Annotated in this window: 56 protein-coding genes (2 of these 56 cut by a window edge); 23 read left to right on the top strand and 33 right to left on the bottom strand. The window is 51.0% G+C overall.

What is annotated here, in order from left to right; genetic code table 11:
* A protein-coding gene (locus FAES_RS28600) for a heavy metal translocating P-type ATPase (protein ID WP_015056782.1) crosses the window boundary here: on the bottom strand, positions 1-1,806 show its 5' portion. It extends 483 nt beyond the left edge of the window; only the first 1,806 of its 2,289 coding nucleotides appear in the window; its start codon is at positions 1,804-1,806; its stop codon lies beyond the left edge, outside the window.
* Between the two features lie 99 nt (positions 1,807-1,905).
* Positions 1,906-2,490 carry an AraC family transcriptional regulator gene (locus tag FAES_RS28595; RefSeq protein WP_015056781.1) on the bottom strand — a complete coding sequence of 195 codons (585 nt, stop codon included), beginning with the start codon at positions 2,488-2,490 and terminating at the stop codon, positions 1,906-1,908.
* Positions 2,491-2,670: 180 nt separating this feature from the next.
* On the opposite strand from FAES_RS28595, the gene FAES_RS28590 reads away from it, so the two are divergent.
* The gene (locus FAES_RS28590) at positions 2,671-4,830 is read left to right on the top strand and encodes a heavy metal translocating P-type ATPase (protein ID WP_015056780.1); all 2,160 of its coding nucleotides are present in this window, start codon (positions 2,671-2,673) and stop codon (positions 4,828-4,830) included.
* Here FAES_RS28590 and FAES_RS28585 read toward each other — a convergent pair.
* From FAES_RS28585 to FAES_RS28510, 16 genes are all read right to left on the bottom strand, one after another.
* Positions 4,822-6,414 carry a hypothetical protein gene (locus FAES_RS28585; RefSeq protein ID WP_148289626.1) on the bottom strand — a complete coding sequence of 531 codons (1,593 nt, stop codon included), beginning with the start codon at positions 6,412-6,414 and terminating at the stop codon, positions 4,822-4,824. The two genes, FAES_RS28590 and FAES_RS28585, sit on opposite strands and share 9 nt — an antisense overlap.
* Positions 6,415-6,621: 207 nt before the next feature.
* On the bottom strand, positions 6,622-8,415 hold the full coding sequence (locus FAES_RS28580; protein ID WP_015056778.1) for an efflux RND transporter periplasmic adaptor subunit: 1,794 nt from the start codon (positions 8,413-8,415) through the stop codon (positions 6,622-6,624).
* Positions 8,416-8,417: 2 nt separating this feature from the next.
* Positions 8,418-9,836, bottom strand: coding sequence for a heavy metal-binding domain-containing protein (locus FAES_RS28575; protein WP_015056777.1), 1,419 nt, complete (start codon positions 9,834-9,836; stop codon positions 8,418-8,420).
* Positions 9,814-11,139: a TolC family protein gene (locus FAES_RS28570; protein WP_015056776.1), complete on the bottom strand. Its 1,326-nt coding sequence runs from the start codon at positions 11,137-11,139 to the stop codon at positions 9,814-9,816. The genes FAES_RS28575 and FAES_RS28570 overlap by 23 nt, the downstream gene beginning before the upstream one ends.
* A complete protein-coding gene (locus FAES_RS28565) occupies positions 11,090-13,033 on the bottom strand; it encodes an efflux RND transporter permease subunit (protein WP_015056775.1) in 1,944 nt (647 codons plus the stop codon). Before FAES_RS28565 ends, FAES_RS28570 begins: the two co-directional genes overlap by 50 nt.
* Positions 13,034-13,036: 3 nt before the next feature.
* Positions 13,037-14,407, bottom strand: a complete 1,371-nt coding sequence (locus FAES_RS28560) for an efflux RND transporter permease subunit (protein ID WP_015056774.1) — start codon at positions 14,405-14,407, stop codon at positions 13,037-13,039.
* Between the two features lie 91 nt (positions 14,408-14,498).
* Positions 14,499-14,711: a heavy-metal-associated domain-containing protein gene (locus FAES_RS28555; RefSeq protein ID WP_015056773.1), complete on the bottom strand. Its 213-nt coding sequence runs from the start codon at positions 14,709-14,711 to the stop codon at positions 14,499-14,501.
* 93 nt (positions 14,712-14,804) lie between these two features.
* Positions 14,805-15,371, bottom strand: a complete 567-nt coding sequence (locus FAES_RS28550) for a helix-turn-helix domain-containing protein (RefSeq protein WP_015056772.1) — start codon at positions 15,369-15,371, stop codon at positions 14,805-14,807.
* Positions 15,372-15,431: 60 nt separating this feature from the next.
* Positions 15,432-15,911, bottom strand: coding sequence for a DUF3347 domain-containing protein (locus tag FAES_RS28545; protein WP_015056771.1), 480 nt, complete (start codon positions 15,909-15,911; stop codon positions 15,432-15,434).
* Between the two features lie 48 nt (positions 15,912-15,959).
* Positions 15,960-17,441 (bottom strand): multicopper oxidase family protein, encoded by a 1,482-nt coding sequence (locus FAES_RS28540; RefSeq protein ID WP_015056770.1) that lies wholly within the window; start codon positions 17,439-17,441, stop codon positions 15,960-15,962.
* Entirely contained in the window at positions 17,438-18,217 is a 780-nt protein-coding gene (locus FAES_RS28535; RefSeq protein WP_015056769.1) for a hypothetical protein, read from the bottom strand. The genes FAES_RS28540 and FAES_RS28535 overlap by 4 nt, the downstream gene beginning before the upstream one ends.
* Complete coding sequence (locus FAES_RS28530; protein ID WP_015056768.1) at positions 18,214-18,732, bottom strand: DUF2231 domain-containing protein; 519 nt, start codon at positions 18,730-18,732, stop codon at positions 18,214-18,216. Before FAES_RS28530 ends, FAES_RS28535 begins: the two co-directional genes overlap by 4 nt.
* A gap of 277 nt (positions 18,733-19,009) precedes the next feature.
* Positions 19,010-19,453, bottom strand: coding sequence for a 5-fold beta-flower protein (locus FAES_RS28525; protein WP_015056767.1), 444 nt, complete (start codon positions 19,451-19,453; stop codon positions 19,010-19,012).
* Positions 19,454-19,472: 19 nt separating this feature from the next.
* Positions 19,473-20,132, bottom strand: a complete 660-nt coding sequence (locus tag FAES_RS28520; RefSeq protein ID WP_015056766.1) for a class I SAM-dependent methyltransferase — start codon at positions 20,130-20,132, stop codon at positions 19,473-19,475.
* A 3-nt stretch (positions 20,133-20,135) separates the two neighbouring features.
* Positions 20,136-20,999: a DUF2911 domain-containing protein gene (locus FAES_RS28515; RefSeq protein ID WP_015056765.1), complete on the bottom strand. Its 864-nt coding sequence runs from the start codon at positions 20,997-20,999 to the stop codon at positions 20,136-20,138.
* Positions 21,000-21,168: 169 nt separating this feature from the next.
* Positions 21,169-21,615, bottom strand: coding sequence for a hypothetical protein (locus FAES_RS28510; protein ID WP_015056764.1), 447 nt, complete (start codon positions 21,613-21,615; stop codon positions 21,169-21,171).
* A gap of 178 nt (positions 21,616-21,793) precedes the next feature.
* On the opposite strand from FAES_RS28510, the gene FAES_RS29870 reads away from it, so the two are divergent.
* Positions 21,794-22,138: a four-helix bundle copper-binding protein gene (locus FAES_RS29870; protein ID WP_083891535.1), complete on the top strand. Its 345-nt coding sequence runs from the start codon at positions 21,794-21,796 to the stop codon at positions 22,136-22,138.
* An 84-nt stretch (positions 22,139-22,222) separates the two neighbouring features.
* Here the strand turns inward: FAES_RS29870 and FAES_RS28500 are convergent, their stop codons facing one another.
* The 6 genes from FAES_RS28500 to FAES_RS28480 all read right to left on the bottom strand — a co-directional run bounded on the left by FAES_RS28500 (position 22,223) and on the right by FAES_RS28480 (position 29,301).
* The gene (locus FAES_RS28500) at positions 22,223-22,462 is read right to left on the bottom strand and encodes a hypothetical protein (protein ID WP_148289623.1); all 240 of its coding nucleotides are present in this window, start codon (positions 22,460-22,462) and stop codon (positions 22,223-22,225) included.
* A 55-nt stretch (positions 22,463-22,517) separates the two neighbouring features.
* A complete protein-coding gene (locus tag FAES_RS28495) occupies positions 22,518-25,616 on the bottom strand; it encodes a lantibiotic dehydratase (RefSeq protein ID WP_015056762.1) in 3,099 nt (1,032 codons plus the stop codon).
* Positions 25,617-25,836: 220 nt separating this feature from the next.
* Positions 25,837-26,574 carry a LytR/AlgR family response regulator transcription factor gene (locus tag FAES_RS28490; protein ID WP_041259703.1) on the bottom strand — a complete coding sequence of 246 codons (738 nt, stop codon included), beginning with the start codon at positions 26,572-26,574 and terminating at the stop codon, positions 25,837-25,839.
* Positions 26,543-27,742, bottom strand: coding sequence for a sensor histidine kinase (locus tag FAES_RS28485; protein WP_229364583.1), 1,200 nt, complete (start codon positions 27,740-27,742; stop codon positions 26,543-26,545). The genes FAES_RS28490 and FAES_RS28485 overlap by 32 nt, the downstream gene beginning before the upstream one ends.
* An 83-nt stretch (positions 27,743-27,825) precedes the next feature.
* Positions 27,826-28,281 carry a hypothetical protein gene (locus FAES_RS30695; protein WP_229364582.1) on the bottom strand — a complete coding sequence of 152 codons (456 nt, stop codon included), beginning with the start codon at positions 28,279-28,281 and terminating at the stop codon, positions 27,826-27,828.
* A 144-nt stretch (positions 28,282-28,425) separates the two neighbouring features.
* Positions 28,426-29,301 (bottom strand): hypothetical protein, encoded by an 876-nt coding sequence (locus FAES_RS28480; protein WP_015056758.1) that lies wholly within the window; start codon positions 29,299-29,301, stop codon positions 28,426-28,428.
* Between the two features lie 642 nt (positions 29,302-29,943).
* On the opposite strand from FAES_RS28480, the gene FAES_RS28475 reads away from it, so the two are divergent.
* From FAES_RS28475 to FAES_RS28460, 4 genes are all read left to right on the top strand, one after another.
* On the top strand, positions 29,944-30,963 hold the full coding sequence (locus FAES_RS28475) for a replication initiation protein (protein WP_015056757.1): 1,020 nt from the start codon (positions 29,944-29,946) through the stop codon (positions 30,961-30,963).
* Between the two features lie 51 nt (positions 30,964-31,014).
* Positions 31,015-31,371, top strand: a complete 357-nt coding sequence (locus FAES_RS28470; protein ID WP_015056756.1) for a hypothetical protein — start codon at positions 31,015-31,017, stop codon at positions 31,369-31,371.
* A gap of 145 nt (positions 31,372-31,516) precedes the next feature.
* The gene (locus FAES_RS28465; RefSeq protein ID WP_041259701.1) at positions 31,517-31,858 is read left to right on the top strand and encodes a hypothetical protein; all 342 of its coding nucleotides are present in this window, start codon (positions 31,517-31,519) and stop codon (positions 31,856-31,858) included.
* A gap of 11 nt (positions 31,859-31,869) precedes the next feature.
* The gene (locus FAES_RS28460; protein WP_015056754.1) at positions 31,870-32,841 is read left to right on the top strand and encodes a site-specific integrase; all 972 of its coding nucleotides are present in this window, start codon (positions 31,870-31,872) and stop codon (positions 32,839-32,841) included.
* Here FAES_RS28460 and FAES_RS28455 read toward each other — a convergent pair.
* The 6 genes from FAES_RS28455 to FAES_RS29865 form a co-directional block, all read right to left on the bottom strand.
* On the bottom strand, positions 32,822-33,571 hold the full coding sequence (locus FAES_RS28455; protein ID WP_015056753.1) for an RloB family protein: 750 nt from the start codon (positions 33,569-33,571) through the stop codon (positions 32,822-32,824). The genes FAES_RS28460 and FAES_RS28455 overlap by 20 nt on opposite strands.
* A gap of 10 nt (positions 33,572-33,581) precedes the next feature.
* Complete coding sequence (locus tag FAES_RS28450) at positions 33,582-34,922, bottom strand: AAA family ATPase (RefSeq protein WP_015056752.1); 1,341 nt, start codon at positions 34,920-34,922, stop codon at positions 33,582-33,584.
* Between the two features lie 109 nt (positions 34,923-35,031).
* Entirely contained in the window at positions 35,032-35,433 is a 402-nt protein-coding gene (locus tag FAES_RS30890) for a type II CBASS E2 protein (protein WP_510186044.1), read from the bottom strand.
* A complete protein-coding gene (locus FAES_RS28445) occupies positions 35,420-36,610 on the bottom strand; it encodes a nucleotidyltransferase domain-containing protein (RefSeq protein WP_015056751.1) in 1,191 nt (396 codons plus the stop codon). Before FAES_RS28445 ends, FAES_RS30890 begins: the two co-directional genes overlap by 14 nt.
* Before the next feature lie 13 nt (positions 36,611-36,623).
* Entirely contained in the window at positions 36,624-37,763 is a 1,140-nt protein-coding gene (locus FAES_RS28440) for an SAVED domain-containing protein (protein ID WP_041259700.1), read from the bottom strand.
* Positions 37,764-37,839: 76 nt separating this feature from the next.
* Positions 37,840-38,064 (bottom strand): DUF2188 domain-containing protein, encoded by a 225-nt coding sequence (locus tag FAES_RS29865; protein ID WP_083891534.1) that lies wholly within the window; start codon positions 38,062-38,064, stop codon positions 37,840-37,842.
* 135 nt (positions 38,065-38,199) lie between these two features.
* Between FAES_RS29865 and FAES_RS28435 the strand changes: the two genes are divergently transcribed.
* The 6 genes from FAES_RS28435 to FAES_RS28410 all read left to right on the top strand — a co-directional run bounded on the left by FAES_RS28435 (position 38,200) and on the right by FAES_RS28410 (position 46,680).
* The gene (locus tag FAES_RS28435) at positions 38,200-38,568 is read left to right on the top strand and encodes a helix-turn-helix transcriptional regulator (RefSeq protein WP_158408822.1); all 369 of its coding nucleotides are present in this window, start codon (positions 38,200-38,202) and stop codon (positions 38,566-38,568) included.
* Positions 38,540-39,112 carry an ImmA/IrrE family metallo-endopeptidase gene (locus tag FAES_RS28430; RefSeq protein ID WP_051054474.1) on the top strand — a complete coding sequence of 191 codons (573 nt, stop codon included), beginning with the start codon at positions 38,540-38,542 and terminating at the stop codon, positions 39,110-39,112. The genes FAES_RS28435 and FAES_RS28430 overlap by 29 nt, the downstream gene beginning before the upstream one ends.
* Before the next feature lie 82 nt (positions 39,113-39,194).
* The gene (locus tag FAES_RS28425) at positions 39,195-40,856 is read left to right on the top strand and encodes a site-specific DNA-methyltransferase (RefSeq protein ID WP_015056747.1); all 1,662 of its coding nucleotides are present in this window, start codon (positions 39,195-39,197) and stop codon (positions 40,854-40,856) included.
* A gap of 12 nt (positions 40,857-40,868) precedes the next feature.
* Entirely contained in the window at positions 40,869-43,622 is a 2,754-nt protein-coding gene (locus tag FAES_RS28420; RefSeq protein WP_015056746.1) for a DEAD/DEAH box helicase, read from the top strand.
* A gap of 71 nt (positions 43,623-43,693) precedes the next feature.
* Positions 43,694-45,229, top strand: coding sequence for an SMEK domain-containing protein (locus FAES_RS28415; RefSeq protein ID WP_015056745.1), 1,536 nt, complete (start codon positions 43,694-43,696; stop codon positions 45,227-45,229).
* Positions 45,226-46,680 (top strand): argonaute/piwi family protein, encoded by a 1,455-nt coding sequence (locus tag FAES_RS28410; RefSeq protein WP_015056743.1) that lies wholly within the window; start codon positions 45,226-45,228, stop codon positions 46,678-46,680. Before FAES_RS28415 ends, FAES_RS28410 begins: the two co-directional genes overlap by 4 nt.
* A 74-nt stretch (positions 46,681-46,754) precedes the next feature.
* Here FAES_RS28410 and FAES_RS28405 read toward each other — a convergent pair whose 3' ends face one another.
* The 3 genes from FAES_RS28405 to FAES_RS28395 all read right to left on the bottom strand — a co-directional run bounded on the left by FAES_RS28405 (position 46,755) and on the right by FAES_RS28395 (position 48,426).
* Positions 46,755-47,033, bottom strand: a complete 279-nt coding sequence (locus FAES_RS28405) for a hypothetical protein (protein ID WP_015056742.1) — start codon at positions 47,031-47,033, stop codon at positions 46,755-46,757.
* A 24-nt stretch (positions 47,034-47,057) separates the two neighbouring features.
* Complete coding sequence (locus tag FAES_RS28400) at positions 47,058-47,654, bottom strand: nucleotide-binding protein (protein WP_041259736.1); 597 nt, start codon at positions 47,652-47,654, stop codon at positions 47,058-47,060.
* A 175-nt stretch (positions 47,655-47,829) separates the two neighbouring features.
* Positions 47,830-48,426: a hypothetical protein gene (locus FAES_RS28395; RefSeq protein WP_015056740.1), complete on the bottom strand. Its 597-nt coding sequence runs from the start codon at positions 48,424-48,426 to the stop codon at positions 47,830-47,832.
* A gap of 252 nt (positions 48,427-48,678) precedes the next feature.
* Between FAES_RS28395 and FAES_RS29460 the strand changes: the two genes are divergently transcribed.
* The 11 genes in view from FAES_RS29460 to traM are tightly spaced (at most 50 nt apart) and all read left to right on the top strand, a layout consistent with a single transcriptional unit that may run on beyond the window.
* The gene (locus tag FAES_RS29460) at positions 48,679-49,017 is read left to right on the top strand and encodes a DUF4134 domain-containing protein (protein WP_041259697.1); all 339 of its coding nucleotides are present in this window, start codon (positions 48,679-48,681) and stop codon (positions 49,015-49,017) included.
* A gap of 13 nt (positions 49,018-49,030) precedes the next feature.
* The gene (locus tag FAES_RS28385; protein WP_041259695.1) at positions 49,031-49,567 is read left to right on the top strand and encodes a DUF4134 family protein; all 537 of its coding nucleotides are present in this window, start codon (positions 49,031-49,033) and stop codon (positions 49,565-49,567) included.
* Positions 49,564-50,016, top strand: a complete 453-nt coding sequence (locus FAES_RS28380) for a DUF4134 family protein (protein ID WP_015056738.1) — start codon at positions 49,564-49,566, stop codon at positions 50,014-50,016. The genes FAES_RS28385 and FAES_RS28380 overlap by 4 nt, the downstream gene beginning before the upstream one ends.
* Positions 50,013-50,351, top strand: a complete 339-nt coding sequence (locus tag FAES_RS28375) for a DUF4133 domain-containing protein (RefSeq protein WP_015056737.1) — start codon at positions 50,013-50,015, stop codon at positions 50,349-50,351. The genes FAES_RS28380 and FAES_RS28375 overlap by 4 nt, the downstream gene beginning before the upstream one ends.
* Positions 50,348-52,942 (top strand): TraG family conjugative transposon ATPase, encoded by a 2,595-nt coding sequence (locus FAES_RS28370; protein ID WP_015056736.1) that lies wholly within the window; start codon positions 50,348-50,350, stop codon positions 52,940-52,942. The genes FAES_RS28375 and FAES_RS28370 overlap by 4 nt, the downstream gene beginning before the upstream one ends.
* Before the next feature lie 36 nt (positions 52,943-52,978).
* Positions 52,979-53,983, top strand: coding sequence for a hypothetical protein (locus FAES_RS28365; protein ID WP_015056735.1), 1,005 nt, complete (start codon positions 52,979-52,981; stop codon positions 53,981-53,983).
* Positions 53,984-54,028: 45 nt separating this feature from the next.
* Positions 54,029-55,324 (top strand): TraJ family protein, encoded by a 1,296-nt coding sequence (locus tag FAES_RS28360; RefSeq protein ID WP_015056734.1) that lies wholly within the window; start codon positions 54,029-54,031, stop codon positions 55,322-55,324.
* 50 nt (positions 55,325-55,374) lie between these two features.
* Entirely contained in the window at positions 55,375-55,623 is a 249-nt protein-coding gene (locus tag FAES_RS29860) for a hypothetical protein (protein WP_015056733.1), read from the top strand.
* Positions 55,620-56,234 carry a conjugative transposon protein TraK gene (traK, locus tag FAES_RS28355; protein WP_015056732.1) on the top strand — a complete coding sequence of 205 codons (615 nt, stop codon included), beginning with the start codon at positions 55,620-55,622 and terminating at the stop codon, positions 56,232-56,234. Before FAES_RS29860 ends, traK begins: the two co-directional genes overlap by 4 nt.
* 1 nt (position 56,235) lies before the next feature.
* Positions 56,236-56,469 (top strand): hypothetical protein, encoded by a 234-nt coding sequence (locus FAES_RS28350; RefSeq protein ID WP_015056731.1) that lies wholly within the window; start codon positions 56,236-56,238, stop codon positions 56,467-56,469.
* Positions 56,466-57,671: the 5' portion of a conjugative transposon protein TraM gene (traM, locus tag FAES_RS28345; protein ID WP_015056730.1), read on the top strand. It continues 315 nt past the right edge of the window; only the first 1,206 of its 1,521 coding nucleotides appear in the window; the start codon lies at positions 56,466-56,468; its stop codon lies off the right edge, out of view. The genes FAES_RS28350 and traM overlap by 4 nt, the downstream gene beginning before the upstream one ends.

Genomic DNA, 57,671 nt, shown 5'->3' with positions numbered 1-57,671 from the left:
CATCATGTACACGGCAATGCCGCGTTTTTTGAGTGTGTGAACAGCCTCACGGGAGGTTTGTTTCACCGGGTCGGCAATGGCGATAACGGCCAGAAGCTGCCGCTCATTGGCGAAATAAACAACAGTTTTCGCTTCGTTCTGCCAGCGATTCACTAGGGCGGCTACCTTCGTCAGCTCGTCGGCCAGGCCCCGCTCTGCCATCAGTCGGTGGTTACCGATCAGGTACGTCCGTTCATCGTAGCGACCTGACACGCCCCGGCCTGTGAGGCTGTCAAAATCGGTAAGCAACACGCCGGTTACACCGTCGTCTTTCAGCCGGGCCACGACCGCATCGGCCAGTGGATGTTCGGATTGACTTTCTAATGCGTAGAGTATCCGCTTCTTGTCGGCTATGTCGTCCCCGTTTGCCAGCCAGTTCAGGTCAGTCACCGTTGGCTTGCCCTCAGTGATTGTGCCGGTCTTGTCCAGCACCACTGCGTTTACTTTGTAGCCCAGTTCAAGACTTTCAGCATCTTTGATCAGAATGTTGTTGTCAGCTCCCTTGCCCACCCCAACCATAATAGCTGTAGGTGTAGCTAACCCCAACGCGCACGGGCAGGCAATGACCAGCACCGTAACCGACGTAAGCAGCGCGTGGGTAAAGGCATTCGCTCCTCCAAAAAGCATCCAGGCCGCAAACGTCAACAAGGCAATGCCGATGACGACCGGCACGAAAATACCGGCAATTTTATCGACCAGCTTTTGCACCGGGGCTTTGCTACCCTGGGCTTCCTGCACCATGCGAATAATCTGCGCCAGAATGGTATCGCCCCCCACTTTCTGAGCCGCAAAGCGGAACGAACCCTTCTGGTTGATTGTCCCGGCAAAGACCGACTCACCAGCTCGCTTCTCGACGGGTACCGGCTCGCCTGAAATCATACTTTCATCGACGAACGACGTACCTGACTCCACCAGGCCATCGACCGGGATGCGTTCGCCCGGACGTACCACAATCACCTGCCCGACACGTACCTGAGCAATCAATATCTCCTGCTCTTCGCTACCCTCAACCACCCGGACGGTTTTGGGTTGTAGCCCCATGAGCTTTTTCAGGGCTGACGACGTGTTCGACTTGGCCCGTTCCTCCAGCAGCTTGCCCAGTGAGATAAAGGCGATCACGACGGCAGCGGCCTCGAAATAGACGTGCGGGCCGCGTTCGGTAGGGTGCAGGCCCCGGTTGTGCCAGAAATCGGGGTTCAGCGTGTTGAAGGCACTAAATAGAAAGGCGATGCCCGTGCTGAGGGCCACCAGCGTATCCATATTGGCCTTGCCGTGCCTCGCCTGCTTCCAGGCATTTACGAAATACGACCGCCCCAGCCAGAACACCACCGGAGCCGACAGGGCCATCATACTATAGTTAGCATAGGGGGCCGACATGAAAAACATCCCCAGCACCACAACAGGCACAGACAGGATGCCCGCCCACAGGGTACGTTTCTTCAGCGACTCGTAGTGGCGTTGCTGCGCTTCCTGTTGCACCGCCTGCGGATCTTCCGCGTCAATCACCAGATCATACCCAACAGAACGAATCGCGTTTTGTAGCCCCTCCTGATTGACTGCTTTTGGGTCATATTCGACGGTGGCCGACTGGTTGGCGTAGTTAACCGTCGCGTCAACTACGCCAGCCGTGTTTTTGAGCATCGACTCTACGCTAACGGCGCAGGCCGCGCAGGTCATTTCCAGCACGGGAAAAGTCTGACGACTCAGGTTGGATGCGGTATCCCGACGTGCTTTTGGAGTCACGTCGGGTGAAGCTGTCGAGTTCATAATCGGTAAGGTTACTTTGGGTAAATCCAATGGTAACACAAAGGTCGGCTATGACTTAACCGACCTCCTTACAGAATTCACGCTCGATGTTGTGATATTTCAATCCGTCGCCACATGTTGCTGTTGCAGTTCCAGTTTTTCCTGACGGACCTTTCTAAAATAGGAGGGTGTCAGGCCAATCTGCTGCTTAAACTGGTTCGACAGGTGCGCCACACTGCTGTATCCGGTCTGGTAGGCGATATCGGCCAGGGTCAGATCGGTATAGACCAGCTTCTCTTTCACCTTATCGAGCCGTTTGCTGATAATATATTTCTCCAGCGTAATGCCCTCGGCTTGCGAAAACAGGCTGCTGATAGTGTCGTAATCCAGTGAGAATGCCTGTTGAATAAGATCGGAGAATCGCCATTTGGTTTCACCCAAATCTTCCCGGTTCAAGGTCTGCTCAATCAGTGTCTTGACTTGATTCACCAACATCGCCCGCCGATCCGTCAACAGCGAAAAACCCTGCTCTTCCAACACTCTACGAATCGTGTCCAGTTGCGTTTCCGTTAGCTCTCCGGCAATGGTGGCACTGCCTAAACCCACCTCCGTGACGGCATAGCCTAACCGGGTCAATTCGGTACGTACCGTATCGACGCAGCGGCCACAGACCATATCTCGAATGCGTAAGGTGGTATTGTTCATCACTTGATAACCACAAAAGTATCAGGGTGCTTAGTCAGTCCAGTTGCAGAATTCGGCGAGTATTCTTGTAAGATTTATGGTTTCAACCGTCTCTGAGTAATATTACAAGTTTTTGCCCGAACTCTGTAAGGCCAAAAGATGGGGTACATTGTTGTTTTGAGAAGACAACCGGTGAAAACGATGCCTTCTCAACCCACAAACCACGACGGCCACACTTCTTCTGAACATGCCCATCACGCACACGGTTCGCCCGATCATTCGCATCATGCCGGTCACGTAACGGGCAGGACAGAGCCTGCTGCCGAGGCCCGGGCGCAACAGCACATCTCTCATGATGCCCATAGCGGCCCGGAACACCCAACCAGACACGAAAATCATGGTCACGATCACGGCGGTCCGCCGATGCGGGCTATGATTGTAGACTTTTTGCGCCGGTTCTGGATTTGTCTGATCCTGTCTGTCCCGGTGGTTGGGCTGTCGATGATGTTTCAGGAGTTGATGGGCTACCAACTGGATTTCCCCTTCCGCGAACCGTTGGTGATAGGTCTGGCAACAGTCATCTATCTCTATGGCGGTTGGCCGTTTTTATCGGGGATAGTCGGCGAGCTACGTACCCGACAACCCGGCATGATGACCCTGGTGGCAGTGGCGATCACGGCGGCTTACGTATACAGCGTGGCTGTGTCGTTGGGCGTGCTACCAGGCATGGACTTTTTTTGGGAACTGGCGACGCTAATCGACATTATGCTGCTGGGGCATTACCTCGAAATGAAGTCGGTCGCAGGAGCCTCGCGTTCGCTGGAGTTGATCGTACAGATGCTTCCCGCCGAAGCGCACAAAGTAGCCGGGGAACAAATCACGGACGTAAAAGTCGATACACTGACCCAGGGGGATACGGTGCTGGTGCGGCCCGGTGAGCGCATCCCGACCGATGGAGAAGTCGTAGAGGGCCATAGTGCCGTGAACGAGAGTATGCTGACCGGCGAGAGCGTACCCGTAGAGAAACGGCAGCATGATAGTGTCATCGCCGGAGCCATCAACGGGGAGGGAGCGTTGACCATTCGAGTCACGCACAAGGGGGAGGACAGCTACCTCAACAAAGTGGTGCGGATGGTTGAGGAGGCACAGAATGCTAAATCGAAAACCCAAACCCTGGCCGACCGGGCGGCTGGCTGGCTCACGCTCATCTCGCTGTCGGTGGGTCTGCTGACCCTGCTGGTTTGGCTACTCGGCGGAAAAGACATAGCGTTTGCCGTTGAGCGCATGGTAACAGTAATGGTCACCGCCTGCCCTCACGCCTTAGGCGTTGCTATTCCGCTGGTCGTCGCCATTTCAACCGCTATGTCGGCCCAACGCGGGCTGTTGATTCGTAACCGAACTGCCTTCGAGGAAGCCCGCAAGATTACTGCGATGGTGTTTGATAAAACAGGTACATTGACAGAGGGGGCTTTTGGCGTAACTCGCGTACACGTACTGCGCGAAGGAACCGACGAAGCTACGTTGCTCAGTACGGCAGCCGCTCTGGAGCAATCATCGCAGCACCCTATCGCTCAGGGCATTACGCAGGAGGCCCGGCAACGTAGGTTGTCGCTGCCCGCCATCACCGATTTTCAGTCCATTACAGGCCGTGGTGTATCAGCAACCGTCGAGAGCAAGTCCGTGCAGGTGGTAAGTCCTGGCTATCTCAAGGAGCGGAACGTACCTATTCCCGCCGAGACGACAAGTAGCGAAGCCGAAACCATCGTGTACGTACTCATCGACGATCAACTGACCGGGTACGTTGCGTTGGCGGACAAAATCCGCGCTGACTCTAAAGAAGCCGTACAACGGCTTCAGCAGGCAGGCATCAAGGTCTATATGGCGACCGGCGACAACCAGAAAGTAGCCGATGCCGTCGCCAATGAGCTGGGCTTAGACGGTGTGTACGCCGAGGTGCTGCCCGATCAGAAGGTGGCCGTTGTTAAAGACCTGCAAAGCAAGGGCCAATTCGTTGCCATGACCGGCGACGGGGTCAATGATGCGCCCGCACTGGCGCAGGCGAACGTGGGCATTGCGGTTGGTTCTGGCACTGACGTAGCCGCCGAAACCGCCGACATCATTCTGGTCAACAGCAAACCCACCGACATTACCAACCTGGTTGAGTTTGGCCGGGCGACGTACCGCAAGATGATTCAGAATTTGTTTTGGGCAACAGGCTATAACGTTATTACTATCCCGCTTGCCGCTGGTGTGCTCTACCCTCGCTTCGTACTTAGCCCTGCTATCGGTGCCGTACTCATGACTGCCAGTACCGTCATTGTGGCCCTGAACGCCCAATTGCTGAAGCGGAATTTACGCTGATTGATTGAGACCCAAAGCTGACATTAGTCGATTTCTCAGGGCCTCTTCGTCAGCAAAAGGGCGTATTGTGTTATGCATCATAGAGCGAAAATCAATGTATTTATTCAACACTTCTTGGTTTGAACGTGGTCTTTTCTTGGCTATTGCTTTCTTCTTCACAAAATATGTTTCCATAATTCCCTTAAATGAAACTATCCCTTTTTGTACCATAAACTGAATATCAATAATATCTTTAAGATGAATTAACGTTACATCGTTGACTCGGTGTCGCTTTACAGGATTCACTGCCAATAGGTTCTTGAACTCTTCACTCAGGATCATTTGAATACCATCCAGACTAAAAAAATCATCTGTATACACAACAACAGGATATATCTGTAGTCGGCCTACGCGCTTGCCTGAAAGATCATCAAAACTAAATCCTCCCTGCTCTATCTTATGTATTACGTTAATTAACTGCCCGATGCCTTTATCCTTTTTGTTGTCTGGATTATACACCAATTTTTTTATGATCTCAGCCTTAATAGTGGCGAAATTTTTAGAATGCTTAATGGGCGCACTAACCATACTGTTTTTAAACTCAAATAAATACAACACATTCCCTTCTCTGACATAAAAATCAGAATATTCAATTCCGATGATCTGAGTACCTGGAACAGATAATACATACTTTTTCGGGAAAAAACACAGTGGCAGATACTCATTGAACAGGTATTGCTCGGCAAACTCTTGACCTAAATAGCCGAGAAATTGTCCAAAGTTTTTATGTAAACTCTGAATGCTCGTATTCGTGTAAAAATCGAATACCAATCCTTGATAAAGCTTATCAACGAAGAAGTTGTAGTGTAGGGGGTAATATTGGCCGTTCTCTTCTTTGATTAGCGGCTTGGACCGTATGATCTTGTAGTCAGGGTCCGTCTGAGAATTTGATAATTGGCTAAAGGGCGACTCAGTAAGGTCGTAGGCAATTGAGTCGAAAAAGTGTATAGCCTTCGCACTATCCTCATCTTCTCCAATCTGAAATCCAAACGAGTTGCCTCGTTTTTCAAACGGGCCAGCGTAAACCCCAAGAATATGACGTAAATACTCGCCATAAGTTGCCACCTGCTTCCTCGACAAGAATTCTTGGAGAAAAGGGCTATGTTTTAGATCGTCAGATAAAAACTTGAAAAAGGCGTGCGCGAGAAGAGTTTGATAAATAAAATCCTTCCGCCCAATAGATTCATACTGAGTTGCCTGATTGACGACAAGTACGCCCAAAAGATTATCTATTTCATGCTTTGTATTCTCTGCTACCTCTAAGTCAAACGTTGCATTATTTATTAGCCAAGCTTCAAACCAAATCATCTCATCAGCAGCACTCTTCTTTGGTGGCTCCGGTATGTCATTATAATTCAGTATTATTTGTTCAATCAACCTTAAAATAGCACTCGAAGCATACAATACAACTGCATCACCTTCAGCAATAATCTGTCGTTTAAATGATTGATAGTTTTTCCATATTGATATTCGCGTTTCTTCGTCAAAAATTCCAATCCACCCTCTAAATGAAGTTTCTTGTGCTTCAATATCTTCTTGCATCATGTGGACAGTACTGTTCATGTATGCAAACACCCTTAACATCGTTTTAGACGACGATCTTGCTAATACATCCTTCAATAAGGGTATGGATTTACCTGGAAATATATCTTGGTATCGGGGAAAAATGCCGAATTTCATGGTTCGTAGCTCTTATAAGATTTTGCTTTTCTAACTCACGAGTAAAATCACCGGGTTAGAAAGGCAATATAGCTATCGAATCGTCTCCTTCGTTTCTCCACAGGTCAGCATTTGATCGCCGTAGTATGGGTTGCGGATGGGTTGTTTGTCACTGAGCCAGTACGCGCCTTTGTTGTTTTCAGCCATTGGGCAGAACTGCCGGTAAATAGGCTTATCGGTTACGCCGAAAGTTTTTACACTCTGATACAAAGCATCCTCGAAGCGGGCGTAGGCCGTGCGTTGTTTCGCCAGATCGGCGGGGTTTTGCATGGTTTTTAAGGCCGCATTCATCGCGTCGAGTTGCTTCATCCAGGTCATGTGTGCCGGGCCGGTGAGCAATTTCATATCGACGTTGCTTAGAGCTTGCCGCGTTTGGTTTGCTGCCGCAGCCGCCCGCTTGGCATCAGAAGCGACGAAGGCTTCGGTCAGGGGCAGCGACTGTTCATAGAGGACCGTCAGTTGCTTTTTAAAGGCATCCGGGGCCTTCTGTGGTGTTGCTGCCGTCGAGCCGGTTGGCGTGAGGTTGGCCTCTGTGTTTGGCGTTGATTTTACGCCTGCCTCATCAAGCTTTTGCGTAAACGGGTTGATGCCCTTCTTTAGAATTAACTCACTATACAGTAGATACGCCCCCGACATGGCTACCTGCTCATCCCCGTTCAGCCCTTTTGTGATGGCTACCTGTTGATCGGTTTCCGTAGCGGTTTCAACACGCCGGGGCTGGAACGTACCCGCCTGAGTCTGCACAAACACGACCGCACCACCGCCTGCCCGTACAACGGCATCGGTGGGCAGGGCCAGGCCACGTTGGGTGCCGTGTCGCAGCAAGACCCGCGCCTGCTGGCCGGGCTGAAACCGACCACCCGCGTTCGGCAGCACCGCCCGCATGACCAGCACCTGACTACCTGCCCGGTATTCGGGGTTGACAAACGCTACGCGGGCCGTAGCCGATTGCCCGACTTCATAGCCAATGACCTCCACAGGCAGACGGTCGCCGACCTTTACGTACCGCGCTTCGCCGGGGTACAGTTCCGCTTCCACCCAAAGCTGCGCGAGGTTCACCAGTCGGTACAGCACCGCACCCTCACCTACGTACTGCCCTTCGCTGACAGCCACTTCCGTCACCGTGCCGCCTGCCGGGGCCACAAACGGGATTCTTGGTTGAACTTTGCCCGACTTCGCCAGTTGCCCGATCTGCTCGTCGGTCATGCCGTAGAGCCGCAATTTTTGCTCGGCGGCTTGCCGAAACTGTTTGTAGCGTGGTTCTGTCCCCAACTCCTGCTCTTGCCGCAGTGCCATGAGGTATTCCTGTTGCTGGGTCAGCAGGGGTTCGCTGTAAATCTCGTAGAGTACTTGCCCTTTACGAACGGCCTGCCCGGTCTCCTTCACGGCCAGCCGTTCGATGCGACCGGCTACCCGGCTGCTGATTATATCGGTTTGCTGCTCGTCGGGGGCGAGCCGAGCGTTCAGGACGGTCGTGTTACCGAGTGTACCGTTTGATACGGCCCGTACCTGCACGTTGGCTAATTGCATCTGCGCGGTACTCAGCATCACTTCGGTAGCCTTCGCCCCGGTCTTCTGTACTGGGACCAGGTCCATCGCGCAAATCGGACACGTACCCGGATCAGGCTGCACGATTTGCGGGTGCATTGGGCAAGTATAAGTAGGACCGCCCGCGTTGTCGGGCGCGGGGTTATGGCCGCTATGATCATGGTCAGCCTGAACGGTTGTTGAATCGTCGCCTTTCGACGTTGACCTACCCCCCGACCGACAGGCCGCGTTGAGCAGCGTAAACAGGGCGGCAGCTATATAAATCCAGCGTTTAAGCATGATTAATTTTCAGAGCTAACGTTGACGAAACTTTCACTGTCGATCAGGAACTGCGCGTTACGAGCTACCTCCTGATCAGCTTGCAGGCCCCTTCGCACGGCTACCTGATCGCGGGAGCGGCCTGCGACACTAACAGTGACGGGCCTGAATGCTCCTCCCTCTTTCACGAACGCCACCTGCTGATTGCCCAGATCCAGAATTGCTGTAGCCGGTACCCACAACCCATCCACCGCCGGGCGACGGACGGTTGCGCGGGTAAGCTGCCCGACCCGAATACCCTGCTGACGGGGCAGGTAAGCGCGAATGGTGACGAACTGGCTGCCATTCTCGATAAACGGCACTACAAAACTCACCCGCGCCGATTGTTTCGCCAACCCGGTTCCGTCGAAGGAGATGGTCAGGGGGGTGCCTGGCCGAACGCCTGCTGCATCGACGCTATACAGCCGAAATTCAGCCCAAAGCCGGTTAGGGTTCACGACCCGAAACAGCGTTTCGCCGGTTTGTACGTACTGCCCCTCGCGCAGCAACGTACCTGACGCAGCCGCGCCACCAGACCCACCCGGCGTGGGCGATGCTGCCGAACCCGTCCCGAACGTAACCTCGTCGGTGCCGCCCGCCATGCCTCCGCTCATTCCGGCTGCACTTCCACCCGCCGAGACCATCCCCGTTGGGGGTGCTGGAACTGGGACAGTCGTGTTCTGACTGACCACATAGCCATCATAAGGACTGTACACGGCCAGCGAATAATTGGGCTTGCGGGTACGTACCAGATCCGTAAGCTGGCTATCGGTGAGGCCCAGCAACCGGAGCTTTTGTTTGGCGGCGGCGATCAGGGGCGCGTTTTGGGTATCGGCTTCAAGCAGGTACACCAGTTCACTTTGGGCCGTGACCAGGTCGGGGCTGTAGAGTTCAAGCAATTTCTGCCCTTTACGAATCGGCTGAAAATTGTAGCGCACGTACAACCGCTCCACCCGCCCGCCAAACCGGGCTGGGATGGTATAGAGTCGGCGGGTATCGTAAGTAACGATGCCATTGGCCTGCGTCTCGACTGCTTCCCGACGTGCTTCGGGTTGAACTGTCGCCATATTTGCTACGACGACTGAGTTGGTTGGCTTGAGCAGCGCGCTCAACTGCGCGTCGGCTTGCAGACTGTCGGCCATGCCGCCCAGAGCGGCTTTTTTGACCAAATCCATGCCACAGATGGGACACGTACCTGGCTCTTTCTGCACAATTTGCGGGTGCATCGGGCAGGTGTACGTCTCCGCTTCCGAGGTATGGTTGTGACCTTCGTGCGCTCCTGTATTGGGATTGGCAGGTCCCTGTTTTTGCTGCTTGCCATCGTTGGTACAAGCCATTACGAATAGCCACAGCAAGGCGGTTATCACTAAACCCAAGCCCTTATTTTTCCAGTTCTTTTTCATACTGCACAATCATGCGGTAATAGTCACCCAGCCGGGTGAGGTAGTCCATCTGGGTCATGTTCAGCGTTTCCCAGGCATCAATCACCACGGGCAGTTCGGCTTTGTTCTGCTCGTAAGCAATCAATTGGGTGTCGTACATTTTGCGGAGCGTCGGCATCACGCGCCGTTCATAGTTATCGAGCTGCGTTCGCATGTTACCCAGGTCAGTCAGCATCTGGGCCACCATGCCCTGCGTCATGTTGAGCATCCCTTCGCGCTCGTCGCGCATGGCCTGAATGTCGAGTTGCATTCCTTTGATTTCGGCCTTGTACATCCGCGAAGCCCAGGGTACAACAGGAATCGAGATCATGCCCATGAGCGTGAACTGCGTGGGCATCATGCTCTTCGTTCCCGCGAACGGCTGCATGTGGTCGAAACGTACCCGAAAGCCGGGCCGACGTTCGGCTTTCTGCGCTTCGATACCCGCCTGCATACTCAGGATTTGCCGGTCCATTTTCAAGATATCAGAACGGCGGGTACCAATGTCTTCCAGCGAGGGTAAAGCAGCCGAGGGCGGGGCCGGGCGATAACTGGTGTCGATGCGGAAGGCATTGATCTTAGGTACGTTCATCAGTGTATTGAGGCCAATGCGCTTGCGCTCGATGTCCGCGTCAGTCATCGTGACCATGTTGTCCAACTCGTACAGCCGCCCCTCAGCTTTATAGACGTTACCCAGGCTCCCCTGATTGTAGGGATACCGGATATCGGCCAGCTTCTTCATCGTTTGCAGGATGCGCCTGTTTTCAGACAGCACCGCCCGCCGTTTTTCCAGCACGAGCCACTCGTAGTAGAGCGTTTTGGCATCGGCCCGGAGTTGGTTCGCCATCACGCCCCGCCCAGCTTCTTCAACGCCCGCTTTCGATTGTTGAAACACTTGATTGGCTCGTTGTTTAAACGGATTGGGGATATCCTGCTCCACTGACACCATGCCGTAGCCCCGGTCGCGGTCGTCCATCACCATCTGCATGGGATAGGGTGCCATGAACGTACCTACGCCTACCATCGGAGCCATCCACGAGCGGGCACCTTCGCTGTAAGCACGAGCCGCAGCCGCCCGGCTGGCGTAAGGCCGCAGCAACGAATTACGAGCTTCGATCTGCGTCAGCACACTATCGAGCGGCAACACCGGGTCGGGCTGTGGGGACGTACCGGCAACCTGTCCGAAGACTGATCCACCCAGGTACGTACCCAGCGCGAGAGTCAGCCACAGCGCGTTAATGCGACGCTTCCAGGACATCCAGTTTGCCAAATTTTTTGAGTTCATATTCTTTCGTCATCAAAAAAATCAGGGGCGTAACCAGCAGAATGTGCGTCGATGAAGTCAGCACACCCCCGATCATGGGTAAGACAATCGGCAGCATCACATCGCTGCCCACCCCGTTGGCCCACAGCACCGGCACCAGACCGAACAGGGCCACCGACACGGTCATGATCTTGGGACGCAATCGTCTCGCGGCCCCATGAATCACGTATTCTCGCAACTCGTCGCGGCTGATGGCCTCGCGGGAGTTTCCCCGCTTCTCGACCAACTGCTTCATGGCATCGTTGAGGTAGATAACCATCACCACACCTGTTTCAACCGCGATGCCGAAGAGCGCGATGAAGCCCACCGCAACGGCCACCGACAGGTTCACGCCGTAGAAATAAACCATGTACGCCCCGCCGATGAGCGCGAACGGGATGGTAATGAGGCTCAGAAACGCTTCCCGCGCCGACCCGAACGCCAGGTACAGCGACAGGAAAATGACAACCAACACAATCGGCGCGATCAAAAGCAGGGTACGTTGCCCCCGGATGAGGTTTTCGTACTGCCCGCTCCACTCCAGAAAGTAGCCGTTAGGCAGTTTCAGGCTCCCGTTCACCTTCTCGATGGCCGCCTGTACGGTACTGCCCAGATCACGGTCGCGGACGTTGAACATCACCGCCCCGCGCAGTAGAGCATTGTCGGAGGTAATCATGGGTGGACCGTCCTCAAAGCGCACGTCGGCGACGGTCGAGAGGGGGACGGTCCCCAGCGCAGGCGTGGCAATCGGGATGCGCCGGATGCGCTCGACGCTATTACGGTAATCCTGCGCCAGCCTGACATTGATCGAAAACCGCCTACGCCCTTCGATGGTCTGCCCGATGGGTGAACCACCGATGGCCGATTCGACCACGCCGTTTACGTCGTCCACGCTCAGCCCGTAACGACCCAGCGCGTCGCGGTGGATGTCGATGGTCAGGTACTTTCCACCTGTAACGGGTTCCACATACAGGGCCTTTACGCCCGGTACGCCCTCCAGTTGGGCTTTCACCTGCTCCGACACGGTGTAGATGCTATCGAGACTCTGCCCGTACACCTTGATGCCCACGTCGGTGCGGATACCCGTCGCCAGCATGTTGATGCGGTTGATGATGGGCTGCGTCCAGCCGTTGACCACGCCGGGGATTTGCAGCTTGGCATCCAATTCGTTGATGAGGTCTTTCTTGGTCAGGCCCGCCCGCCATTCTGACTTGGGCTTGAGCATGATGATGGTCTCGATCATGCTGATGGGTGAATTGTCGGTAGCGGTGGAAGCCCGCCCCGCCTTGCCCAGCACCTTATCGACTTCCGGCACTGACTTAATTAGTTTGTCCTGCACCTGAAGGATGCGTTTTGCTTCGGCGTTCGAGATGTCGGGCAGGGTGACGGGCATGAACAGGATGCTTTGTTCGTCGAGGGGAGGCATGAATTCCGAACCCAGGCTCATCAGCATGGGTACGCTCACGGCCAGAGCCAGCAGGTTAATCGCAAGGGTGGTTTTGCGCCAGCGCATTACCCAATGGATGATGGGCGTGTAGATTCGTTCCAGCCCTCGATTGATGGGGTTGGCGTGATCGTCTTTAAAACGACCCTTCATAAAAAACGAAATCACTACCGGGGCGAGCGTCACCACCAGCACGGCATCGACCAACAGAATAAACGTTTTGGTCCAGGCCAGGGGGTGAAACAGCTTGCCTTCCTGCCCCGTCAACAGAAACACGGGCAGAAACGAGGTAATGATGATGATGGTCGAATAAAACACACCCCGCGAGACCTGTACGCTCGACCGCTCAATGATGGCAAGCCGCTCGGCCTCAGGTACGTCAACGTAATTTTTTGGCCCGTAACCCAGCCATCTCTTTATTGTCTTCCACATAATTCAGGTACGTTGTTGGGGCCTGACAGGTCGGTTCGTTTGCCCGTTCGCAATGGGTTGATAGCCGTTGATGGTTGGCGGTTGCGGCTGAGTACGCTGCTGTCCCGTGAGTTCGGCTTGCCGGATCGCCAGATTCTTGTAAGCGTTTTCGGCCATGATGATGCCGTTATCCACGATTACGCCAATGGCGAGCGCGATCCCCGTCAGCGACATGATGTTGGAGGAAATGTCAAAAGCATTGAGTAGGATAAAGCTCGTCGCAATGGTGATGGGAATCTGAATGATGATACTGACCGCACTACGCCAGTGTAACAGAAACAGAATGACCACCAGCGACACGACAATCATTTCCTCGACCAGCGTATGGGTAATCGAATCGACTGACTCCTTAATCAGCCCGCTCCGGTCGTACACGACGTTGAATTTGACTCCTTCGGGCAAGCCTTTAGCAACCTCGGCCATCTTCTTCTTGACGTTACCAATCACCTCGTCGGCATTTTCGCCGTAGCGCATCACCACAATGCCCCCCACGGCCTCACCCTCGCCGTTGAGGTCGAAGATGCCCAGCCGGGTTTCGCCCGTCATCTGCACCGTCGCTACGTCGGCCACCCGCACGGGCACGCTGTTTTCGGTCTTGAGCGGAATCTGTTGAATCTGCTCGACGGATTGCAGATAACCCGTCGTTTTAATGATATAGCCAATGCCACTTAACTCAAACTTGCGACCGCCCGCTTCGTTGTTGTTGGCCCGAATGGCCCCGATTACCTGCGGTACGCTCAGGCTGTAATAGGTCAGTTTGTTGGGATCGAGCGTAACCTGATACTGCTTCTGAAAGCCGCCAAACGAGGCAATCTCGGCCACGCCGGGTACGTTCTGAAGCCCGAACTTGACGTACCAGTCCTGCACGGCCCGCTGCTCGCCGAGGTCCATGCCCGGTGCATCGAGCGTGTACCAAAGAATGTGGCCCACGCCCGTACCGTCGGGGCCGAGGGTGGGCGACACGCCACCGGGTAGCAGCCGGGCCGCGTAGTTGAGCCGTTCGAGTACCCGTTCCCGTGCCCAGTACACGTCCGTATCGTCGTTGAAGATGACATAGACGAAGCTCATGCCAAACATCGACGTGGCCCGCACGTATTTCACCTGCGGCAGTCCCTGAAGGTTGGTCACGAGGGGGTACGTGATCTGGTCCTCGATGATCTGCGGGCTACGGCCCATCCACTCGGTGAACACAATGACCTGATTCTCCGATAGGTCGGGAATTGCGTCGATCTTGCTGGTTTGCACTGAGTACACCCCCCAAGCGAATAGCCCGGCAGCGACCAGCAACACCAATAGCCGGTTTCGAAGCGAAAATTTTATAAGGCTCTCTATCATCTCATCGGTTGTTTCGGTTCATCTGGCCGTCAGCGTACTAACAAAAAAGCCGCCTGTGAGGGCGGCTTGGAGCAAAACGCAACGTACCCGGTTAGGGCAGTGGCTCTGCTTTGTAGCCTGCCTGCTGCACAGCTTTAGTGACGGCTTCGGCAGTCACATCGTTGGCTTGTACCGTCAGCACTTTATGGGGGTTTTGCGTATCGACCTGCCAGTTGCCTTCGCCCACCGTTTGGTTCAGGATGGGCGTAACAGCGGCCACGCAGCCCCCGCACTTGATGTTGGTTTTCAGTTGTATCGTTTCCATGCGACCTGTTTGTTTCTACGTCAATTAATAACACAAAGGTCGCTTGAGGCCGGCCCGATACGTTACAGAATTCCGGCTCGGACTATCAACATTTTAAATCCAGTCGAGCGGATTGCGATCCGACGCGGCTTGCTTGCGATAGGCTGCCGGGGTCAGCCCCGTAATCTGCCGAAACTGATTGGTCAGGTACGCCACACTGCTATAGCCCAGCCTCCGGGCAATCTCGCTGATAGACAATTCGTCGTAGCTAAGCCATTCTTTCGCCTTCTCGACCCGTTGCAGTATCCAGAATTTTTCGATGGTGAGGTGCTCGATAGTGGAGAACAAATGGCTCAGGTACGCATATTCCATACCCACCTGCTCGGCCAGATAATTAGACAGGGTCACATTCATCGTTGCCACGTCGCCCTTGCCAATCAGATCAATAATTAGCGTTTTGACCTGGTTAACCAGTCGCAGATTGCGGTCAGTCAGGAGTCCAAAGCCCTGCTCTTCCAACAGAGCTTCAATGCCGGGTAAATCAATCTGCTCCCGTTCGACAGTGGCTTTGCCCAGCTCAATATGCCGCACTGCGTAGCCCTGCTGTTCCAACTCTCGTTGTACAGCCCGAATGCAGCGGTCGCAGACCATGTTTTTGATATGAATCGTTTGTTCGGCCATGCCCTGTATCCATAGAAAGTAAGGCGGGAACCGTCTGGGAAACGGCTCCCGCGTAACGACTTAAATTTCTTCTTTCACTGACCCACACTTAAGCATCTTATCGCCGTAGTAGGGGTTCCGAACTTCTTTCTTGTCGCTGAGCCACGAGGCCCCTTTCCCCTCGGCGGCCATCGGGCAGAACTGCACGTAAGCTTTAGCAGCGGGTTTGGTGGCCTTCGCCAGTGCGATCATACTGGTTGACAGCCCATCGAACTGTTCCCGTTGCACGTCCACATCCGTAGTCTTCGTGATAGCAGTGGCTTTGGTCTTAGCCATCGCCAAGGCTTTCTTATCAGTTGTCGACAGCTTAGCAGCGTCAATCTTAGCTAAGGCTGCAACCAGTTTTGTAGCCCCAGCTTTGGCTCTGACTGCATCGGTCGCCACGAGTGCGTCTTTTACGTCATAATACGCCGTTAAAGTAGGGGCGGTGTTCTGAGCAAGCGCACCCAGCGAACAGAATGTGAGAGCCAGTGCGGCCAGAGATAATCGAATGGTTTTCATGGAATTAGTTGATTGAAACGTTTTCTTTTATAATTGACAATGAGCCGTTTACGCGACCTGATAGTTGCCCATCATGCCGTCATCGCCGTGTTCGAGGTTGTGGCAGTGAAAAACGAACGTACCTGGCTTAGTGAAGGGTACGACGATCCTTACTCGCTCGCCGGGCATCACCAACACGGTGTCTTTCCAGCCCTTCTCGGAGGCCGTGAGCGCGTTGCGCCCCCCCGTGCGGCTCAGGACCTGGAAGAACGCCCCGTGCAGATGCATGGGGTGAGGTTCGTCGCCCTGCGTATTGTTGAACTCCCAGATTTCGGTATCGCCAAGTTTGACTGTCTCGTCGATGCGGTTCATGCTGAACACCTTGCCGTTTATGGTGTGCATCCCCGTCATGTTCATTCCCTGCATGGCCTGCATAGCGATGCCAATGTCGAAGGTGCGCGTTTTGGTCGCCACCGATGCGGCCAACGGCGTAACTGTTTCGAGCCGGGCTGGGAGCCGGAAGGTTTCCGTCTCAGCTTTGCTAACCACAAACTTGAGCAGGTTGAACGCCTGCTGACCCTGCGCCCCACCACCACTGAACGTATTGCTTTTCAGATACACTTCCGTCCCCACCGGCACGGAGCTAAAATCGACCAGCAGGTCGGCGCGTTCGCCCGGTGCCAAAAGCAGGGATGTTACGCCTTCAGGAGCCGACAGCAGGCCCCCGTCGGAACCAATAACCCAAAACTGCGCGCCCGTACTGAGAGCCAGGTTATAGAGTCGCCCGTTGGAGCCGTTGACTAAGCGGAGCCGATACATCCGGGTAGCAACGGAATGCATCGGTGAGGCTACGCCATTGACGGTTACGATCTCGCCCATGTAGCCCAGCATTACATCGTTCATGGACGGATTGTATTGGGGCGACCCGCTTGCGTCCAGACGTTTATCCTGCAAAATGAGGGGGAGTTCGTAGGCACCCGATGGTAGGCTCAGGGCCTTCTCGGTCGGCGTTTCGACGATAAACAGCCCCGCCAACCCCATGTATGCCTGCTTGGCCGTTTTGCCGTGAGGGTGGGGGTGATACCAAGCCATTGTAGCCGCCTGATCGAGACGAAACGTGTAGTTGAATGACTGTCCAGCCCCCACAAGTTGCGCGGGATGCCCGTCCATGTTGGCCGGTACCAACAGGCCATGCCAATGGATGTTTGTTTCTTCCGTGAGTGCGTTCAAAAACCGCAGGTCTACCGTCGCACCACTGGTTACGCGAAACGTGGGGCCTAACATTCCATCGCGGTAGCCAAGTACCCGTGCATTTTTTCCGGCGACGATAGCTTCAGTCGTAGACTTAGCACTGAGTGGGCCGGAAGGTGAGGCTGTATCGAGCAAACGAAGGGGTGTCGTAAAGGAGCCTTCCGTAACGGCGGTAGCTGTCTCCCCTCCCATATTCATGGCCGACATGTCGTGGCTGTTGCAGCCCGCCAGCAGACTTGGAACAGTGACCGAAGCCAACGTACCCAAGCCAAGTGTTTTTAGAAAGTGTTGTCGGTTCATACTGGATTCGTAACTGGTTTAGTTGACAAGGTTTTCCGTTTTCTAAAGCCGGGAGAGGAAATCCCGTATAGTGCGAAACCCGATAAAATGGTGAGTAGGCCCAGCACCGAGAAACCGCGCAATAGCCCGTTGTTGATGTCGTCGCGCCCGGCGTAGTCCATCGTGTGAAGCATCCAGAGCAGGTCGAAAACGCGCCAGGGGTCTGTTCGTACACTCTGCACTGTGCCCAGGCGCGTGGCGACGTAAATCGTTGCATGAGCCGGTTGCCGAAAGGTTATGGCATAGGCGGGCAGGGGCTTCTCCCGATACTCGTGGTGGCCGTTCGTGGTAGTCAGATACTCAACTCCGGCAACTTCCGGCGATCCGGCAAATCGCTGTTGGGCCAGGGTGATTGCTTCTGTCTGCGTCAATTCAGCGCGGAATTGTCCTGTCAGGGCATCGGCCAGCCGGGTCTGCGTAGTTGACGAACCAGCCTTTTGCTGCGTCGGGTAGCTTATCTGGTAACAGGGGGTCCCGGCTACATCAATAAGATTGATCGATGTGATACTGTCTATACCCTGTCCATGCAACGTTTGTAGCGGCACGGCGGGCGAAACTAAGCTGGCAACCGTCGAAAAAGCCGGAACTGGTCGCTTCAGGTGGTCACCATGAATGTCATCAAGGTTCGACCAACTGAAGTATAGGCCGCCCAGTGTCCAAAGCAGAAACTGAATGCCGATAAGCAGGCCCAGATAGCGGTGGGTCCGGCGAATACGAAGATGCCAGGTACGTCTCATCGCGTTGTTTCGGAAGACTGTTGGTTATGTTCATGCCGGTTACCATCAGCAGGCCCTTCTTCGTGCTGTTCGAGGTACGCCCCACGTGGACCAATACCGTACAGGTACGTTAGCGCACCACCCTGATGCCCCGCCAACCCTACCGCTACAGCCGCACCAAGAAGAGTAGCCAAAGTGACGGCTTCCAGCCACTTCCGGGGTTGCCACAGCGTCAACCCTTTCAGCAACGTACCCGCCAAACCCAGCCACATCGTATAATCGGCATAAATCTCGTGCGTCTCCAAAGCGGCTTGTGCCGCGTCGCTTAGGCCATCTGTGTGGGGGTGTACATACGTACTGGCAACATATGCTCCCGCCGTCCCGACAAGGGCCACCCCGAACGTTAGCCAATTAATCGAAACTGACGTGCGAAAGACCGAGACCAGTTGCATCAGAGCTGCCATCAGCAGCAGCACAATTGGTATGTGCACCACCATCGGATGATACGTCGGGTAGTCAGCCACTGGGGCGGGCATAACGGATACGTCCTGCACTTGACCCGTAGTTAAACTCCCTGACAGGGTGTGCTCATGATGGGCGGTTTGTATGGCTTGAACTGCCGAATCACGGCGCACAGAATCTGGTCGCGCTTTCTTTTTTGGATGATCACCGTGCGCCCAGCTCAATTGAGCAACTACTGTCATCAGTATTAGGAGCCAAAGGGTACGTACCTTTTTCATAGTATTCTATTCTTTTAGCTTCACGAAAAGCGTATCATTCCTTATACAGAATGATTTATGACAGACAGCCCCTTTACTTCTTGTGAGTATGGCGGTCTTGAAAACAGTGCAGCGCACAGGCCGAGCCTTTGTAGCTGTCATGGACGTTGCCAATTTTCTGACCCTTCGCGTTGAAGATGTCGCAGGTGTTGTCGGCGTTGTCCTTGACGGTGAACATCAGGTCGCCGTTGGCATCCATATAGGTGTTGCTGTTCTTGCCGACTCGCCCCATTTTCTTGCCCGTTTTGGCATCTACGAGGTTACCCTGACCGTCCACAAAGGCGATCTTTTTCCCGTTCGCGTCCATGATCATTTGCTCTTTGGAAACGCTGCCGACAGTCACGCCCGTACCGTCTTTGATCTGGCCGGTGGCGTTGATCGACATCGGGTGTTTGTAGTTAGCCGACTGAGCCGACAACAACGAAGGTGTCCCCAACAGCAGGGCGAACAGGGCGAAAAACAGTGTTTGGTTTTTCATGATATTGGTTGTTTATAAATCAGACTGGTTTAAGGGCGTGATACAAGCGAAGAGTACCGAACAGAGTATCCACCCGGCCCGTCTCATCTAGTTGCTGGAAGCCGTTGTCGTAGAGCATATTCGGAATCAGCCCCTGAACATTGGCCCTCGTACTGTCAAACCCATCGAAGAGTTGTAGGCCATAAAACAGCACCCGCATAGTACCGTTGGTCGGTTTGCCCCAATCAGCTAAGGCTAGAGAACCGCCAGGAGTCAGTACCCGAAACATCTCTCGGATGGACCGTTTTTTGTCTGCATCCGACAGGTGATGCAGCAGAAGACTACAAGTGACAATATCAATCGTTTGATCCGGGTAAGGCAATGCCGTCGACAACCCTTGCTCCAGCGTAACCGGCCAGCCCGCTACGGCGTGTTTTTGCCGGGCCAATTCTAACACTGCTTCGTCGCCGTCGAGACCGAATATGTTGGCATTAGGAAAAAGCCGGTGCAGCAACAAAGCCTGCGTACCGGTTCCACAGCCCACATCCAGCACATAACGCGGAGTCAATGCTCGAATTGGGTCCAGCATCAGCGTTCGGAAACGGTTTTCCTGCATGGTCAGGGCCATCACCAAGTCGTAAAATTGGGTTAGACCATTCCAGCGCAATGCCGGTTTGAATGTGGATGCAACGGGTCTCATATCCTACAGTTTTTTCTCCCACTCGGCAATGAGTCGGTTGTTAAGCGTCACGTAGTCGTTAAACTTTTCTCGCTGAGCAACCTCGGCAGATCGGCGGGCGGCTGCGATGGCCCCTTTATAGTCACCCGAACGCGCCAGCAGCTTAGCCTGCAAGTGGAAGTAGTTGAAAGCCGGATTTAGGGAGACGGCTTTTGTGGCCCAGATTAAAGCCTGCTTCGTATCCTTCTCCTGATCGTAGTAGTAGAGCGCGGCCTGGTAGTACAAGCCCGGCTTCTCCTCCTTCTTGCCGTTGATGCGCTCCAGAATTTCCCCCGTGATGCGCTTATCAGCATCGCTGATAATAGGAAAGTGTACAGATGTATTGGCCCAGTTCAGGTAGATCATTCCCTGATTCCGAACCAGGTCTTGCACCTCAATCGTAAATGATTCGTAGAATCGGGTGGACGAATCGACCTTAACGTTGAACCGCATCACATCATTTTTCTCCTCGTAGCCATCCAGCCCATGACCCGTTACGTGCTTGTTCAGGATGACAATCCATTCTGTCCGGTTCGGAATAGTAAAGAGCGAATAGCTACCCGCAGCCAGGGGTTTCCCAGCCAATATTACAGAGTCCGTAAGGGTTAGGACGGTGGCATCTGAGGCTCCCGTCCGCCAGAGTTTGCCGTAGGGCACTAAGCCACCGAATATTGTTCGACCCTTTGCTGCCGGGCGTGAATAACCAATAGTGAGGTCTGTAAAGCCGATCCGCTGTCGGATGGTCGTAGGGGGAGAGAGTTCGGGTAGATTCAGTTGGGCGTGTAGGGGCTGCGCGAGCAAACCCAGGCCAAACGCCAACGATGCCAGCCGAGTCAACCGATTAGTCATGGTCGATCAGTTAGTTGAGATTAGTCAATACAGGCAGGGGAACCGTGTAGCTGGTCAAGTCTTGAACTTGCCGCTCATCAGGAGTCTCGGTCGAAGAGACAAAACGCCAAAAGCTCGATCACATAAGCCTCATAGGGCTTGTGAACGAGTGTTCGGAAAGGCTGCTGGCTCAGATCAGCCAGGTACAAAGAGAAGAAAGAAGGAAACGGCCCGTTCGGAAATAGGGCGGGTCTGCCGTAGGCTGCGACGTTTCGTCGGACGTTTCGGGTAGAAGCATCGTCAGCAGAAACCGAAGTTGCGGCTGAGTAAAAAAGGCTGCGGGCGATGGCGCGGGCAGCGATTGATGATCCGCGACAAAACTGCTTACATCAACGTGCTCGTAGGTGATGTTAGTTTTGCAGCAAGCTGACCGTTTGACAACTGAACCCAATGCGGGTGGGGTCGATTGATCGGCAACCTGGCAAGGCTTGGGGCATTCTTTCTGGAACGCCAGCAGTGCCTTGGTGTGGCCGCGCATCTGACACCAATGTTCCACTAGTCCATAGCCCATGCTGCTCAGCAGGACCGAAAAGGCCAGCCAGCAGCAAAGAAGTCGGGACGGTAAGGACGCTCGCATCAGAACACAGGATTACGGGAGCAAAAGTAGTAGCTTTCCCAACGGCTTTTTTTACAGGATTCTGCGTGGTCCTTATAAAATTTATGGAAACATACTATATCCTTATCAAACGGGAAAACCTATTTAACCTATTGATAAAGAACCAGTTTGATTTAATGTACACAAAACTCAATATATTATGGCAACTGTCTTAGCCCCTCAACAGTATCAAGATTGCATTGCGGCCTGTCAGGACTGCGCCGTAAGCTGCGATGCCTGCGCCGAAGCTTGTCTTGGCGAGCAGGACGTATCGATGATGGTAAACTGTATCCGGCTCGACCGTGACTGTGCCCGCATTTGCTACACCGCCATTTCCTTCATGGCGAGTGGCAGTTCCTTTGCCCGTCAGGTGTGCGAACTCTGCGCTCAGATCTGCAATGCCTGCGCCGACGAGTGTGAAAAACACGCCAACCACATGGATCACTGCCGACAATGTGCTGAAGCCTGCCGCCGGTGTGCCCAGGCTTGCCGGAATATGCAATAAATGGCTGACATCTATAGTGCATCCTTCTAGTGAAAATTATTCGTTTCAGCCGAGGGATGCATCATGATTACTTTCGACCAGCACTTAGTTCTTTGGAGTTGGTGGGCCACTGGTGGCCTTAACCGCGTATTGTAGCATCTGATTAAGCTGCTCCGCCGTCAGATTGGCCGACTTCACATCGACCTCTACTCCCTGAATAGGATGCTGTCTGAGAGTAATACTAATCCAGGCATCCGCTTGCAGCATTAGTCCAACTGTGTTCTGTAGATGCTGATCGGGCTGGGCTTCACCTTCGATAAAGAAAACAGGTTTGACGGGGTCCATGCAACAAGGAAGCTTAAACGTATTGGTACAGGCAAGCAAAAGTAAGTCGTAGCGGTTACACCACACTTTCTGATTGGTGCTGTTTAGCTAATGCTGATTTATATTGCCGCAGCAGAAAGTGGTATACAACCGTTTCACAGAGTCGCTGCTCACTGGTAAAAAACCGATTACACTGCATATGTAGCAGTGATGTAATCAGATCAGTTAAAGGCAGTAGTTCGACGCGCTGTTGATGCAACGTACCTACAAGGCTCTCAATAATAGATTGAGTTTGATTAGTAGCGCGAATGCTATCTTCGGCCCATTCGGACCCTTTTTCCGCCAACCGGGCCGACCACAATCGAAATTGCTCATTTAATTGATTTCGTAATTCAGGTGTAGCCTTATTCTCGTGCAGAAACTTTGCCTGAAGGACGGTCATGAACTGGTGTTTTTCTGACAATGATAAAGCAAACGCTTCCATCAACGCGTCTGCCCGACGACATGCCATTAACCACTGCTTGTCTTCGTCGGCATCCTGTTCAGCACAAAGACGCTGCACTACGTCAACGCTATCGAGCCAAAACAAACGCTCGCAGTGAGTAATCGTCGAATGTCCGTACCGCTCTAATTCGCGTTCATAGGTATCGATTTGTACGGTTTGTACCCGCCCGTTGTCTACCCAACCTTTTAATCCATTCGAAAGCTCATTTAACACGTACTCATAGTTATTACTAGGGCAGTGAAACCGAAGACGAAGGTGCGGCTGAGGATCATAATACCGGATAAAGAACCAGTGATCGACCCAACCTTGGCGGATTGCCTGGTTAACCAACGGCGCAACTACCTGCGTTAAAACATCGTTGGCGGTTTGTTCTCCTACGTACACCTTGATGTAGAGCCACTCGCTACCTGGCAGGTACGTTCGCTGTACGGCCAATGAACCGTAATCGACAAATGGAGATGAATAGGGTGGGGGTCCTGGTGCTGGCCAAGAGTTACGGAAGGGTATAAGCAACTCTGCCGTGTAGGGCTGACCACCTCGTTGCACCCAGCACTGATCGGGGTGGGCTAACCACTCAACCAGCCGAACCGATTTCCTTTTGCGGATTTCGTCGAAAAGTAGCTGCCGACAAATCACCACGTCAAGATCAAGCAACAGTTCGTTATCCCTTTCTACCAAAGTAACTAATTGGGGAAGGGCAAGGTGTTGGCGCAACTCGTCTACCATTACCTGAGCCGATGTCCATTGGGCAGACATCGTAAGTTTCCACTGTGCGCGGGCTACTATTAGGTGCTTATACACTACGCGAGGTAGATGGGGCTGGTCGGATAGTAGTCCCCACGACCAATTTTGAGTAAATGACTCTTCCTGATGGCTCAGATCGCTCAGGAAACGATATACTTCATCAGAATGATGGTAGTTATGGGCTGTTGTGTTGCGAGGTATGACACGCCGGTTATGCTTCTTTGACCACAGTTCTACCGTAGAACCAGCCGAGACACGTACCCATAAGTCTTCCAGCAGCAGGGTATGTTCTTCATCTACTGACGCGGGTGTGACATAGGGGATCTCATACGCTCGGAGCGCAGGTCGATGGACTACGTTGCCGATTCGTCCGGCTGGCAGATGAACTATTTCAGCAAGCAGAGCATCCGAGTACTGATTAGCTTCCCAATCTGTAACCTGTTGTATTGCCTTGGCGATTTCCTCGTCTCCACTACCGAAACGGGCCATTAAGGAAGCTCCTGACGATCCTGTGACGTTTTTTACCAAAAATTGGTAGTCACCTTGGTCAGCGGCTTCACCACTGGTACTGTACAGGTCGCCCAGCACGGCCCAACTATGAGCCTTCGGGGTTGACAAGGTGCTTTTTGCGGCTTCGGTCAGTTCTTGCTCCGTGATTTCCTGCACAGATTCTCGAGTTGTCAAGAACTGAGTAAGTTTATTCAATCGTAGATTGTCCAGCCTGTCCGACTGTGCAGCAGTGGTTAAATTCTCATGGTCGGTAAGGGTACGTAGTAGAGCGAGGTGACCCGTTCGACGATCTGCGTTGGCAGCATAGCCAATACCCGACTCATGATCGAGTGCAACCAGCAATGGTTGCGGCTGCATTCCATAGCGGGCATAGAATCGTTCGGCAAACGTGGACAACGCTGGTGCCTGTCGGTTCAATCGTAACGCAGACAGCTCTGCAAGTTCCTGCCCAATTTGTCGGACTACCTTTTGACTCAGTTTCAGTTTTTCTACCGGACGGTACAGGTCAAGTTGGCGTGTATCAACACCTCCGACAACTCGTTGCAGATCACGGTCAAGCTGTTGCTCTTTCTCAACAGATTCAAACGGTTGCTGCAACCATTTCTGTAAAGCCGCCAAAGACCGCCTGATCCCATCCTTATTTGGCGACGAAGGCAATCGTTGGATTAAATGCTCAAAGGCATCTTTCCCAGTAACGCCCGGATCCAGCTCACTCACCAGAATATGGGCCTCGATCAACTCGTCCACTAATTGCCTGGCTTCGGCAGGCTCTTCACCAAGTTGCTCAATCCAGCTACACAAATCCTGGCCGACTACGCCCCCCACCTTCGACCGGACGTATTGCAATACACCCAGAATCGTTTCGTCTGGCTCAATGGCGTTAATGAAGAAAGCACGATGACCCGGCTCAACCGTATAATCCGAATACCGGAGTTGAGAGCCTAAAGAGTAAAGGCTGTTGTTAACTTGATAATGCAGTTGCCACCGAATATCAGGGTGTTTTGTAAGCTGCTCTGCCAGTGCTACTAACCAACCTGAATCAGGCCGAACATTAACCGCGATTTTATCTGCATCGATTTTACCTTCTGTTTGCTCACTGATTGATATTTTACTGACTCCAGCCATCACGCCGAAAGGCGTTGATCGACTACTCATGCGGATGGCGTACCGCCACAGTGCAAGGCGAGCAGCCAAAGTTGGCCTCTGTTTACCATCCTGTTGCCACAGTTGCCAGACCTGATGCAGATTTGGCGATGCCGAATACAAAGCCCACTCGGTCAGTGGATCGGCAAACCACTGCCGCAGTTGCTCGTCCGCGTTGTCTGGTTGGCTATGCAACAACTGCATCAACTGGCTAACTGAACATAAGGGTGACCTGAGTAAGCAAAAAGAAAATAATTGAGGAGTAACTGGCATTGGTCAAAAAGAAAAAGGCCCGCCGGATAGCTATCCGGCGGGCCTTCGCTTAGAGCGTAAAAATGATGGTTAAATCAATGGTCGTCGGATACTTGATTGGCTTGGGGTTTCCGTTGGGCATCCGGGTTCCGATTGGCTTCTTATTGAGCCGCTTCGCGTTATTCAACATGGCATTAGGTTGTTAAAAAGTGAGAAATATAAAAAACGAGTACTCGCATCATTAGAGGCCGTTACGGATCATATTACCGACTACGGCCCGGTACGTAGATCCGACGCGCACTGTCTGTCCACCCAGCATTTCGATCTGGTGGCCGTCGGTTTGCCGAATCTTAGTGGTATTAACAATAAACGACCTGTTCACCCGGACGAACAGAGACGGGGGTAACAACTTTTCCAGTGCCGACACTCGCTGATGACTAACGACTGTCTTTTCGGGGAGTTGAATTTTCACATAGTCGCTCATCGCTTCCACGAGGATGATATCTTGGCAGGCAACATTCACCAGCATTTTTCCATCCCGAATGGAAAGGTGACTGCTCGCCGTTGTCGCTGATCCGGAACCAGTCGGTGATAAAGCCAAATCTGCCTGCTGCTGCATACGTTCCTGTACTTTAGTAATGGCCCGCACAAACCGGCTAAACGTCACGGGTTTGAGCAGAAAATCAACCACGTTATGCTCGAAACCCTCAAAGGCGAATTCCTGGTAACTTGACACAGCGACAACCCAAGGAGCTTTTCCAGGCAGACTTTGTAAGAGTTCATACCCATTCATTCGAGGTAAATTGATGTCCAGAAGTAGCAGGTCAGGTTTCAATTCCTGGTACAGCTCAATTGCCTGTAAAGCGTTACTCGCTACGCCTACCGTTTCCAGAGTTGGTACTTGCCCGATATGATCGAGCAGTAGTTCCTGCGCCAGTGGTTCGTCATCAATGAGTAAGCATCGGATGGGCGTGTTCATATGTACGTTTCGTTGTTTCGATAGTTTCGCCGACATGGCGAAGCGGAATAGACAACCACACCACAAACTGGTCAGGCTGATCTTTTATAATCAACTCGTACTCTTGAGGTGAGAAAAGCAACGCCAATCGGCGACGGGCATTGGCTAATCCAAGGCCCCCTTCTTTGGGAGCTGGGGGCGTTTCCGGTCTGTTATTGACCACGGATAATGTCAGCCTACCTTCAGATGGATTGGTTGACAGACTAATACGCACCCAACCGCCTTCATACACAGCGTTCAAACCGTGTTTGAATGCATTTTCAATGAACGTGACCAGCAATAGGGGAGGTACCTGCCATTGCTTCAGTTCAGTAGAAGCATAGGGCAGTTGACAGCTTACCGCATCGGTACGGCTATGTCGAATCCGTTCCATGTCGATATACCCGTTGATGAATGTTAGTTCGTCCGAAAGAGGTACGAAGTCATTTCCGGTTCGATAAAGCGTGTACCGCATCAGTGTAGACAGATTCACCAGTGTATCGGCTGCCCGGCCATCTTTGCGATGAATCATTGTATAGATGTTATTGAACGCATTCAGTAAAAAATGCGGGTTAATTTGCTGACGCAGAAAGTGTAAGTCTTTGACAATGCCTTCGTTTTCCAGGGCCAGCTTATCGTATTCCAATTGCCGACGTTTCTTTTCTGCCTGCTGTTGTAGTCGGCTTCGTGCGTAGCCATCACGCACCGCCTTTATAAGGAGTGGTATCGTTAGATATGAGATGAAGTGACCATAAATGAAAAAGGCAATGGATGGATCAATGACATAATCGTACCAATGAGCTGCCGAAAACATCGTTACTCGTCGAGCAAGGTAGGGGGGTAGGTTTGAAAAGTGAGCTTCTACATACCTTAATAAGACATATGTGTTAACACTCAACAGGGCGTAATAAATGACACAAGCCCCCATCAGCATAGCCACTCGTTTCTTCATGGTTCGCTCATGATACAAAATGTAGGGTATCACGATGTAGCCCAACAGCCCGAAAGAAAGAAGCGTGGACAGAAAATGGTGTGTGTTAACCAGATATAGTAGGTCAGTTCCCGGATAATCAGCGAGTGCCCGTTTGAACTGACTTAGCGTAACAGCATAACCAATGCTCCAGTAAAGAGCATGGTAAAGCATCCGCATAATGGTAACCGGACGACGAAACGGCATAGATTATCCAGTACACCTCTTGGAGGGGTTAGTAGTCAAGAATACCTTTTGCAGATTTAGTTAGCCGACTGCGCTTTACGGACCATTACGCGCAACGTGGCATGTGCACCGATCTCGTGGTTTTTTCGACCAGGCGATGCGCTGGCCCGGAGCAGAATGTGGTCAGGTACTTTTGGGTCTGTTACCCGTTTAACATATATGCTCCAAGTCCTTTCTGGACCGGCAATCCAGTCCGTACCCTGCTCAACACCTTCTACTGGAAATGCACTATCCAAAATTAGTTCGTGGCTAACGTAACTATACCCCTTTGGTAAAATCACATCTTTCTGGACGATTACCGTAGGCTGGCTGTTCTTATTGAGAGCTTCAATGGGCACTACAAGGGTGGAGTCACTGGGCGACGAAGCACTATTGGTATCGACTGGAATAGACCCAAAACATGTTGAAAAGCCCATACTGGTAGCCACACAAAAGGACAAAACCAGCTTATTGGTAGTTGATGAATAAAACATAATCGCTGCACTGAAAAAGACTATTTATTCTACAAACATACTATACAATATTAGTTCTTCACCTCTTTTTGCATGATTTTTATTTAATTAATTAACTATTTTTATATCTATCTGAATATCAAGACGTACTTTTTTCACAGTCAATTACTCATCAAATAAAGTTGGGTTTTGTGCGTTACCATGAATTTTGCTCTTCGACATGTCTTTTCTTAGAGAAGAAAGTTCATCAGTAACCGGCTCAGTTGGTTTGGGACGAGCGTATAGTTGCTGCTTCCCCGTCTGAGTCACCAGTGAGAAGTTGTTGAGGAAGTTTTCAATCTCTTTGTGCTGATGAGGGTGTTCTCGATTTATCTCCGTTGTATCCACAAAAATGATATTGTATCGTTGTTGAGTAATTACACCCTGCTTATCACGTTGTGGATTTAGTAAATGTTCTTGGGCATTAGCATACTCCTGCTCAGATGACTTGTACTTGTAGTTAAGTGTGACATATTGGTAATCTCGCCGGTAATTAGAGATGGCAAAGTCATACTGATCCAGATTTAGCGATACCTCCTTCCAAGTTTTGATCTCCTGTTCCAGCATACCAATTTGGCCGCGTTCGTCCGAAAGAGCTGCACCAGTCAGTTTATCGACTCTATCCAGTTTGATGGCCCGTTTCACAGTTATTTCATTAATATAGGTAGTGATACGTACCTCCTTCTCCTCACGAGTCAAGTCTGCGTCCTTCAACAAAATGTACTTGTGCTTTTTAAAAAAGGTAAGCCGGGTAGCGGGTCGGCCATAGTTAACCAGTTTGATAGTTCGGCAGTCAAAATGCTGGAAATCCTCAAACAGTGACTGACTTTTGGCATCAACAAAATGTATTACACCAGTGCCGTTCCACTCGCCTTCAATATCCCAGGCGTTACGATCTGGCTGAAGCTTGTCAACCACTCGCATGAACTCAGTCAGTCGTCTTAGTTGTCGGACGTAGTCTGCTGGGTCATATGTTCTCCGTTTTCTTGTAGTCTTTTCCATGTCCGAGTCATTAGAGTAGCAAGATAATTAAGTTTACTTTGAAAGTAAACTTAATTAGAGCGAGACGGCCTCTTTATTTGAAAGCTTCGCACAATTTGTTGAATTTGTGATATTCAATCTCTCGATGCCACTGCTCAAGATCAAAAAGTTGTATTTTAAGAATTGTTCTGAGATTGATAATAGTAGCTGTGGATAAGCTAGTTGTAACTTACTAAATATCAGTCGATAATAGTGTGGATAAGTATGCGACTGGCAATGAATTAGAGTGCTTAGGCAATAGATCAAAGTACTTAGGCAATGAAAAAGAGTCAACATTAACCCATGAAAGCAATGAATTAGAGTAGAAAAGGCAATGATATAGAGTTGGATAGGCAATAGATTAGAGTACAAAGGCAAGAAAATAGAGTCGTTGCTTAGAAGGCGAGTAATGTTGGTAATCACTTTTCAGAGTCGGCAAGAAAAAAACGGTATAAATATTTAAAATATTAAACATTACTATAAAGGATATATAGCTGATTTTCAGCAATTTAACAACGCATCGGCAAGAAAAAAAAGTTAAAGTGCCGTCTATAGGCAGAGTTCATTGGCAAGGATTCCTTCCGAATTATTGCTTTTGTGGTTGACTTCACGGTATTTAACGCGATGAACGATGAAATCATCATTAGGGAACCATTGACTCTACTGCTGGGTCGGTCTGAATTCTCTCTACATGAGCGCCGAATTTATTGGAATATCCTTAAAGCCCTCAAAGGTGAACAAACGTTTGATGTCAAATCCTACCGGGTAGAAGACCGAAAGTTTCGGATTCACTATTCGGATGTGTTCGTCGGCGAAAACTCGCACGCTCAAACGAATGTGATCCTGAGGATTTTGGACAAGGCAACATCCCGGAAAATTAAGATTTTCGATCAGGACAAGGGGAAATACACATTTATCGTTCCGATACCTTACATCCATTATGAGGCAAACAAAGGTTACTTTGATATCCTTATTAATTCGATGGTCTTGCCTTACTTCATTGACCTAAGCAAAGGATACTCACAATACGAACTAAGTGCAGCGGTCTCACTGAGTAGTGAGTATTCCCAATTGCTGTTTCCTCGTCTAACCCGGTTTATCGATACGGGTTTATGGCGAGTAGAGGTGACGGAACTCCGTGAACTGCTAAATGCTCAGAAGTACGTGCGGTACTCCAACTTTAAGCAAATGGTCTTGTCGAACGTACTGGCTGAAATTAATCGCAAGACGTATCTGGACATAACCATGACAGAACAGAAGGAGGGGCGGGCTGTCAAGTGGATTAACTTCATTATCCGCCGTAAAGGGAAAAACAGCCCTAAAGCAGCGTATTACGCATTAGTTAATAAAGACCTGCAAACAGCCAGTGAGTTATCGTTGGCTGACAAGCAGAAGAAAGCAGCCGAATTTTTATATAATTACCAGTTTACTGACAGCCAGAAGAAGACTATTTTGACAAATGAGCAATACCTGAACGAGTTTCTACGGCTTGACAGCATGGTCACGCACGGGGCTGTGACAGTGGCTACCACGCCTACACGGTATATCGCTGGTATTTTATTTAAGGATGCGTCAGGGCCTAAGCAGAAGAAGCGCAAGCCAGCGATGACTATTGAGTTAGACCTTAGATCGGAAAAGAATTAACGTTCAATTAGAGAGATTTTTGATGTTACTTCTGTCAAACTTTGTTTATCAATGAACAAACTGGTTGCGACCTATCGGCTTGAGTTAACCACGATCAATGCACTGAATTTGCTGATTCATAATTACGGTAGCGATGACTTGGATTACCTTCGAAAGAATCGGTCCTTCGATCATGCCTGGACGTATTACTGGAACGGCGATGAGGACGGTCTCGACCACGAAAAGTTTTGGTCAACCTGGGTTGATAAGTTTGACCACGAAACCCAGGCGTTCTTGCTGGACTATGCGATGGAACGATATGGCGAAGAAGCTTACCGTGCTATCGACAGTACAGCCAATTGGCAAAAGCACTTGCAGGATCTTTTACGAGAGCAACACCCAGACGCAGATCCTGATAATGAAGTTTAGAACACATCCAACCATGCTACTCTCAATGCCAGACTCTGAAACCGATTACGTCCGATAAACTTTTCTTATCGGACATAACAAGCGAGTGATATATTGCAGCTAATTATCAAGCTATCATGACGAATCGGAATAATCATTCTAATTGATGAATCATACAGACAACGATGAGATACGCTGGTCAGACCCGGCCTGGCTTACCTATCAGCGGATGCCGCCTGACGTGCAGGTGGGGATTGACCAAACGATAGAGAGCATGTTTGACCGTTACGCGCCGGTTTATCGTCAGCGGCCTGTCGATATAGTCTCTGTTGGTACGGTTTCGCATATGCACGTACCCGATTGGGGTATGTGGCTTCGCTTTGAGACCGAGTATTATGAGGATAAGGATAAAGCGTATTTATGCATTGAGTCCGTCGATGAGTTGACGCTGAAAGAATTTGAGGAGTCAGTGGCCGCAACTCGTGCCAAGTCGGATCGGATTTCATAACCCTATTGAAGATGACAGAATTAACACCCTCCATTATAAGCGGACAAGCTAAAGCGGTTCGCATCCGAAAATCTCATGAGGACCTGGCTCATCAAACAGCAGCCTTCTTCCAAAAAGGTGTAGCAGGCGCGGCCAATACCCAAACCGCTTACGCTTCAGACATTGAGCAGTTGGAACTTTGGCTCCAGACCAACGAGCTGGGTACGTTGCCGATCAGCTCAGGTACGTTGGCAGCCTATCTGTCCGATCAAGCTACCGTTCACAAGTGGGCTACGTTGACTCGCCGGTTAGCAGCCATTCGGAAGTGGCACCGGGGACGCAAGCATCCTGATCCAGGTAACGATGAAGCCGTCAGGCTGGTGCTGGAAGGCATCAAACGATCCATTGGCACGGAACCTGACCAAGCTCCTGCATTCGATATCGAGAAGCTCAAAGAGTGTACTCGCACGATAGCTCCGACTCCGACCGGCCTGCGCGACAAGGCGATGCTGCTGGTATGTTTCGCCGGGGCGTTTCGTCGGTCTGAACTGGTGGCTCTTGACATTGACGGGGTAAAATTTACGCGGGAGGGTGCCATCCTCAGTTATCAGGGCAGTAAAACCAATCAATACGGTCGGCGGGAGGAGAAAGCTTTGTTTTTCAGTCCTGATCCGGCTACCTGCCCGGTGCGCGCTATACAAGATTACATGGCCCTACTGAACCGGACAAGTGGCCCATTGTTTGTCAGGATTCGTAAACAGGATGCCATTACTGAAGACCGACTATCGGACAAACAGGTCGCCCGCGTGACGAAACAGTACCTCGGTGACGATTACTCGGCCCACTCACACCGGGCATCGTTCGTAACCATTGCCAAGCTCAACGGAGCCGACGATTCGCAAATTATGCAGCAGACCAAGCACCGTACCCGCACGATGATTGACCGCTACACGCGAGTACAGGAGGTTGTTAAGCACAATGCAGCTATGAAGCTGGGGTTGTAGTAGTCGGCTGATTGCCTAGGATGACGTTCACCACCCGGAAAACCGCCGTTGAGGACTCTTCAAATGCCGGGCTGCGGTGGTCATATTGGTCGAATACTCGTTCAGCACGGGAGATGGCCTGATCGATGCGCCGTTTCCGGGTCTGGGGATCAACGGCCAGCATCAAATCGAAGAAATCAATACTGATTCGTTTGCTCTTACTCCCATCATAGGTTATGCCATAGGGTTGCAAACACTCGTTCAGCCGGATGTCATACTGCCGCCTGTGCATGGCCCCACCCTGGTGATCCAAGAAGTGCAACAGTAGCCAATACTCGAACGATTGATTGGAATAAGCAACGCACTCCGCACCAAACATACCTTCAGCCAGTCGGACAGCTTCGTTGAAATCTTCGGGCGAGAAGTCGTCTTTGTCGAATACGCACCAGACCTGGTCGTATTCGTTACCCTTATTAGCTTCCTCTTCGCGGATTTGTGCCGCCCGACGTACCAGCGATACTGTGTTGTAGCCAGTTCCGACGGCCCGCACCTGCATGTTGGGCATTCGGAATTGTTGGAAATAGCTCACTTCGGTGTTTACGCCTTCGGTGACGATCAACAGGCGAACAAACTCCGGTACGTTGGGTTCGGGCCTGTCGATGGAACGAGCCGCAGCACGGGTCGCCCGTTTATCCGCTTGCCGTTCATCACGCTCCTGCGCTTCGCGGATGGCCTTCATCCTACTCTTCATCGGCTGCGGGTTAAAGCGTTGGCCGCACCGGCGATTCGGTCAGGGCTTCTTCATAGTCGTTCAAGTACGGAATGGCCCCAAATCGACCCTGAAGGTATTTTTCCCGATAATCGTCTCCTTTACGCACTGTGTCAGTTTTGAAATCTGACAAGGCGTAGAGCGACGAGGCCCCGTAGCGGTCTTTGCTGACAAACCAAATCTGATCGCGCCGGAGCAACGGACGCGCCGGACTACCCGCACTCAGCAGGTTGCTGTCGTGGGTATTGAAAATCAATTGGGCATTGTGGGGGTTGGTTTCCGGGGAATGGAACAAGCCTACGAGCTTACGGACCAGGTTAGGGTGTAATTTCGATTCGAGTTCGTCAACTACGAGCGTATCACCCTGTTGCAAGGTTTCCAGAATGGGGCCGGACAGCGCGAAGTATTTCTGTGTTCCCGACGATTCGTCTTCCATGTCAAATTCGATTGTACCCAATGGATTTCCGTCTGTATCGTAGCGTCGGTGCAGGGTTTTGGTGCCACCCAGAATGACCCCGTCTTTCTCGGTTAGGGCTTGGGCGAGTCGCTCACGGAGGGCAGAAGGCAGACTACCCGGTAACTCACTTTCGTGTTCGATAGGTTGTACACGCACGTCGGCGATGCCCAGATCGGCACCAGCCAGAAAATTCATTACGGCTGATTTACCCTCGTGGTGCATCACCCGGCTCACTGTGAAGCCTTCGTAGCCCTCCTCCTGCAAGCCCGAAATCACATTGAACCTGCCCAACCAGGCAAACACGCGCCGGGCAAGTGGGTCATTGAACTGGGCGGCTACGGACAACATCAGCGCGTTGGATCGGATCATGTCGTCTTTAGCCAGCCGAAGCCCCGTTTTGAACTGCCGGGGATTGATGACATCGAACGTTTGCCCGTCGCGGTAGAACACCTCAATCTCTTTGGTCTTGGGTCGGTGGTAGAGCCACTCCGATACAACCTGTTCGGTCGTGACTTCAAAGCCATAACGGAATAACTCACCCTCGTGCAGAAAGACCAGTTCGAACTCCGAGGGGGCTGCTTCGCTGTCAGGGTTTAGTCGGAACGGGACAGTCGGAATCTTGTCGTTTAGCTGAGTACTACCCGATGAACGCAGAATGAACTGCCGCACAAAGCCAAGAGCTTCAACCAGCTTGCTCTTGCCGGATGCGTTGGCACCATAGATAGCTACGCTCTTGAGCAGCTTTACGTCGAGCGCAGGTACATCTACCCAATGGGTTTCAGTAGCAGGGTCTTTGTCGTACCGGGAGGCCACAAGCGACAGCTTCACTTCATCCCGAAACGACTTATAGTTTCTGACCGAGAATTGAACAAGCATAAAAATATAGCCAACTTTTGCACAAATAACGCAAAAGACACTATCATATTCACAAAATCTACGAATTCTCTAAATTGTCTCTTACCTTATTCTCATTTATGTGCCATTGTCAATGTGTTCCTCCGCCATTCCACTGACCAGTGACAGCCCATATCTCATAATGAAATAACCATTCAGCAATCCAAGGCAACACTGTTCGAGCTATTACTTTCCCACGATGCCATTCCTTGCCATCTGGATAGTACAAACACAATTCATCTCCGTCATAAACGTGTGGCAACTTCGCATCACTCGGGATCAATAGTGTCGGTTTAAGAATGTGCACTATCGGTCGCCCACCAATACGGTACACTAACCTTACCTTGTAGCATTCACTGGTGGGGCTGGGTGTTACCCAACCCCACCAGCGTAGCTCATCCCTTAGAAGCCTGTATCGACTACCCACCAAAGCGCGGCAAAGCAATTCGGCCTGAGCAGGCAGAGAGATAATTGGCGATTCAATGTAAGCCATGAAACGTGTGCTGAGGAACTGTTAAACCGCCGACAGCGCTCGATATAATACCAGTGCTCCGCTCCATAGTAAGTTGTCCACTTTCCCGAAGTTGGCGGGCATCATTACCAATGGAGTTGAGTGCCCGATTTACAATGTTCTCGCCGAACTGTGCTTTTAAGCTCGATGCCGCGTTTGGCAATCCTTTAATCTGACCAATTTTAGCAAAGTCAAGCTGTGCTTGAGCAATCCACTGAAAAAACTTCTCAGCCTTTCTGGGAGTGTCAGCCCAGCGGTCGGCGAAATTTTCCAGTGGATTAACGGGATTTGGAATAACATACTTGCCTTGCTCAACGCGCACTAAACCGGGCATTGCAGTCAGTACCTGCCGCATGGCACGCTCAAGATCAGGTTCTTCCTGATAAGCCCACGCTGCCAGCGTTGTGATAATGATTGATATGGGTTTTTCGGCATCGTCACCGAACATGATGTCACGGTGTCGTTTGAGCAGTTGAACAATGCGCTGCAACACCGTTTTGACGCGGTATTCAGGTACGTCTTCTACTTTCATCTCCATTCGATTAGCCAGCCTTATCCGCTCTTGCGCGAAGATATATTTCATACGACTGTGGAACCAACGCGCATACCCTTCAGGATTACTGCGAGGCCACTCAATCCCTACACCCCAGGTCTCGCGGTCGGTAATGCACAGAGCGTGGGAAGCCAATTCAGGTAAGACACCTGCTTGGATTAACCAACCGAAGTCATCGGGAATGGATGGTAGAATATCCAAATGAAAACGCTCAGCCTCGTTGTAATTCAATCGCCAGCAGCGTCGGCCTTCTTTGTCTAACATCCGTCGATAATCGGTATGCGCTTTCAGCCTGTTCCCAACCATCGCTTTCAACGTTTGCTGATTAACCAACCGCTTGTTGATGAGCAATCGGCAAACAAGATCAACATCAAATTCTTCCTCGTCTGTTAGCGGCTTAATAACAGTGCCATACCGGAATGACCCTTGCGGGTAGATGATGGGCTTGTATAGTGCCAAGGAAGAACCGGGAGCATCAAGCCACTTGCCAACGGCTTTATAATGACTGACCGCTTTTTCATATTGAGCAGGTGTAATATCCAGCAATTCAGTGATGCGAGTCAGAATGCTACTGTAGTCAGTCAATGAAGGTGATAAGGTGGTCATAGTGAGGTAGTATCTAATTTATAGTTAGAGCTGAGGTAAACCCGCTCGTGCGGTGGTTTTGGTCGTAAAGGGCAAATGCCACATCAGCTTTAGGCATACGTACCCGTCCGAGTTCAATAGCCATAGCGGCTGGCATCGCTGGAAAAATGTGGAGTCGCGTATCTTGTCCATGTCGGGCTTTAACAGCATCAAGCAGCCGACGGAGCACATTGCGAAAATCGGCCAGTTGATTCGACGTTCGCAGAAAGTCGTTGTGAGGCTGCTCATGCGTTAAAGTCCAGATAGCACATTCTGGACCGAGTACAGCCTGTATTCGGTCAGCCGTGATGGTAGCACTGAGAGACAAATTCAGTGCTACTGTCGCATAGTCGTGTTCAGGCGGGTTCACATGGAACACGACAGGGTTATTCAACTCTCGCCAAGACCACGTAGCTGGTTCCCGGTGGCGTTGATAAATAACGGATGGTACAATGTCACCCAGTAACGTACCCAAATGAATGAGTAGAGGCTGCGGAGCTAAACCAAACACAGAGAGGTGACGTATTTCGCCAGAGGTTATCCGGTCGTGTACTTTCCGCCGAAACTGTTGTTCAAGATTTTGCTGCTCGACTTGCCAGTACAAGTCTTGATCGTCCTGTATGCTACTGTTTACCATTCCCAAAGAAATGGGAGACGCATTGGCCGGAAAGAAGTGCGGAGTCATTGCCAGACTGCAATCATTGACTGCTAACGGAGAGCCATGCTGACCGATGTTGGCACCGTAAAGAAGTATTTCGCTGGCTTGATCGTCGCAGATTGCACTCAGCCGTTCGATTCGGGCTTCGTGGCACTGTTTCATCTGACGTAGCCGCACTTCAGTGTACTCGTGCCAGGTATGCTCCCCGTCGATGCGGTCGTGGCAATCGTCGCACAGGAGCATCAAATTATCATAATCCTGGCAAAGCAACGGAGAACGGACGGGGTCTCCTCGCTTGAAGTTTGGTTCGGCGGCTACGATATGGGCAATATATCCCCGGTTACTTGAGCGTTTGGTCCGTGCATCGCGCCACAATACTTTGTTGCAGCCTTCAAAAGCACAACGTCCGGCTGAACGTGCCCATAATTCCCGGACCACGTGTAGGGGAATTGGTTTCCTGGTTTTTGATTTTGCCATAAGTGGGTATGGACAGTTGCTTATTACCAAAAACAGATGGAGCCGGGCTATCACCCGGCTCCATCTGCAACCGACCTTATCCCTTCGGAGGATATGGATCATTTCCGTATGAGTCCCGCCAGTTTATTTTACCATCCTGACGATGTACGATTAGCTCTGAATGCTGATTCTGAGCGATTTCACGGGCAATTGAGATTGCTTCGCGTTGGGTGTCAACAAGGCGGGTGGCGCGGCTGTTACCGGCTCCCTGCACGGCCCATCCGTCTCCGCGAGGGACAACGTGCTGATTTGTTTTAGGCATAGTACAACGTTTTAGTTACTACTAAGGTACAAATCGTCGTTTAAAAAAGTTCGCTTAATAGCACATTTTTAAATAGTCAATATTACAAACGTTTGTAATATTGACTATTTGTATTTTTCAAGGTATATTTGCCACGTGAACCAGACGCAACGACAACGCCTATATGATTTATTGGGCGAGAACGTGAAGAAGTACCGCTCGAAGAAAGGGCTGACTCAGGAGCAACTGGCTAATGAAGTAGCCCTAACCCGGACTTCCGTAGTTAACATTGAGCAGGGTCGGCAACACCCTCCGTTGTATATCCTCTTTGATATAGCTAAAGCACTTGAAATCGAGTTGGGTACGTTACTACCACCAGAATCATCGTTTTTAAGTACGTCCCTGATTGACGAGGAATCACTAAAGGGAGTAGCCGAAAAGGACCTACCCAAGCTTACTTCATTCGTAGCAGCGTTTAGAAAATCAACTGGTGACCATGAACAGAAAGCGGCAGAAACAAATTGAGGAGATAGCGATTGCTACCCTTCGCCGGTGTGATGCTTATCCGATGAATGCGTTTGATTTGATCAGGAACGGAGGCATCGATGTGCAGCATGTCGCAACTACGTTAGACATCGAACTTATGCTGTATGATTTCGGTGACGATGTGTCGGGCGTGCTGTTGAGAGACGGTGATAAAGCCAAGATCGGCTACTCTACGCAGACAGGGCTACTGCGGCAACGGTTCACAATAGCCCATGAGTTAGGCCACTACATCCTGAACCATCAACGACAGGGGGTCTTTGTCGATACGCCCGAAAAGTATTTTACGCTATTCCGCGATAGCAGATCGTCAACGGGTGAAGATTTTCAGGAGCGGGAAGCCAATGCCTTTGGAGCCGCCCTCCTGATGCCTCGTGAACTGCTTATTGAAGCAGCTACCAACATCTATCAGACGGGTATAACAAGAAATGAGGATTACGATATAGTGCCCGTGCTGGCCGACAATTTCAAAGTCAGTAAACTGGCTATGAGTATCCGGCTAACCAACCTTGATTTGGTTTGGTAAGCCACTGATTAACAGATAATTTTTTTAGTGAGCCGGTCGTTGACCGGCTTTTCCATATCAATACTTATCTACCTGAGTTGCAATGCCCACGCTTAATTGGATTGGCAAAGACAAAGTCGTTAATCACCACCTCGACGTACCTTACCGCACGCTCGACACGCAATACACTTTTCAGAGCTGCAAGCAAACTGCGGGCGACTCCGCCCCAAACATGGAATCGGACAATCTGATTATTCACGGCGATAATCTGGAAGCCCTGAAAGCCTTATTGCCTCATTACGAGGGTCGCGTGAAGTGCATCTACATTGACCCGCCCTACAACACGGGCAATGAGGGTTGGGTCTATAACGACAATGTAAACGATCCTAAAATCAAACGCTGGCTCAACAACGTAGTTGGCAAAGAAGGCGAGGACCTGAGCCGCCACGACAAGTGGCTGTGTATGATGTACCCCCGGCTAAAGCTACTGCACAAGCTACTGGCGGAGGACGGAGCCATTTTCATCTCAATAGATGACAGTGAACAAGCTAATCTCAAGCTGGTAATGGATGAAATTTTTGGAGCTAACAACTTCGTTTCAACCGTAATCTGGCGAAAAAACTATGCCCCAAAGTCCAGCGCAAAATATCTATCCGAGGATCACGAGTACATAATAATATACACCCGCAAACTAACTGATTGGGCTATAAATCTTATGCCGCGTACCGAAAAGCAGGATAAAGCTTATAAAAATCCTGATAATGATCCGCGCGGATTGTGGCGACCCAATAATTTGGCCGCCCGGAATTTCTATAGCAAAGGCACCTACTCTATTGAGTGTCCCGGGGGAAGAATCATTGCAGGCCCCCCGCCTGGCTCATACTGGCGAGTCTCAGAGGAAAAGTTTTGGGATATGAACAGGGATAATAGAATTTGGTGGGGCAAAGACGGTAACGGCGTACCTGCACCTAAAATTTTTCTTTCAGAAGTAAAGCAGGGGGTGGTTCCTCAGACATTTTGGTCTTATGAAGAAGTTGGACACACCCAAGAAGCGAAAAAAGAGGTAATATCGATTTTGGATTCGCAGGCATCAGATTCTGTCTTCTCAACTCCTAAACCCGTTAGGTTAATTGAGCGTATTCTTCAACTCGGCTCTAAGCCCGGTGATATCATCCTCGACTCTTTCGCTGGCTCCGGTACTACAGCCCACGCCGTGCTGAACCTGAACCGGCAGGACGGGGGAAAGCGCAAGTTTATCCTGGTAGAAATGGAAGACTACGCCGAGACCATTACAGCAGAGCGGGTACGTCGCGTGATGTTAAGTAACTTTACCCCCCCCCATCAGTTACATATAATTGACGATCAGCCCGAAACAGAATCATTTTCGTATTGTACGCTGGGTGAATCACTCTTCGACGAGGAGGGAAATATTAACCCTGCCGTTCCCATCGAAAAGCTTCGGGAGTACATCTGGTTTACCGAGACACGGCTGGGCGGCACTCCGCAACTCTACAAGCCACAATCGCCTGCAACTCACGAAGACGCAGGTACGTCCTACTGGCTGGGTACGTGCGACGATACGGCCTACTATTTCTGTTACGAACCAGAGGCCGCTACTACGCTGAACCTCTCGTTGCTGACCCACATTCGGGAGCGGGCCGGGCAGTATATCATCTACGCCGATGCCTCTACGCTCGCCGATACGTTCCTGCAACAGCACCGGATCATTTTCAAGAAGATTCCCCGCGACATCTCCCGCCTGTAACCTGCCACCGTTATGGAACTCAAACCCTATCAACAGCAGGTTATCAGCGACCTAAGCCTGTTTCTCGACTATCTCCGGCGTGTGTCTCCTACACAGCACGCTTTTCAGGACTATTGGACCGACAAGGGCTATCAGCCCATGACTGGGGGTGTGATAGAGCCATACAAGAACAACATCAAAGACGCGGTTGGCGGGGCTGTGCCCCACGTCTGTATCAAAGTACCGACGGCGGGCGGCAAAACGTTTATCGCCTGCAACGCCCTGCGCCCGATCTTCGCACATAGTGACCCCGACCGGCCTAAAATGGTGGTCTGGCTGGTACCCTCCAATCCCATTCTGCAACAGACGCTCAAGAATCTCCGCAACCCGGCCCACCCGTACCGGCAAAAGCTGAATGTGCATTTCAACCACCGCGTCGAGGTATATGACAAACAGGCGTTGCTTAGTGGCAGCAGTTTCAATGCTACTGCCGTGCGCGAGCAATTGAGTGTCGTCGTGATGAGCTTCGACTCGTTGCGCGTTCGGAACAAGGAAGACCGGAAACTCTATCAGGAAAATGGAAGCATCCTGAGTTTCGCCGGAGGGCCGGACAGTGAAACCGTATTGCCAGGCACCGACGAAACCGCCGTCATCAACGTGATCCGGGCGATGCAGCCGGTGCTGGTGGTTGATGAAAGCCATAATGCCGAAAGCGAACTGAGCGTCGAGATGCTGCGGAACCTCAATCCTGGCTTTATTCTGGATCTGACGGCCACGCCCCGGCGCAACAGCAACATCATCAGCTTTGTGGATGCGTTGGCCCTTAAAACGGAACATATGGTGAAGCTGCCCGTGATTGTTTATAACCAAAAGGACAAAAACGAGGTCATCAGTGCCGCGCTCGAACTGCGGCAGAAGCTGGAGATTCAGGCCATAGCCGAACACAAGAAGGGCGGACGAGCTATCAGGCCCATTGTGCTGTTCCAGGCGCAGTCGCAGACCGCCGAAGACAACCACACCTTTACCCGCATTCGGGATATTCTGGTGCGGGTGGGGATACCGACCGAACAGATAAAAATCAAAACGGCTACGCTCGACGAGTTAAAAGGCATCGACCTGATGGCCGACGACTGCCCTGTGCGGTTTATCATCACCGTGAACGCCCTGAAAGAAGGCTGGGATTGCCCATTCGCCTACATCTTGGCTTCGCTGGCCGACCGTTCGTCGGCAGTCGATGTGGAGCAGATTCTGGGTCGGGTACTGCGGCAACCTTATGTGCGTAAACATGAGTCGGCTTTACTCAACCTGAGCTACGTACTGACTGCATCGGCTCGGTTTAACGAAACGCTGCAATCAATTGTAATGGGTCTGAACAAAGCTGGATTCAGCAGCCGGGATTATAGACTGGCCGGTAATCCGGTGGTTAACGTCCAAACACCTCCCGTCGATGTTGCCCAGCCTATTCAGGTTGCTCCGGTAGATGACCCGTTAGCTTCCCTATTCGGTACATCTGCGGCCAGTCAACCCAGACAGGCCACTCCAATAACGGCATCACTGGGTGAATCGTCGGCCACGTCACCCGATGGGGATGGCCTCGACCCGGACAAGATTCAAGTAGTGGCCGTACCTACACCTCCCTCCGCCGAAGCGGGTAATACGACAACTGCCAACGACGTACCTGCCTCATCGGCTGCGGTGCAGGAGATAGAAGAATTAGCGAAGAAGGAGGAAGCTGACTTTACCGAACGTACCCAACAGATGGGAGCCAACTCAGAACCCACCGAACTGCAAAATCTGGCAAACCGCTACCAGATGCGCGACCACTTCCGCGAACAGGCCACTGGCATCCGGCTACCACAATTTTATATGCGGGTTGAAGAAAGCCTGTTCACCCAAACTGGTGAGGAACTGCTAGAGCGAAGCCATCTACTCGATGGTTTCCGGTTGAGTAAGCAAAACACCGACATCAACTTCGACAGCGTACAGGCCGAACTCTATAAAGTGGACCTGGAGCAGCGCGACCGGGGCGACGTGGCACCTTCCTTCATGCGTGTAGATGGCAAAACCAAAGAGGCTCTTCTGAACACCATCCTGCCCGCCATGACGCGCGAGGGGCAGATCAAGACCATGAGCAACCGGCTCATGAAGAACATCGGCGACCTGCGCCCCATCTCCGACAAGGAGGTGAGCACCTATGTAAGCCGGATTTTGAACGACCTGAGCGACGAGCAATTCCGGGATATGGTGGCGCATGAGTACACCTACGCTGACCGTATCAAAAAAAGGATTAACGAACTGGCTACTGAACACGCCGAAAAAGCATTCCGCAAGTTGCTCGACATGGATCAGGTGTTCGTGAAACCAACGTACCTGCTACCCCCATTTGTATCGCCGAAGGAAACTGCCAAAGACATTACGAAGTCGCTCTATGCCAAGGAAGAGCGCATGAACGGCTTTGAGGAGCGGGTGATTATGGAAGTGGCGAACCTTGAAAACGTGGCCTTCTGGACCCGCAACGGCGACCGGCGCGGTCGAGGTTTCTGGCTCAACGGCTACCTCAACCACTTCCCTGACTTTATAGTGGTTACCAAACGCGGCAAGATTGTTCTGCTGGAAACCAAGGGCGACGACCGCGACAACTCCGACAGCGAAGCCAAACGCAAGCTGGGCGATTTCTGGCGGCAAAAAGCCGGAGAAACGTACCGCTACTTTATGGTTTTCGAGCGCAAAGAGTTTGAAGGTACGTACACGCTGGACGAATTCTTGGGCGTGATGCGGGCGTTGTGATTCAAGTTTATTTAGCGAATTGAGAACGAATACAATAAAGTGTAACTTACGTCGCACATAGGCATCATCACGTGAATCGACAAGAACTCTTAGGGAAAATTAGCACGTACTTAGGTCGCTTTACTGAGGAAGTTAAGCAGTTAAACGCGGCCAGTTTGTATGACATCAATATTCACTCAGAGAATGTGTTGATTCCCCTGTTAAAAGAAGTGTTTGGCTATCAGGGTCTTCAAAATGCTAACGTTCAGTTAAAAAACGCACCAGCTATTGATCTTATTGACTTTGAAAGTGGGGTTTCTATTCAAGTAACGGCAACCGCTGATGCTGAAAAGATTACCCATACTTTAACCAAGTTTACAGAGAACGAATTAAACAAACCTTTTGATAGACTCATCATATATATTATAACTGAGCGGCAAAATAATTACCGAAAAGACTTTAAAGCTTTACTTCCCGAAGACTATAATTTTATAGCAGATCGTGATATCATAGATAATACAACTTTGTTCAAGTATATTCATGAACACGTACTCAATACTCAAAAACTTAACAAGATTGCTCAGTTATTAACTGATGAGTTTTCAGAATTAAAAATTGAAGCCAGAAAAGCGACCAATGATTATATAAACCGTATTGACGGTAAAACAGATAGAATTTATCCAAATTTGCTTGAGATGTTAATCCCTAAAAAACTGTTCGTTGCCGACTTACAGTTTGATTTTAATTATTACAGACAAGAATTAATAGCTGATCTGAAGGCAAGAAAGAAGTTCGGGAAACTGAACCATATGTCGGAGAAAGATGACATAAAAATATTTTTTAAGCAATCCAATATTGGCTACTTTGATGACTATGTAGTGTATGAAAAGAAAATTTTAACTTTTAGGAATCTACACGAGTCATCCGAGCGACTCCGAAACGTAATTGACTTGGGAACAATCACAGTCATAACACCTGAAGAATTTATAGGTGAAAATTTAGATAGGGAAAACGTATTCAAACAAGTCTTGAATACATCACTTACTCAGGATTTACGTGGTCGTCAAATTGAGTGGATTCATGACGAGAAAGTATATCGATTTCGCATGACTGCGAAGCCTCCCAGACCTCTTAAAGTTCAAGGTAAAGGGAAAGCTGGCCGAAGTGTTGTGTCAGGAGTTAAATCCAAAACAAATGAGACAAAAATAACCGATGAAGATGGTAAGGAACGAACGCGAAAAGGTAAACATTACACCAGCTTTCGGCATTTGGCTTTTGGAGTAACATTTAATCGCTTTGGCGACAAGTGGTACATAGCATTGAAGCCGGATTGGAGTTTTACTAGTCCTAAAAACGGCTACAGACCTAGCCCATTTGCAGCTTTGTATTCAACGGGCCTTAAAAAGCTTGAAAAAAACAAAGCTGTATTGGAAAGTTTTCAATTTTTAGCTGGTTATCTAATTCATCTCGCAAAAGGAGATATGTGGTCTTCAGCATTCACACTAAAATTTTCTGAATTTCCTGCCTACTTTGAATCACAACCGTCTATTCCCGATGATGTCTGGGTTAAATCAGAACCGAAGGCAAAAGATGACAAATTACAACTGGACATAGAGTTCGAGGAATGAGACTGATAAATCTACCAGAACCGTTGCTGGAATTCGGCAACAACAACACGTCTATATGCCCTAAAGATGGTATTCGGCGTTTTGGTCCTTACGACATTCATCAACAAGACCGCCCTGAAAAGGTGGTTGTAGGTGTGATTGGAAAAAGTGATAGTGTCGATATAGTTCTAACTTGGCTTGAAGAAGGTAAATCTATCATTGATGCCAAACCCAGTAAGCAGCCAAAGCTTTTCCCCAGTTTTATGGGCTTCCAAAAACAAAATGGATTCTGTTCCCAATTGGTATATGAAGAAGAGTATGTCCGTCGAATCAATAATACTGAGTTTGACGAGGTATATAAGGTCGGCAGTGAAGATGAAGTTATCGAAAGTGCGGTAGAATTATACGTTAGAAAAATCAAATGGCTATCTGAAAATAAAAAACCAAGTGTAATACTTTGTGTAGTTCCAGAATCATTTGTCCAACATTTTAATCCCAACACCGCGCTTGAAGCTGATGAAGAACAATCTGCCGATGAAGCAGGGGAAGGCGACGATGATGAGAGAGCAAGTAATAAGATGGAGTACAACTTTCGCAGGATGCTGAAAGCACGTGCGATGAAACACCATATTCCTATTCAGATTATACGAGATCGCATTAATAATCCATCAGGCGAAATGCAGGACAAAGCCAGCATTGCCTGGAATCTTTTTACGGCCTTATACTATAAAGCAGCGGGTACGCCCTGGAGCTTAATACGTCCTCCTGCTTCGGTTGTTTGTTATGCCGGAATTAGCTTCTATCAGAGCAGAGATAGAGTATCTATGCAAACAAGCATTGCACAGATATTCAATGAGTTAGGTAAAGGGGTGATTTTGCGTGGGGAAGACCCCATTCATGTCAAAAAGAGCGATCCTGTACCGCATTTAACAGCAGAACAAGCATACCGTTTGATGAATCGGGCCTTAGCTGAATACAGAGAGTCTTTACATTTAGCACCTCAGCGTCTGGTAGTACATAAAACATCAAATTTCACGGATGCAGAACAGGCTGGAATTATTGAAGCAGCGCGTGAAAGTCGGATTGATGCACTAGATATGGTTACCATTCAACGTGGTACTACGTTTAGATTATTTAGGGACCAACGGTATCCTCCTGTGCGCGGGACTTTGTTAAGTTTTGATGAAAAGAATCACTTGCTTTACTCACGAGGATCAGTCCCGTATTTTGAGACTTACCCAGGTATGTATATTCCCAATCCACTTCAAATTCGTTTGTTCCGGCACGACGTTTCACCAGAATTGATTTGCAACGAAATCTTAGGATTAACAAAGATGAATTGGAATAATACGCAGTTTGATCGGCGACTACCTATAACCATTGAATGTGCCCGGAAGGTAGGCGATATCTTGAAATATTTGCCAGAAGGTGACGATAGCGATATGGAACTTCGATACAGCTTCTACATGTGACAAGTAATTTGCTCAATCATTGCAATTATACAATACAGAAAACCCAGTGAAATCTGGGTTTTTCTACATAGTCCCTACCTTCGCTTTAGATACTCGTCTATTGCCACTCGCACCACGTCCCGAATATCGACTTCATCATCAAGAGCAACCTGCTTTACAGCCTTCGCCATTTGCTTAGGAATCTTGACATTGAACTGCACGAGGTCATCAGCAGTGGGTGGTGCTACTGTTTTCATAGTGGTCCGCTCGTCGGTTGCGACAACTGGATTGACTTCTTGAATAGGTGCTTTGGGCGGTTCAGATTTGAGTCTGTCGGCCAGGCGGGCCTGCCGTTCTTTTAGGGATTCTGCCATGAGTTGTTCTGTCTGTGCGGTCGCTTAAAGTTGTTCGATGATTTCTTCGGCCAAGTCGGCCATTTCGTCGTGTGCTTTCTCGTCTTCCAGTTGTACGATGCCGCCTGCAATCACAGAGCGAATGTAGCTGACCCGTTCGTGTATCCGCGTTTTCAAGGTGGGTATCGGGTAGGCATCCAAGATGTCCTTTATTTCCCGGTTCATCGAGGTACGTGGCTTCACCATGTTGAGTACGATGCCGGCACGAAGATCTGGGCGTTCCTGTTGGGTCTGCTGAAGCATTGCCATCGTCGCTTTTAGAGCCATTGCGTCCAGGTAGCTCACCTTCGTGGGCACCAGTACAAAGTCAGATACGGCGAAGAGTTCTGTCAGTTTGCTCGTCAGGTACGGGGGCGTGTCGATGATAATCACGTCGAGTTCAGGGTAGTTACCCTCCTGCAAGTTTTCGTAACTGACCAGCGTAATGCCGTCGAGCAACGAGTCAAGCCCCTGAACACTTCCCTGTAAGTCTGTATCGACAATACCGACCCTCTTAATATCTTTCAGGTAAAAGGCCAAATTAAGTGCCAGCGTCGTTTTGCCTACCCCCCCTTTTTGATGAGCAACTGTAATGATTTTCATGCTGTGCATTTGGGCCAGTGATGGGCAAATATGGCAAATGATTACAAATAGTTGTCTATAAAACTAACCAGCTATAAAAAATGATTGCACAGAAATAATTTCAAAAGACTAATAATCAACTTAATATCCCCAAAACAACAAGCTCAATTATTAGACTATCTGACAAATTAAATAGTCAATTAGCGATTGTGATCGTTCGTTCAAGGGTAAAAATGCCAACGACCTTTTGTGTCGCTGTGAAGATGTCAGACGCTTTGACAGGCGTGAACTGACCGGCCTTTGCCGTGCCTGGTAAGAATTGAAATAACGAAATGGGGAACGAATACGTGATCTGTTTACCATCTACACTACGGTCAACTACTGTCACCGCGTTGTAATCCGTCAGGATGTTCTTCTTAATCGTAAAATAGGTAGGCGCACTTCCCCCGCTTGATTTAGCGTCAACAGCATACGTGCCTAAATCAAGTCCGTTGAACGCGCCTGCCGTGCCGTCACCTGTCAGAGCCAATTGAACCGAGTCGCCTTTGGCCCGCACCATCGCTGAGTACCCTACTCCTTTTAGTTGACCGCGCCCTTCTGTGTAACCATTGTCCAATTGCAATCGGACGCAAGCGTAGTTACCACTGAGCCTAACAGCCGCGTTGGCTGATTGTTCCTGCTGTTTGTCCGCTGATAATGGATTCGTATTGTCGGAGGGTTTGCAACCTTGAGCAGTAAACAGACTGATTGATGTAATGACAAGGGCGAGCACGCGATTTAGTTGAGTAAACATAGCGGATAAACAGAGTAAAACTTTTTTGTAAAAGTAGTGGCCTTTCCCGATTTGGAGAAATTAGTACTATACAGGTTGCCTGACAAGATTGACCGTAACGAATTAAGTAAAAGAATATAGCCTTGATAATCAAATGTATAACTTAATTAAAAATAATTTTTTACCTTTTATTATTTAATTTTTTAAACATTTATCTAATCTTTGCAATGTCATCTGGCCGGAGACAGTAACCGTTTAACACGCATTGATTTCATGAAACGATTCACAATTGCAGGGCGTGGGCTACTGCTTACCATGCTCTCAGCAACCTTTACGCTCGCCCAAAACGTCGATCAAACCAAGGGCATTGGAGCAGGAGTACAAGTGCTTACTCAAACAACGCGAGACCTACAGGATTACTTCCGGCCCATGACAACGGTGATGTATGTCATTGCCGCTATTGTCGGCATTTTTGGTGCATTTCGCATCTACTCAAAAATGCAGGCGGGCGATCAGGACGTGCAAAAATCGGCAGTCAACTGGGGTGGCTCAGTGCTTTTCCTACTGGCCTTTGCCGCTATTCTCCAAGCTGTATTTTTCCAAAACGCCTAATCGGATGTGCTCCATGTTCCGCCTGAAAACATTGTGGCTGCTGGGCTGCTGCCTGCTCATCACGTATGTCGGGCTGGCCCAGAACGTCAATCTAAACGGCAATCCAGCCGCATCAGTGGGCATCGATGGACAGTTTACAAACCCTATCCTAAGCCGAATGCCGACGTTTCTCAAATTCGTTTGGGCCGTGTGTGGGCTAACGGCCCTCATCGGGGGGCTTCGGATCTACGCCCGCGTTCAGGCCGGTACGGGTGACTTTGCCGTAGAAGTCTGGCGGTTGGGATCAGCTATAATCGGCGTTAGCATGATTGCGCTGTTTTTGCAGGGCTGGGTTGGCCGCCGGATGCCTTCGGTAACCTCGTCCCGGTTTGGTACGGATAAGCTCCTGTACCGAGGCACGGAAGACAATTCAGCCATTGCCGACCCAACCGCAGGTACGTTGGCTCCTACGGCCTACCGGCCCGGCAGCGATGCCCAGGTGGATTCGATTCGTAACTACTACCGCGTCGCGTCTGACTCGCTCCGCGAATACACACGACTGACCCGGTGATCCTACTCTACGACGAATTTCAGGCTTACGGGCAGGTGAAGTCTATTGGTCTTTGGCTGTGTGCCTTTGCCGCAGTGGTTGCGGGGTTTCGGATCTACCAGCAATGGAACCGGGGCGAAGACGTGGAGGGGCCACTGGTGTTGTGGCTAACGAGCATTGCCTTCTGTGGCGGGGCCGCCTACGCGGTAGATCGCTTCATCCTGAGCGGAGTCTTTTCGTCTTCGTTCGGGGGAAGCGATTACCTCGCCCAACAGTACACGCAGTCGATGGCAATCGAGGGGAGCCGGGCGGCCCTGCTGTTGGGCGTTGTCGTGGCGATCATCGGCCTGATCCGGGTGTTTCAAAAGTTTCGGCGGGGTGACGACGACCTCTACGAGTTCATGTTCAAATGGTTTGGCTCATTGGCGTTTTTGTTCCTGATGAGTTCAATAATCTCAGCAATGCTATGAAATCTTACCCAATTCACCGGGGTGTTGATAACGAAATCGAGTTTCGGGGGCTACGCGGCCTGCATTTTTACTACGCAGCCGGAGGGCTGATCGCTTCAGTCTTTGTCACGCTGTTCAGCTATATTCTGGGCTTGCCCATTCTGGTTGCTCTGTTCGTGCTGGCCGTAGGCAGTGGTGGTACGTTGGCCTGGTGCTACACCCAAAACAACCGGCATGGTCGGTGGGGGGCCGTTAAGCAACAGGTACAACGACTCCGGCCCCAATACGTCTGCCAGCATCAGTCATTCAACCGGCTGATCCCTGTCCGTACTACTGTAGCACGTACCCCACGATGAAGAAGAGCAAATCACTCGCGCAACTTTTCCCAATTCTGTGCATCGACGAGCCGACGGGTTGCCTGGTCTCAAAAAACGCGGACATTACGGCGGCTTTTGAGCTACAGGCTCTGGAAATCTTTGCCGTGTCGGATGGGGAATATGATGCCTTGCACGACGTATTGATCCGAGCGGCTAAGGTATTGCCGGTGGGGTACATGGTTCACAAACAGGACCTGTTTATCGAAGACGTATATACACCTCCGTTTGGAAATGAATTTTTGCGGGAGACAAACTATGTGGCCTGGGAGAACGAGCGGCATTTTTCGGATCGGCCTTACTTGCGGCATCGGTGTTATCTCTACATCACTCGCCCGGCTACCTCGCCCCTGAAACGTACCAGTGGGCAGTCGTCGCTGTTGAAACGACATTTGGTGCCAAAGGAAATGCAGGACAGCCGTACCTGGGCGGAGTTCGTGGATGTGGTCAATCAGTTTGCGGCAATCTACCAGGATTCGGGCAAGATGAAGCTGCACCGGCTAACCCCTACCGAGTTGTTAGATAATGGCGAACATACCGGGCTATTCCAACGGTACTTTTCTCTGTCCCTCGATGACCCGACGCTGCACGACATCGACCTGACCAACGGCTTGACTATCGCAGGGCAACGTACTCATACTTACACACTCTCGGAACTGAGCGACTTTCCGAACGAAGTGTACAATTCGGCGCGGCTGGAGCAGTTCTCTACCGACAGTAGCCATTTTCCTATTTCGACGGGTTCAGCGTTGGGTATGTTGCTGCCCTTCAACCACATCTATAATCAGGTGCTGCTTATCGAAGACGGCCACGCCCTAACCAACGAACTGGTTAAAGAAGTAAAACGGCACACCTCGTTTGCGGCCTGGTCGAAAGAAAACGAGGTCAGCATCCGCTCGAAAGATGCGTTTATGGAGGAAGTTAAAGATCGCAACCGGCGCGTGGTACGGGCGCATTACAACGTGGTCGTGTTTCACCAGGACCCCGACGTGGCCGATACGTACCGTTCACAGACAGCAGCAGCGATTTCTAAACTGGGCTTCAAGCCGAAATTAGCCACCTACGACGCAGAAACGCTGTATTGGTCGTGCATTCCAGGCAACATCGCCGAAATCGGAGCCGACAACTTAGCTACTTGCTTTTTAGAAGAAGCAACGGCCCTGTGGAACACGGAAACCAATTATCAGGATGATTTTTTCTGCAAAAACGGGCTGTTACTGACCGACCGCTTTGGTCGCCCCTGCATGGTTGACCCGTTCTTCGGACCAATGGAACGGGGCATTATTGCCAACCGCAACTTCATGGTTATAGGACCGTCGGGGTCGGGCAAATCATTCTCCATGAACAACTTAGTGTACTACCTGCTCGCGCACGGAACGCACATCAGTCTGGTTGACGTGGGCGGCTCCTACAAACGACTATGTACGCTCATGGGTGGGCGGTACATTACTTACGAGGCCGACAACCCAATTGAATTTAATCCGTTCTACATCAAGGATTTAAACCCGGATGAGGAAACCAAAGACGCGCTGGCAAACCTGCTGATGGCCCTTTGGAAGAAAGACGGAGAACCGGCCACCAAAGCCGAGGAGGTGACCATTGCTAATATCGTCCACGAGTATTACGGGGCCATGCGGCACATGCACGACACAGGCGATGATGACTCGTTTCCCTGTTTCGATACGTTCTATGCCTTCACCCGTGATACGTACCCGGCCATCTTCGCGCGCAACATGGGGTCAGAGCGTGAATTCAACCTGAACAACTTTCTGTACATACTCCGGCCTTTCCACGCGGATAATCAATACGGCTACCTGCTCAACTCCCGGAAGAACATCGACCTGATGGAACTGCCTTTCGTGGTGTACGAACTGGACAACATCAAGGACCACCCGGTGCTATTTCCCGTGACGACCATCATGATTATGAACACCTACGTCCGTAAGCTATTCAGCGTCCGGGGCGTGTTGAAAATGCTCATCATCGAGGAAGCCTGGAAGGCATTGGCCAAGGAAAACTTCGCACAGTTTCTGCGGTGGTGTTCCAAAACGGTGCGGAAACACTTGGGGTCGCTGGGTGTGGTGACGCAGGAAGTGGACGATCTGGTGGGCAACGCCATCGTGAAGGATGCGATCATCAACAACTCGCCCATTAAGTTTTTGCTCGATCAGAGCAACTACGAGAAGCGGTTTTCGGAGGTCATGCAAACGCTGTCCTTATCAGAGAAGCAGGCCAATATCATTCTGAGTATCAATAAGGGCAAAGACCCGAACCGCCCGCCTTACAATGATCTGGCTCTACTGTTGGGCGACTACTGCAAGGTGTATGGTGTGGAGGTGAGTCGGGTTGCCTACGGTACGTTCACCACGGAGCGGTCGAAGGTGGAGGAGATTGACGATCTGGCGAAAACGAAGTACGGCAATGATTTAGAGTCGGCAGTAAAGGGCTGGGCGCGGGGCGAACGTGCAGGGGGATATTTACCCGTAAACGCGCAAGGTGTACCGCTTTTGCACCCCAATGGTCGCCCTCCCCGACCGCTCAACGGCACGGAACAGTACAGCCGAATCCCCTAAAGGCAATGCGTTAGAGCAATTCAACCCTATTCAATCATGCAAACCAACCGACTTTTTCGGGTGGCCGGGCTACTGCTTTGCCTGTGCCTGGCTCCACCCGCTCTGCAAGCGCAGTTTGTGGTCTCTGACCCCATTCACACGGCGGTATCCAACCTGATGTCGCTGATCCAAAAGCCCTCGTTCAAGACGATGGTCGATGCCGTTGAAAAGCTGAAAAAGGTAAAGGGAGCCGTTCAGAGCTACCACCGGGGCCAACAATTGATCTCGACGGTGCAGCAAACGACCCGAACGCTACAAAGTATCTCGACGGTCATCAGCAAGGACGGCCACATCTACCCCGCCGAGTATTCACTGATCGCCGATGACCTGAGCGCAATGGGTACCCACGCCAACGACATCCTCAAGGATATGCGACAAGGTACGTCGCAGAACCTGTTCGAGATCAATGATCAGGGACGTATCGAGTGGATTTTCCGGGCCTACGAAAGTGCTAAGAAATTTCAGGGATTAGTCAACAACTACTATTACAAAGTGCGGTCGATGTCGCTGCGCCGGGTACGTTCCCAGAAAGACTGGCAGATGACGAGCCGCCTGTACGCGATGGCTGAACCGACACTGAACAAGCAGGGCAGCTACAGCGAAGTACAGTTCATGCTGGGCGAAAAAGGTTACGACGATGATTACACCGACCGCAGCAAATCGGCCCTCGACGAAGAAACCATTGCCCAACAGCAACGGCAGAAGCAGGCCGAGATCGACCGGAAAACGGCTATGATACAGGAATGCCAGGACAAACTTCAGATTGCTGACCTACAGGGCGAACAACAGGCTTATGCAGAGATGAAATTTCTCTACCCGCCCTACTTCGACCCGGATAAGAAGGGCAAGCCCAATGGGTACGTGGACCCTTACGACGGCCACATTATTTCGGATGCCGAATTTGAGATTCTGGTTCGGATTCGAGGGCGACAGATAGCCGCCGATAAACGAGCCGCCATCCAGCGCGAATGTCAGGAGAAGATGAACAGCAGTGGGGGATGAAACTGCTGACTATCAACTCCTGCGCGTACCAAACCACTTACATCCATGCTTTTTGACGCTTACAAAACGCTGCTGGGCCTTTACGCCGACATGACAGCCTCCACGATGGACGTAACGGCCCTGATTGAGTCGAAAATCAGGGCGGTGGCCGGCATTGGGGCGTTGGTGTACATCTTCTCGCGGCTCATTCCCCAAGTAATGCGCTCCGAGTCGATTGATTTCTTCCCGTACCTGCGCCCGTTTATGCTGATGGTGCTAATCGGTTTGTCGCCCCGCATTTGCAACGGCATCGACAAACTGGGCGAAAGTATCCGCACGGCGGTTGAACGGCAGAACGGTACATTGTACGAGAAGATTGCCGAGCAGACGAAGCTGCTACAGCAAACCGTCGATGCCAAATGGCAGGAGATTGGTGAACACCCCGAACTATTCCGACAGGTTGACCCGTCGTTTAACCCTGATGCCTTCGGGTCGAGCCTAAAACTGAGCTTTGCTGAGTACTCAGAAAAGTTTAAGTATGAATTGCTCTCCTACACGCAGGACATCCTGCTGGCTCTGATGCAATTGGCCGAGTGCATTCTATTCCTGATCTCGTTCACTTACCGGCTCGTGCTACGAATGGGCGCACCCCTTGCCATCGCGCTCGCGGTGTTTCCGGGCATGGCAAATAATATTGCCGAGTGGTTTGGCAAGTATATTAACTACACCCTGCTCCCGACGGTCGCAGCCGTGTATTCGTCCATTGCCTTCAAAGTCACGCTGAAGTACCTCAGCTACTACGACCCAAAAACCATTGTGTTGGGCAACGCGGGAGGGGCCGAGGCCCACACGCCTGAGTACATGGGGCTGGCATTCATTGGTATTCTGGTGATGTGCCTGATCGGCTATTGCCAGGTGCCGTCCATGACTAATATGCTGGTAACCGTAGGTGGCGTTGGCGCGATGGTGCAGGGAGCCACCAGTCTGGCTAAGTCAGGTGCGGGCACGGTGGCCTCACCCGTCACGAAACCACTTAAAGCGGCAGGCCACACCGTAGCAGCCCGCATGGGCAATAGCGTAGCAACCAACGTCACCAACGTAGCGCGATTTGGGGGGAACATGGCCGCAGGCGTAGCCAAATCACCATTCACGATGGCCGCGCACGTCGCAGGAGGTGCGGCAAGGGGAGCACGAGCCGGAGCCGCTTCGGGCGGCAGTACGTTCAGCCGGGGCGTAAAAGGAATTGCCGGTGGCGTGGCTGGAGCTGTCATCGGTACGGGAGCCGGGGCAGTGGCGGCTGCTCACGGAGCCACCGTAGGAGCCTACCGCAAGACGTACCCCAAGAAGGAAAATCGACTCTAAAACATTGCTTTTGAACAAGGCGTACCGCAAACTCTTTAGCTAAACAGTCTATGAATCACTATCATAACAACTTACTGATCAGGCATAAGCATATGCTATTGATCAGCACAACAGGTTTAACGTTACTGGCGCTTGTCGTCGTAGGTAGCATTGTTTGGAGCTTCGGGCTTTACCGACAGGCTACCCAAAACACCTACGTTTTTCATCAGAAGGGGGCGGCTGTTGCCATTTATGATGAACGTATTCAACAACCAATTTCCATATCACATACAGCCAAAACCGACCGTGATACCCAATGAAAGAGCTACTGCAATTAGAGAAAGATTTTCAGCGCGGACGTTGGTTGTTGATGGCCGCGTTTGGGTTCAGTTTCGTGGTGGCTCTCACGGCGGTAGGGCTTGCCTTTAAATACAGTAATGAGTTCAGTAAGCGCATTTACCTCGTCAATCGGGGTGAGGCTATACAAGTTACCTGCGGCAGCGTAACCGATAATCGCCCGGCAGAATTGCGCCATCATGTCGGTCGTTTCCACGAACTATTCTTTACCGTTTCGCCCGACCCAAAGTCAATCGACGAGAACATCCGACGAGCCATGTTTCTCTGCGACGAGTCCGCCAAGCGACTGTATAATAACCTATCAGAGCAGAATTTTTACCGAGACATGGTGCAGGGTAACGTTACGCAACGGGTGCAAATCGACTCAGTCGTGGCCGACCTGCGGCACTACCCATACCGGGCTATCACGTATGCCCGGCTGGTACAGGAGCGGGCTACGGCCATTGTGCACCGGAGCTTGGTAACGGAAACTAATTTGGTTGATGTGAACCGTAGCGATAATTCACCGAACGGCTTACTCATGCGCGACTTCCATATTCTTTCGTCCCGCGTCACGCAGGAATACAACAAATAGCATGGGACTGTTTCGCACAACGAACAAGACTACACAACCCGAACGCTCACCCGAACAACACCCGGCTTTTCGGCTGGGAGCGTGGGCGGCAACGTACCTGCTGCGTTTGGAACAGCGGCTTGCTAATGGGCTAAACCAGGGGCAGCATCGGATTGGGTTTCGGCTTAGAAATGCCTTTCTGGCCCTATTGGCTCTATTTTTTCTACTCTATTTTATTGCCTTACTCACGCAATGACACCTGCTGAACAATCACCAAAAGCCCCTTTTTTTGATACATCCATTGAGGAAACACCTGCACCGGGTAGCGAAACGGTGCAGAAAGGGAAGGCAGGCCGTAAACAGATTATGCTACTGATTGGCGGCTTTGCCTTTTTGCTGGGCGTTGCCATCTTCGGTTTCCTTGGAGGCTTCATTGGGTCAGATACCCCACCTAAACCCGGCGAACTGTCCGATGGGGGTGCCTCCTCACTGGCCCCGCCCGAAGCACGTCCGCACGGTCTCGACGCGCGGGAGAAATACGACAAGTACGGCTACGATGGGGCTTCGCTCAACCCGAACGCAACCGGGGCGATGGATCGTCAGGCAGCTTCAGGTACGCAACTGTTGACGGGCAAAGACCCCTCGCTGGCACGTGGCTCGAACGAGTCGCTGACGGAAGCAGATCTAAACAGTATCGGGAAACAAACCCGGCAAACTACCCAACCCTATATCACGGCCACGGAATGTAAAGCCGCCCGGCGCAGTGCGCTGAATCGCCAATTCGATCATCAGCAGGCCGAACGGGATGCTATTTATAGAACCATGCATCGGTCGCCCAAGGGGAAAGAGCAATTGACTGAGGAACGTTTGGCCCGACGCGAACGCGAGCTGGATCAGAAAACGGCGGATGCACTGCTGCGGCACATTGACCGCGCAAACGGACAATTTGCCCAACCGACAACGACGGGGGTGTCATCAGATGCCTCGTTGCAGATGGCCGACTACAAACAGTTGAAAGCGAAGTACAACGGTACGTTGCCGGCTTCGTATCAAAAGCTTTTTAGCCGTGAGATAGCGGCAGAGCAGGCAGCCCAGCAGGGTGAGGGAGCATCGATGGGCGAGGGCCAATTGGCGGACCCGATGAACACCCAAACGCGAAAGGCAATAAACATGAGCAATACAGGCTTTTATGGACTTTCTGCCTCAGGAGCCCAATTAGATACTCCCTCCTCCCCTGCCACCCAATCAATCCCGGCTGTCGTTCACGGCGACGGTGATGCCGTGACGGTGCAGAACGGCAGTACGCTCAACATTCGACTGCTGGAAGACACTCCTTTGCGACTAAACGGAAAGGTTGTAAAGCTACCTGCCCATACACTTTTGGCAGGTACGTGTAGCATGAGTGCCGACCGGGTGAACGTGATCATTACGAGTGTCCGGCTGGGGAGCGACATCTAC

Origin of the sequence: Fibrella aestuarina BUZ 2 (genome assembly GCF_000331105.1) — a bacterium.
GTDB lineage: Bacteria > Bacteroidota > Bacteroidia > Cytophagales > Spirosomataceae > Fibrella > Fibrella aestuarina.
The sequence above is the reverse complement of the archived record's forward strand: the minus strand, read 5'-3'. Positions and strand labels throughout refer to the sequence as shown.

Bases quoted from the DNA above. Each gene is read 5' to 3' on its own strand.
- FAES_RS29460 (WP_041259697.1), top strand. From the start codon at position 48,679: ATGAAACGATTCACAATTGCAGGGCGTGGGCTACTGCTTACCATGCTC.
- FAES_RS28590 (WP_015056780.1), top strand. From the start codon at position 2,671: ATGCCTTCTCAACCCACAAACCACGACGGCCACACTTCTTCTGAACAT.
- FAES_RS28550 (WP_015056772.1), bottom strand. From the start codon at position 15,371: ATGGCCGAACAAACGATTCATATCAAAAACATGGTCTGCGACCGCTGC.
- FAES_RS28570 (WP_015056776.1), bottom strand. From the start codon at position 11,139: ATGAACTCAAAAAATTTGGCAAACTGGATGTCCTGGAAGCGTCGCATT.
- FAES_RS28455 (WP_015056753.1), bottom strand. From the start codon at position 33,571: ATGAAGAGTAGGATGAAGGCCATCCGCGAAGCGCAGGAGCGTGATGAA.
- FAES_RS28475 (WP_015056757.1), top strand. From the start codon at position 29,944: ATGAACGATGAAATCATCATTAGGGAACCATTGACTCTACTGCTGGGT.
- FAES_RS29870 (WP_083891535.1), top strand. From the start codon at position 21,794: ATGGCAACTGTCTTAGCCCCTCAACAGTATCAAGATTGCATTGCGGCC.
- FAES_RS29865 (WP_083891534.1), bottom strand. From the start codon at position 38,064: ATGCCTAAAACAAATCAGCACGTTGTCCCTCGCGGAGACGGATGGGCC.
- FAES_RS28405 (WP_015056742.1), bottom strand. From the start codon at position 47,033: ATGGCAGAATCCCTAAAAGAACGGCAGGCCCGCCTGGCCGACAGACTC.
- FAES_RS28555 (WP_015056773.1), bottom strand. From the start codon at position 14,711: ATGGAAACGATACAACTGAAAACCAACATCAAGTGCGGGGGCTGCGTG.
- FAES_RS28510 (WP_015056764.1), bottom strand. From the start codon at position 21,615: ATGCGAGCGTCCTTACCGTCCCGACTTCTTTGCTGCTGGCTGGCCTTT.
- FAES_RS28525 (WP_015056767.1), bottom strand. From the start codon at position 19,453: ATGAAAAACCAAACACTGTTTTTCGCCCTGTTCGCCCTGCTGTTGGGG.
- FAES_RS28385 (WP_041259695.1), top strand. From the start codon at position 49,031: ATGTTCCGCCTGAAAACATTGTGGCTGCTGGGCTGCTGCCTGCTCATC.
- FAES_RS28495 (WP_015056762.1), bottom strand. From the start codon at position 25,616: ATGCCAGTTACTCCTCAATTATTTTCTTTTTGCTTACTCAGGTCACCC.
- FAES_RS28530 (WP_015056768.1), bottom strand. From the start codon at position 18,732: ATGCCCGCCCCAGTGGCTGACTACCCGACGTATCATCCGATGGTGGTG.
- FAES_RS28540 (WP_015056770.1), bottom strand. From the start codon at position 17,441: ATGAACCGACAACACTTTCTAAAAACACTTGGCTTGGGTACGTTGGCT.
- FAES_RS28410 (WP_015056743.1), top strand. From the start codon at position 45,226: ATGAGACTGATAAATCTACCAGAACCGTTGCTGGAATTCGGCAACAAC.
- FAES_RS28485 (WP_229364583.1), bottom strand. From the start codon at position 27,742: ATGCGGATGCTTTACCATGCTCTTTACTGGAGCATTGGTTATGCTGTT.
- FAES_RS28480 (WP_015056758.1), bottom strand. From the start codon at position 29,301: ATGGAAAAGACTACAAGAAAACGGAGAACATATGACCCAGCAGACTAC.
- FAES_RS28535 (WP_015056769.1), bottom strand. From the start codon at position 18,217: ATGAGACGTACCTGGCATCTTCGTATTCGCCGGACCCACCGCTATCTG.
- FAES_RS28545 (WP_015056771.1), bottom strand. From the start codon at position 15,911: ATGAAAACCATTCGATTATCTCTGGCCGCACTGGCTCTCACATTCTGT.
- FAES_RS29860 (WP_015056733.1), top strand. From the start codon at position 55,375: ATGAATCACTATCATAACAACTTACTGATCAGGCATAAGCATATGCTA.
- FAES_RS28365 (WP_015056735.1), top strand. From the start codon at position 52,979: ATGCAAACCAACCGACTTTTTCGGGTGGCCGGGCTACTGCTTTGCCTG.
- FAES_RS28595 (WP_015056781.1), bottom strand. From the start codon at position 2,490: ATGAACAATACCACCTTACGCATTCGAGATATGGTCTGTGGCCGCTGC.
- FAES_RS28420 (WP_015056746.1), top strand. From the start codon at position 40,869: ATGGAACTCAAACCCTATCAACAGCAGGTTATCAGCGACCTAAGCCTG.
- FAES_RS30890 (WP_510186044.1), bottom strand. From the start codon at position 35,433: ATGGCTTACATTGAATCGCCAATTATCTCTCTGCCTGCTCAGGCCGAA.
- FAES_RS28520 (WP_015056766.1), bottom strand. From the start codon at position 20,132: ATGAGACCCGTTGCATCCACATTCAAACCGGCATTGCGCTGGAATGGT.
- FAES_RS28585 (WP_148289626.1), bottom strand. From the start codon at position 6,414: ATGATGCAAGAAGATATTGAAGCACAAGAAACTTCATTTAGAGGGTGG.
- FAES_RS28450 (WP_015056752.1), bottom strand. From the start codon at position 34,922: ATGCTTGTTCAATTCTCGGTCAGAAACTATAAGTCGTTTCGGGATGAA.
- FAES_RS28460 (WP_015056754.1), top strand. From the start codon at position 31,870: ATGACAGAATTAACACCCTCCATTATAAGCGGACAAGCTAAAGCGGTT.
- FAES_RS28445 (WP_015056751.1), bottom strand. From the start codon at position 36,610: ATGACCACCTTATCACCTTCATTGACTGACTACAGTAGCATTCTGACT.
- FAES_RS28515 (WP_015056765.1), bottom strand. From the start codon at position 20,999: ATGACTAATCGGTTGACTCGGCTGGCATCGTTGGCGTTTGGCCTGGGT.
- FAES_RS28440 (WP_041259700.1), bottom strand. From the start codon at position 37,763: ATGGCAAAATCAAAAACCAGGAAACCAATTCCCCTACACGTGGTCCGG.
- FAES_RS28580 (WP_015056778.1), bottom strand. From the start codon at position 8,415: ATGCTTAAACGCTGGATTTATATAGCTGCCGCCCTGTTTACGCTGCTC.
- FAES_RS28465 (WP_041259701.1), top strand. From the start codon at position 31,517: ATGAATCATACAGACAACGATGAGATACGCTGGTCAGACCCGGCCTGG.
- FAES_RS28470 (WP_015056756.1), top strand. From the start codon at position 31,015: ATGAACAAACTGGTTGCGACCTATCGGCTTGAGTTAACCACGATCAAT.
- FAES_RS28400 (WP_041259736.1), bottom strand. From the start codon at position 47,654: ATGAAAATCATTACAGTTGCTCATCAAAAAGGGGGGGTAGGCAAAACG.
- FAES_RS28575 (WP_015056777.1), bottom strand. From the start codon at position 9,836: ATGAAAAAGAACTGGAAAAATAAGGGCTTGGGTTTAGTGATAACCGCC.
- FAES_RS28425 (WP_015056747.1), top strand. From the start codon at position 39,195: ATGCCCACGCTTAATTGGATTGGCAAAGACAAAGTCGTTAATCACCAC.
- FAES_RS28560 (WP_015056774.1), bottom strand. From the start codon at position 14,407: ATGATAGAGAGCCTTATAAAATTTTCGCTTCGAAACCGGCTATTGGTG.
- FAES_RS28360 (WP_015056734.1), top strand. From the start codon at position 54,029: ATGCTTTTTGACGCTTACAAAACGCTGCTGGGCCTTTACGCCGACATG.
- FAES_RS28395 (WP_015056740.1), bottom strand. From the start codon at position 48,426: ATGTTTACTCAACTAAATCGCGTGCTCGCCCTTGTCATTACATCAATC.
- FAES_RS30695 (WP_229364582.1), bottom strand. From the start codon at position 28,281: ATGTTTTATTCATCAACTACCAATAAGCTGGTTTTGTCCTTTTGTGTG.
- FAES_RS28350 (WP_015056731.1), top strand. From the start codon at position 56,236: ATGGGACTGTTTCGCACAACGAACAAGACTACACAACCCGAACGCTCA.
- FAES_RS28375 (WP_015056737.1), top strand. From the start codon at position 50,013: ATGAAATCTTACCCAATTCACCGGGGTGTTGATAACGAAATCGAGTTT.
- FAES_RS28565 (WP_015056775.1), bottom strand. From the start codon at position 13,033: ATGTGGAAGACAATAAAGAGATGGCTGGGTTACGGGCCAAAAAATTAC.
- FAES_RS28430 (WP_051054474.1), top strand. From the start codon at position 38,540: ATGAACAGAAAGCGGCAGAAACAAATTGAGGAGATAGCGATTGCTACC.
- FAES_RS28490 (WP_041259703.1), bottom strand. From the start codon at position 26,574: ATGAACACGCCCATCCGATGCTTACTCATTGATGACGAACCACTGGCG.
- traK (WP_015056732.1), top strand. From the start codon at position 55,620: ATGAAAGAGCTACTGCAATTAGAGAAAGATTTTCAGCGCGGACGTTGG.
- FAES_RS28500 (WP_148289623.1), bottom strand. From the start codon at position 22,462: ATGGACCCCGTCAAACCTGTTTTCTTTATCGAAGGTGAAGCCCAGCCC.
- FAES_RS28370 (WP_015056736.1), top strand. From the start codon at position 50,348: ATGAAGAAGAGCAAATCACTCGCGCAACTTTTCCCAATTCTGTGCATC.